Origin of the sequence: Mycobacterium sp. IS-1590, from assembly GCF_001500025.1 — a bacterium.
Taxonomy (GTDB): domain Bacteria; phylum Actinomycetota; class Actinomycetes; order Mycobacteriales; family Mycobacteriaceae; genus Mycobacterium.
In genome coordinates this window covers 511538-559918 of record NZ_LQIW01000001.1, presented here as the reverse complement: position 1 = coordinate 559918, position 48381 = coordinate 511538, and the positions used below count along the sequence as shown (strand labels likewise).

Below are 48381 nucleotides of genomic sequence, written 5' to 3'. Positions count from 1 at the left end.
GGAAACTCACCCGAAAACCGGCTCCAGATGTAAATGATGTCTCGGGACATCTGCCAACGATGTCCCGAGACATCACATAGTAGCGGGGACAGGATTCGAACCTGCGACCTCTGGGTTATGAGCCCAGCGAGCTACCGAGCTGCTCCACCCCGCGTCGGGTGAACGCCACGTTACCGAAGGCGCTCGTCCAGTTCCAAATCGCGCGGTCGCCAAGGGTGGTGAGACCCGTCACGCCTGCGTTACGTGGCCGTCCGCCGCCGCGCGAGCGACCCCAAATGTACGCACAGTGGCGGCGTGTCGCCGTGCAGACGCGGTCGCTCGCGGCAGTGGGGGCTTAGCTCGCGGCAGTGGGGGGTACGTCAGCTCGCGGACTGGTACTTCTCCATCGCATCGTCGAGGCGTTGCAGCGCCTCGCCGTACTCGGCGAAGTCACCGCCCTGCTGGGCCTGACGCAGCGCGTCGAGCGCCGTGTTGACCTCTTGCAGCGCAGCGGCTTTCGCACCCGACAGCTGCACCGGTCCACCCGGCGGCACCGCCGCCGGCGGCGGGGCCTGCGGTGCCCGGCCCTCCTGGTTGGCCGGTGTGCGACCCGCCGGCGGTTGACCGTCGGACGGGGGCTGCGCGGCGGGCTGCTGTCCGCCCGGCCCCGCGATGGGCGCAGGGCCGGTGGCCGTGGCGTCGGCGCCGGGTCCGAACAACTCGGTGAGCGCATCGCGCACCGTCGGGCCGTAGCCGACCTTGTCGTTGTACATCATCGCCACACGGATCAGGCGCGGATAAGACGACGCGGCATCGCTGGCTCCCGGCGAGGCGTACACCGGTGCGACATACAGCAATCCGCCCTCGGCGACCGGAAGCGTCAGCAGGTTGCCCCACCGGATGCGGTTCTGGTTGTCGCGGCCGATCACACCCAAGTCCTGGCTGACCGCGGTATCGGTACTGATCGCGTTGAACGCCAGCTTGGGACCGTTGACCTGACCCGGAATGGTCAGCACCGTGATCTTGCCGTAGGTCTCCGGATCCGAACTGGCGCTCATGAACGCGGCCAGGAAGTCACGACGGAACCGGTTCATCGCACTGGTCAACTGGAACGACGCCGCACGGTCGTTCTCCGCAAGGTCTTTGGCCACGATGTAATACGGCGGCTGATAGCTGCTCGCGGTCGGGTTGGGATCCAGCGGGACGTCCCAGAAGTCCGACGTCGAGAAGAACGTCACCGGATCGTCGACGTGGTACTTGGCCAGCAGCGCGCGCTGCACCTTGAACAAGTCCTCCGGATAGCGCAGATGCTGCTGCAGTCCCTCGGAGATCTCGCTCTTGGGCTTGACCGTGCCCGGGAACACCTTCATCCACGCCTGCAGCACCGGATCCTGCTCGTCCTGCGCGTACAGCGACACCGTGCCGTCGTAGGCATCGACGGTGGCCTTGACCGAGTTGCGGATGTAGGACACCTGCTTGTCGGGCTGCAGTCGGTTCAGCGCCACCTCGTTCGAGTCGACGGTCGCCGAGGACAACGTGGTCAACTCCGAGTACGGATAGTTGTCCAGCGTGGTGTAGCCGTCGACGATCCACACGATCCGCTCGTTGACGATCGCCGGGTAGACGGTGGTGTCGGTGGTCAGCCACGGCGCCACCGCCTCGACCCGCTTGGCCGGGTCGCGGTTGAACAGCAGCTTGCTGTTCTCCCCGATGACGTTGGAGAACAGGAAGTTTCGCTCGGCGAACTTTGCGGCGAACACGCTGCGCGTCAGCCAATTGCCGATCGGAACGCCGCCCTCACCGGTATAGGTGTAGTTGCGGGTCTCGACGTTGTTCTCGTAGTCGTATTCGCGCGGCGCACCGTTTTCGCCGACGATGGCGTAGTCGGCCGGGGTGTTGGCGATGACGGGCCCGTAGTAGATGCGGGGCTGGGCCAGTGGGGCGGGTCCGGGTGAGATCACCTCACCGTTCGCGCCGACCACGCTGGCCAGAAACTCCGGATATCCGCCGTTCTGGTTGGGGTCGTTGGCCACCCCGCGCACGGTGTTGGCCGGCGAGGCGATGAATCCGTTGCCGTGGGTGTAGACCGAGTGGCGGTTGATCCAGTCGCGCTGGTTGTCGATCAGCCGGTCAGGATTGAGTTCGCGAGCCGCAACGACATAGTCGCGCAGGTTGCCGTCGGCATCCGCGTACCGATCCATGTTCAGCTGATCGGGGAAGTAGTAGAAGTTCTTGCCCTGCTGGAACTGAGTGAACGCCGGGCTGACGATGTTGGGGTCGAGCACGCGGATGTTCGACGTCGTGGCGCGGTCGGCGGCCACCTGGGCTGCGGTCGCGGCGGCGTTACCCGGGTAGTCGCGATAACTCACCACCTCGTCGGTGAGCCCGTAGGCCTGTCTGGTCGCCGTGATGCTTCGGCTGATGTATTCGCTTTCCTTCTGCGCCGCATTGGGTTTGACGCTGAACTGCTCGACGACGAGCGGCCAGCCCGCGCCGACCACCAGCGACGAGAGCAGCAACAGCACCACGCCGATCGCGGGGATCCGCAGGTCGCGCAGCACGATCGCCGAGAACACCGCGGCCGCGCAGATGACGGCGATCGCCATCAGGATCAACTTGGCGGGCAGAACGGCGTTGATGTCGGTGTAGCCCGCGCCGGTGAACGGTTTACCGCCGCGGGTGTGGCTCAGCAGTTCGTAGCGGTCGAGCCAGTACGCGATCGCCTTGAGCAGCATCAGGATGCCCACCAGGGTGATCAGCTGAATACGCGCCGCTCGGCTCAACGCACCGGCGCGGCCGGACAGCCGGATCCCGCCGAACAGATAGTGGCCCAACAGGTTTCCGATGAAGGCCAGGAAGGTCGCGACGAAGAGGTAGTTCAGCACCAGCCGGTAGAACGGCAGGTCGAACGCGTAGAAGCCCAGATCCTTGCCGAACTGCGGGTCGGTGATCCCGAAGCTGTTGCCGTGCAGGAACAACTGGACGGTCTCCCATTGCCCGAGCGCGAACAACCCGACGAACAAGCCGATGAGCGCGGGGACCCCGAAGCCCACGAGGCGTAGCCGCGCCATCACCGCGGTGCGGTAGGCGGCGACCGGGTCGTTGGGGCCGTTGGTCGGCACGAACACCGGCCGGGTCCGGTAGGCCAGCGCCAGCCCCGCGAACAGGATGGAACCGATCACCAGCGACACGACCAGGAACAGCAGGATCTGGGTGAACAGCACCGTGGTGAAGACCGAGCGGTAGCCGAGCTCGCCGAACCACAGCCAGTCGACGTAGGTGTCGATCAGCCGCGGGCCGATCAACAACAGGAGCACGATCACGGCTCCCAGCGCGATGAGGATTCGGCTACGTCGTGTCAGCTTCGGCATTCGTGCCGCGGGCCGCATACCCACTCGTTGACTCCAGTTTCATTCGGCTACGTCGTGCTCGACGTGGCCCCAACTCTACGCAACGGCTTTTCGCCGATGACCTAACAATGGGGCCGTTCGCCACCGGCGGACAAGGTCTTCAACGCATCGACGGCCTGCGGCAGGGTCTCGACCCTGACCAGTTCCATCCCGTCCTGCGGCGCCGTCTTGGCTTCCTCGCAGTTGTCGGCGGGCACCAGGAAGATCGTGGCGCCCTCCTCGCGGGCGCTGAGCATCTTGTGGGTGATGCCGCCGATCGAGCCGACCTCCCCGTCTCCGCTGATGGTGCCGCTGCCCGCGACGAACTGCCCGCCGTTGAGGTCGCCGGTGGTCAGCTTGTCGACCACCGCCAGCGAGAACATCAGCCCCGCGGACGGGCCGCCGATTTTCTCGAGGTTGAACTCGATCGAGAACGGAGCCCACGGCGCGTCGAGCACGCCGATGCCCAGGAAGCCCTGGTCGCGGTCGGGGTGCTTGCCCAGCGTGATGGTGGCGACGCCGGACGGCGCGTCCTTGCGGCGGTAATCCAGCGTCACGGTGTCGCCCGGCTTGGTGTCCTTCAAAAGCGCCTGGAACTCCTCGAGTTTGGTCACCGGCCTGCCGTTGACGGCGTCGATCGCGTCACCGTCGCGCAGCTTTCCCGCCGAGGGTCCCGGATCGTTGACGTTTTCCACCGTCACCGCCATCGGGAACTCCAAAAAATGCAGTGCGGCGTACTCGGCGCTGCGTTCGGAGTTGCGGAAATCGGTGGTGTTGGCCTCGTCGACCTCTTCGCGGGTCTTGTCCGGCGGGTAGACCAGATCGCGCGGGACCAGTTGTTCGCGGCCGGACAGCCACAGCGCCATCGCCTCGCCCAGCCTGAGCTGATCGCGCTGCGACACCGTCGTCATGTTCAGGTGTCCCGACGTCGGATAGACATCGGTGCCCTCGATCTCGACGACCGGCTTACCGTCGAACTCACCGAGCGTGTTGAACGTCGGCCCGGGACCCAGGGAGACGAACGGCACCGTCACCGCCGACACCAGCACACCGAACACCAGAATCGGCACGAGCGCGACGAGCAACGTCAAAGTCCGCCTGTTCACGCCGCCCAATCTAGAGGTTGCGCTGCGAGCGGCCGTGGCCGCGACGTCCGTCGGGGTCCGTCACACCCGTGCGGGCGCGGCCGTCGCGCAGAAACACGGCGGTCCAGGGTCGGTTCGCTGTCAGCGTGAGGCGCGCACCCACGAGGCGCCGTCCCGGTGAGTACCGTTGGGGGCATGGCTGACCTGCCTTTCGGCTTCTCCGCCGGGGACGACCCCGAACGCGATAAGCGCAAGAAAGATCCCGACTCCGGATCCGAGGGGCCCGGCGACCCGTTCGGCATGGGCTTTCAGGGCGGCTCCCAGTTCGACATGTCCCAGCTCGGGCAGATCTTCAGCAAGCTCGGCGAGATGTTCAGCGGCGCAGGCAGCGCGATGGCCGGCGGTAAACAATCAGGACCGGTGAACTACGACCTGGCCCGCCAGCTGGCGTCGAGCCAGATCGGTTTCGTCGCTCCCGTGCCGGAGAAAACCGCTGAGGCGATCGACGGCGCCGTTCGCCTGGCCGAGACGTGGCTCGACGGTGTGACAGCGCTACCGGCGGGAACCAGTAAGGCGGTCGCGTGGACGCCGACGGATTGGCTCGACAACACCCTCGAGACGTGGAAGCGGCTGTGCGACCCGGTCGCCGAACAGATCTCGACGGTGTGGGTGTCGGCGCTCCCGGAGGAGGCGCGGGCCATGGCCGGTCCGTTGCTGTCGATGATGACGCAGATGGGCGGGATGGCGTTCGGCTCGCAGCTCGGCCAGGCGCTGGGCAAACTGTCGCGAGAAGTGTTGACCTCCACCGACATCGGGCTGCCATTGGGCCCCAAGGGTGTGGCCGCGCTGATGCCCGAAGCGGTCGAGTCGCTGTCGGAGGGCCTCGAGCAACCGCGTAGCGAGATCCTGACCTTCCTGGCCGCCCGAGAGGCCGCCCACCACCGCCTGTTCAGTCACGTGCCGTGGCTGTCCAGCCAGCTGCTCAACGCGGTCGAGGCGTTCGCCCGCGGCATGAAGATCGACATGAGCGGCATCGAGGAACTGGCTTCCGGCCTCAACCCCGCCGCGCTGACCGACCCGGCCCAGATGGAGCAGCTGCTCAACCAGGGCATCTTCGAGACGAAGGCGACGCCGGAGCAGACCGCGGCGCTCGAACGGCTGGAAACACTGCTCGCGCTGATCGAGGGTTGGGTGCAGACCGTCGTCTCCGACGCGCTCGGTGACCGCATTCCCGGCACGTCGGCGCTAGCGGAGATGCTGCGCAGGCGCCGAGCCACCGGCGGGCCGGCCGAGCAGACGTTCGCCACGCTGGTCGGACTGGAACTGCGTCCCCGCAAGATGCGCGAAGCCGCCGCGTTGTGGGAGCGGCTGACCGAGGCCGTCGGCTCCGACCGCCGCGACGCGGTGTGGCAGCACCCCGACCTGCTGCCCAGCGCCAAGGATCTCGACGAACCGGCCGGGTTCATCGATCGGATGATCGGCGGCGACACCAGCGGGATGGACAGCGCCATCGAAGAGGCGATCGCCGACCTGGAGAAGGACATCCAGAACCCGGACGACGACGACCGCTAGCACCTCAGCCGGTGCCCCTGTGGATAACTGCGGGTGACCGGTGCGCGGCGTGGCACGCTCGATCGATGACGCGCTATGCGTTGAGCGCCGCGACGCCGGTGCTGATGCGACCGGACGGGGCTGTGCAGGTGGGCTGGGACCCGCGGCGCGCCGTCGTGATCCGTCCGCCGGCGGGGTTGTCCGCCGCGACGCTGGCCGACATGCTGCGCCGTCTGCAGTCCGGCGCGCGGGTGGCCGACCTCGCGGCGCTGGCCCCCGACGGCGCGAGCGTCGAGACCGTGCTGACGTCGTTGGTCGACGCCGGTGTCGTCACCACCGCCGCGCGACGGCGTGGCCGTTCGGCTGCGGTGCGCGTCCACGGTCGGGGGCCGTTGTCGGATCTGCTCGCGTCGGCGCTGCGCTGTTCGGGAGCGCGGCTGACCCACAGCACCCGCACCGACACCGGCGCGCCGTCGGAGCCGACCGACCTCGTGGTTCTCGCCGATTACCTGGTGGCCGACCCGCGGATGGTGCGCGAACTGCATGCCGTCGGCGTCGCCCACCTGCCGGTGCGCGTGCGCGACGGTGTCGGCCTCGTCGGGCCGCTGGTCCTGCCGGGTGTGACGAGTTGTCTGGCCTGCGCGGACCTGCACCGCAGCGATCGGGATGCGGCGTGGCCGGCACTTGCGGCGCAACTGCGCCACACCGTCGGCAGCGCGGACCGGGCAACGGTGCTGGCCACCGCGGCGCTGGCGCTCAACCAAGTCGATCGGGTCCTTGGCGCCGTGCGTGGCGACGCCGACGTCTCCGGCTGCCCCGAGCCGCCGCCGACGCTGGACACCACGCTGGAGTTCGACGTCAACGTGGGTTCGGTGGTGGCGCGGCGATGGTCGCGGCATCCGCGCTGCGCATGTTGACATCGACCGTTGGCAAGTCGTTGCGCTGCGGGCAACCGCGTCATGGATGATGGTCTGGTGAGTGAGATCAAGCGAGGCCGGGCCGCGCGCAACGCCAAGCTGGCGAGCTTGCCGGTAGGGATGGCCGGCCGGGCAGCCTTGGGCTTCGGCAAACGGTTGACCGGACGGTCGAAAGACGAGGTCAACGCCGAACTGATGGACAAGGCCGCTCAGCAGCTCTTCACCGTGCTCGGTGAGCTCAAGGGCGGCGCGATGAAGGTCGGTCAGGCGCTCTCGGTGATGGAAGCCGCGATCCCCGAGCAGTACGGCAAGCCGTACCGCGAGGCGCTGACCAAGCTTCAGCGGGAGGCCCCGCCGCTGCCCGCGGCCAAGGTGCACCGGGTGCTCGACGCCCAATTGGGTACGAAGTGGCGGGAGCGGTTCGCGTCGTTCGACGACAAGCCCGTGGCGTCGGCCAGCATCGGCCAGGTCCACAAGGCGGTGTGGTCGGACGGCCGCGAGGTCGCGGTCAAAATCCAGTACCCCGGCGCCGACGAGGCGTTGCGCGCCGACCTCAAGACGATGCAGCGCATGGTGGGCGTGCTCAAACAACTGTCCCCGGGCGCCGACGTCGACAGTGTGGTCAAAGAACTCATCGAGCGCACCGAGATGGAGCTCGACTACCGGCTGGAGGCCGACAACCAGCGCGCGTTCGCCAAGGCCTACGAAGGCCATCCGCGCTTCGTGGTCCCCCGGATCGTGGCCAGCGCCCCCAAGGTCGTGATCCAGGAGTGGATCGAGGGCGTGCCGATGTCGGTGATCATCCGGGAAGGCACTCAGGAGCAACGAGACCTGATGGGCACCAGGCTTTTCGAGCTGACCTACGACGCGCCTCTCAGGCTCGAGATGATGCACGGTGACACCCATCCGGGCAACTTCATGCTGCTGCCCGGCGACAAGATGGGTGTCATCGACTTCGGCGCGGTCGCTCCGATGCCCGGCGGTATCCCGATCGAGATCGGTCTGGCGACGCGGTATGCGCTCAACGACGATTACGACAACCTGCTCACCACGATGCAGAACATCGGCTTCATCCAGAAGGGCGAGCAGGTGTCCAAGCGCGAGATGGACGACATGATGCGCCAGTACGTCGAACCGCTCGAGGTCGAGATCTTCCACTACAACCGCAAGTGGCTGCAGCGCATCACCACCGCGAACATGCGACCCGAGCGCGCCGCCGGCCAGATCAAGGCCGCCCGGCAGATGGACATTCCGGCCAAGCTCGCCATCCCGATGCGGGTGATCGCGTCCAATGTCGCGATCGCGTGCCAGCTCGATGCGCATGTTCCGGCGAGACAGCTTGCCACCGAACTGATTCCGGGCTTCGCCGACGAAGCCGCCTGAGGGTCAGCACAGGACCGTTCGGGAAGAACCGGCAGCCGTCTACGCGGCTGCCGGGTTCCCGATGCTGTTCTTGCGCGGCCGGCCACGTGGGCGCTTGCGCGCGATGACCGTGCCCCGTTCGAGGATCTCGCCGCCCCAAACACCCCACGGCTCTTGCCGTTCCAGCGCTGCGGCCAGGCACTCGCGCCGGATCGGGCACTGTTCGCACAGCGCCTTTGCGCGTTCGAGTTCGACGGGATTCTCGGCGAACCACATATCGGGATCGCCCCTGTGACACGGCACCGCCAGCTTCGTCTTCTCTCGGCATGTCCCGAGTGACATGTCCAGTCCTTCCCTGGTCGTGGGTTTCGAATCTCTTTGTTGGGGATCCGGACCAGGGCTTCGGGGTGGTGTCCGAAAGACCAAGGCCACGGATCCGACTGCGGGTCCGTGGCCTTTTTCGGCGAAATCGCGGGCTTACCTAGGTGGTGCCCCGATCGACGGACGACACAGTCGCGGCGGCGCGGCGCTTGCGCTGCGGGGTGATGGCAGCGGCGGCACCGGCGGCGTGCGCGGCGGCGAACGCAGGGTGCGCCGCGGCGGCGGCGACATGGAGGGTCCGCGTCATGCCCGCAACGGCTACGCCGGTCGACGCGTAGTTGCTACCCATGATGTCGGTCCCTCCTTTCGCACAAAAAGACACCCAAACGGTGTGATCTTGAGGCTAAGCGTAACAGCCCAGGCTGACAATTGATTTTTTGACCAGCACGTTTGGCGCGATCTTTACGACGTTTGGCCGTGCCGGTCGCCGGCTTACCGACCCCGGCTCTTGACCATGGCGAGCACGTCGGCCCCGTACTGCTCGAGCTTGCGCGCCCCGATGCCCGGGATCGCGACCAGCGCGGCGTCGTCGGTGGGCAGCGTCTCGGCGATCGCGATCAGCGTGTTGTCGGTGAACACGACATAGGCCGGCACGCTCATCTCCTTGGAGGTGCGCAATCGCCAGTCCTTGAGGTCGTCGAGCAACTGCTCGTCGATGTCCGACGGACAGGTTTCGCAGCGGCGCAACATGATTGCCGCCGGTGCGGTCAGCACGCTGTTGCATACGCGACAGCGGGGGGTGGCGCCGCGGGAACGACGGGGCTTGGTCGGCCCAGTGCCGGTGCTCGACGACTGCGGCGCGATGCCGTTGAGGAACCGGGACGGTTTGCGGCTCTGCCGCCCGCCGGGAGCGCGGGCGAGCGCCCAACTGAGCGCTAAATGCACACGGGCCCTGGTGATTCCGACGTAGAGCAGGCGGCGTTCCTCTTCGACCGCTTCGCTGTCGGGACCGTGCGCGAGGGCATGCGAAATGGGCAGTGTTCCGTCGGCGAGCCCGACCAGGAACACCGCGTCCCACTCCAGCCCCTTGGCCGCGTGCAGCGACGCGAGCGTGACGCCCTGCACGACCGGCGGATGACGGGCGTCGGCGCGCTGGCGCAGTTCGACGATCAGCGCGCGCAGGTCCAGGGTGGGGCGAATGGCGACTTCCTCGTCGACGAGCTCGGCCAGCGACGTCAGCGCTTCCCACCGTTCCCTCGCCTTGGTGCCCGGCGGCGGTTCGGCGGTGAGCCCGAGCGGCTCCAGCACCGCGCGCACCACCTCGGGCAGTCCCCCGCAAGCGGGAGGTGCCCCCACGCCGTCGGCGTCCGGTTCGGCACCGCGTTCGGCCGCGCGTTGCAAGGCCACCAGCGCCTGGCGGATCTCCTGGCGGCTGAAGAAACCCTCGCCGCCGCGCACCTGGAACGGAACCCCGGCTTCGGTGAGCGCCTCTTCGTAGACTTCCGACTGGGCGTTGATGCGGTAGAGCACCGCGATCTCCGCCGGTTCGGTGCCGGATTCGAGCAGGCGCTTTATGTTCTTGGCCACCGCCTTGGCCTCGGCGACCTCGTCGGGATATTCGGCGAACCTGGGGGCGGGGCCGGGATCGCGCTGACCGACCAGATGCAGCTTGCTGCCCGCCATCCGGCCGCGCGCGCCGGCGATGACCCGGTTGGCCAGCGACACCACCTGCGGGGTGGACCGGTAGTCGCGTTCCAGGCGGACCACCGCCGCGTCGGGGAAGCGCCGGGAGAAGTCGAGCAGGTAGCGGGGCGTGGCGCCGGTGAAGGAGTAGATGGTCTGGTTGGCGTCGCCGACGACGGTCAGGTCGTCGCGCTCGCCGAGCCAGGCGTCGAGCACCCGCTGCTGCAGCGGTGTCACGTCCTGATACTCGTCGACGACGAAGCAGCGGTAGCGGTCGCGGAACTCCTGCCCCACCGCGGCGTCGTTCTCGATGGCCGCGGCGGTGTGCAGCAGCAGGTCGTCGAAGTCGAGCAGCGTGGTGCCGTCGCGGCGGGCCTTGAGCGCCTCGTAGCCGGCGTAGACGGCGGCCACCTTCGCAGCGTCGAACGGAATGTCGCGGCCGACCTGGGCGACCGCGGCCGGATAGTCCTCGGGACTGATCAGCGACGCCTTGGCCCATTCGATCTCGCCGGCGAGGTCGCGCACGTCGTCGGTGCTGGTCGACAGCCGGGCGCGGTTGGCGGCCTGGGCCACCACCGCGAATTTGGTGTCGAGCAGTTCCCACGCGGTGTTGCCCACGACGCGGGGCCAGAAGTACGACAGCTGGCGGCGCGCGGCGGCGTGAAACGTCATCGCCTGCACCGAACCGGTGCCCACACCGCCGAAGGCCGCGTCGAGCGCACGCAACCGGGCGCGCATCTCACCGGCCGCGCGCTGGGTGAAGGTGACCGCGAGGACCTGCCCGGGTGCGACGTGGCCGGCCGCGACCAGGTGGGCGATGCGCCGGGTGATCGTGCGCGTCTTGCCGGTGCCCGCACCGGCGAGCACGCACACCGGCCCGCGCGGGGCGAGCACCGCCTCGCGCTGCTCGTCGTCGAGGTCGTCGACGCCGTCGGGGCGGCTGCCCACCGAAGCGACCTCTACCGACATGCGGTCCATCTTGGCAGGGGCCGGTGACAAATGACCGGTACGGCGTCGGGCATGTTCGGTCCATCGGCTACGTTGAACGCCTTATGAGCGCAGCACAGACTCCCGTGATCATGTACACCACCACCTGGTGCGGTTACTGCGTGCGCCTGAAGAAGGCGTTGCAGGCCGAGGGCATTGCGTTCACCGAGGTCGACATCGAGAAGGATCCGGCCGCAGCGGAGTTCGTCGCCACCGCCAACGGCGGCAACCAGACCGTTCCGACGCTGAAGCTGCCCGACGGTTCGACGTTGACGAACCCGACCGCGCGCGAGGTCAAGGCCAAGCTGGCGGGCTAGTCCTGCTAATCCAGCGCCGCCCAGGACTCGATGATCTCCCGGGCGATCGAGATCGAGCCGGGAAGCAGCAGCCGTGACGGGGAGTCGCTGCTCCAGTCGCCGTGGTCGAGGGCCTCGCGGATCTCAGCGCGGGTGAACCAGGCCGCCTCGGCGATCTCGCCGTCGTTGAACGAGAACTCCTGCTCGGGATCGCCGATCGCGTGGAAGCCGACCATCAGAGACCGCGGGAACGGCCAGGGCTGGCTGCCCAGGTAGGTGACCTCGGTGACGGTCAGCCCGATCTCCTCGGCGATCTCCCGCACGACGCAACTCTCAAAGGATTCACCGGCCTCGACGAAACCGGCCAGGATCGAGAACAGCCGCTCGGGCCAGACCGTCTGACGGGCCAGCACGGCGCGGTCGTGTCCGTCGTGCACCAGGCAGATGACCGCGGGGTCGATGCGGGGAAACTCCTCGTGGCCGTTGAGCGGGTTGACCCGCGCCCAGCCGCCCTTGACGGGCTTGGTCGGTGAACCGTCGAGCGGGCTGAACCGCGCGTGGTCGTGCCAGTTGAGCAGCGCGGTCGCGGTGGCCACGAGTTGCGCGCTGACGTCGTCGAACACCTGACCGGCACGGCGCAGGTCGAGCACCTCGGTTTCGGTGTGCGGGTCCTCCGGCCCCTCGAGGGCAGCGCGGATCGCCCACACATGCCGACCGTCGTTGAGCCTGCCGAGGAAGACCGCCGTGTCCGGGGGCCGATCGCCCAACTTGGCGGCCCCGCCGAGCACCACACTGCCCTCGGAGATCAACACCTGGTTGCGGCGGTCGACGCGCAACACCAGCGCGTCGGGCCATCCGGCGAGAGCGGCGTCGATGTCGGTGCGCAGCGTGTCGGCGCGGTCGGCGCCGACCCGGGACAGCAGCGGTACGTTGCGGAGGCGAAACGGTGTCATCGTTCGGGTGTCACTCGGCGTCCGCGTTGCGGATGTAGAGCAGCCGGTCGCCGGACTCGACGGTGTCCACCTCCGGTGAGTCGACGCGCAGCAGCTCCCCTCCGCGGACGACGCCGAGGACGATGTCGTGCAGGTGCCGCGGGGATCCGCCCACCTCCTTGGGCGTCACCTCCCGTTCGGCGATCGCGAAGCCGGCGTCCGGCGTCAACAGGTCTTCCATGATCTGCACAACGCTGGGTGTCTGGGTGGCGATGCCCAGCAGTCGACCCGCGGTCTCGGAGGACACGACGGTCGAGTCGGCGCCCGACTGCCGCAACAGATGCTGGTTGTCCGACTCGCGGGCCGCGGCGATGATCTTGGCGTTCGGCGCCAGTTCACGGGCGGTGAGGGTGACCAGCACCGCGCTGGCGTCGTCGTCGGTGGCGACGATGATCGACTTCGCGTGCTGGGCGCTGGCCAGTCGCAGGATGTCGGCCTTGGTCGCGTCCCCGTGGACGGTGACCAACCCGGCGCTGCGGGCCCGCTCGAGAGCGCCCGCGTTCTCGTCGACGACGACGATATCGGCGGGAGCGACCTCGTCGCCGACCATCGCGGCGACCGCCGTCCTGCCCTTGGTGCCATAGCCGATGACGACGGTGTGGTTGCGCACTCTGCTCCTCCATCGCTGGATCTTCAATGCCGCGCGCGACTGGCTGGTCAGCGTCTCGACCGTGGTACCGATGAGGACGATCAGGAAGGCGACGCGCAGCGGGGTGACCACCAGGACGTTAATCAGCCGGGCTTCGGGGGTGAACGGGGTGATGTCCCCGTAGCCGGTGGTCGACAGCGAGACCGTCGCGTAGTACAGGCAGTCCAGGAACGACAGCTGGTTGTCCTGGACGTCGCGGTAGCCGTCACGGTCCAGGTACACGATGAACACCGCCGCCATCAGCGCCAGCGTCGCGTAGATGACACGGCGGATGATCCGCTGGGTCGGGCTGACGAATGGTTCGGGGATCCGCAGGATGTCGACGAGCCGCGAGTCGGGCTGTGTGGTCAGGTCCTGCTCGATCGCGGCGAGCCGGCGCCGCAGCCTACCTTTTGCCACGAGGACCCGTTACCGGTCCCGCAGGGGTGTACACGCCACAATGTAATCATGACCTCTCCCCTGCCCGAACTGCAGCAAGTGGCCAGCCCGTCGCGCGCCTACCGGATGGCGGCCGCCCTGCTGGGCATCGGGACGCTGCACTTCGTCGCGCCCAAGCCCTTCGACGGCATCATCCCCGCCGAGCTGCCCGGCAGTCCGCGGTTTTACACCTACGCCTCGGGTGTGGCCGAACTCGGGGTGGCGGGACTGCTGCTGGCGCCGAAAACGCGACGCTTCGGCGCGTTGGCCGCGGTGGCGCTGTTTGTCGCGGTGTTCCCCGGCAACGTCAACATGGTCCGGCTGTGGTGGGACAAGCCGTGGCCGATGCGGGCGATCGCGATCGCCCGCCTGCCGCTGCAGATTCCGATGATCGTCCAGGCCGTGAAGGTGTACCGCGAGTCTTAGGCCGCCTCCAGCAGGTCGGCGAGTTCGTCGACGTCGGGCAGCGTCTCGGGGGTGACGGTGACGCCGCTACGCACGTAGTGAAACGCCGCCCGCACCGACCCGACGGGACATCCGTGTAACGCGGCCCACGCCACCCGGTACACCGCGAGCTGAATTGCGTTGCGCTGCAGAGCTTCCGCAGTGCTTGGCGGCTCCCCCGTCTTCCAGTCGACCACGGTGGCTCCGCCGTCGTCGTCGGCGAACACGGCGTCGATGCGTCCCCGGACCACCCGGCCGCCGATCACCATGTCGAACGGCACCTCGACGTCGACCGGTGTTCGCGCGGCCCACGGGGACACCGCGAAGGTCGCCTGCAACTCGGCGAGTTGCTCGGCCACGGCGGTGTCGTGATCGACCGCACCCGGCAGATCGTCGAGGTCGAACAAACGCTCGGCGTGATAGAAGCGCTGAACCCAGTCGTGAAACGCGGTGCCCAACAACGCATGCGGATCCGGACGGGTGGGCAGCCGGCGGCGCAGCCGCTGCGAGACGGCTTCGGGGTCCTTGCCGAGTTCCACCAGGGTGCTGACCGAAACCTGAAGAGGCAGCTGGGGCGTGGGCGGTTCGACGACGCGGGTGCGTTCGCCGATGAGCGCGTCGACGTCGGCCTCCCACCCCTCTCCGGAGTCGACGGGTGCGATGTCGCGGGCTTCCGACATCGCCTCGGCCACAAGCGTTGCTCCGCGAGTCACATCGCCGCGGCGCGAACCAGCAGGATCTGCCGGCCAGGCGGCCTCGACCACCTTGTCCCGCAGTGGGTTCGGTTCACCATCGGGCGGAGCGGGCGCCCAATGTTCGATGACGCCGCAGGGCCGACCCTCGGCGGCGGATTTGTCGATGATGTCTTTGAGCTCGCCGAGGAACTCCGATGGGCCGCGGGCCTTGCTTTCCGACGCTCCCCAATGATGGCCGGACAAGAGCAGGGTGTCCTCGGCGCGGGTGAGCGCCACGTAGAGCAAGCGGCGTTCCTCGTCGACGCGGCGCTGTTCGAGGTTTCTCTTGTGCTCGCCGATCACGTCGGACAATCGCTTGCGGTCGTTGACGTCGCTGGTGTCGAGCACCGGGACGCCGTGCTCGGACAGCGTGGCCCGGTCGCCGCGCAGCAGCGGAGGGAGGTCCCCGGCGTCGGTCAGCCAGGTGCGGGCGGTGCCGGTCGAGGGAAAGACGCGGCCGCTGAGGTGCGGAACCGCGACCACCTGCCATTCGAGTCCCTTTGCCGAGTGGATGGTCATGATCTGCACCCGGTCGGCCGCGACGGGCCCGGCGGCGGGAGCCAGACCGTTCTCCACCTCCTCGGCAGCGTCGAGGTAGGCCAGCAGGCTGGTGACGCCGGCGCCGGGGCGGCCGGCGAAGTCGGCCACCACGTCGGCGAACGCGTCGAGGTGTTCGGTGCCCGACCAGCCCGCCGAAACGGGACGGCGCGCGCGTACCTCGGTGTCGATGCCGAGCACCCGGCGCACCTCCGCGACGAGCTCGGGAAGCGGGTGTGACAGGTGCGCCCGCAGAGCGGTCAGCTCGCGGCCCAGCGCGACGATCCGCGCGTATCCCGTCGGCGAATACGCTTCGGGCGCACCGGGATCAGTGACCGCTTCGGCGATGCACGCGGTATCGGCGTCGGGGGCGGCCTGGGCGGCGATGCGTTCGGCGGCCTCGGCGGCGACCTCGACTGGCCCGCTGTGGTCGAGTTGCACCGCACGCCGCCACAGCGCGGTGATGTCACGGCCGCCCAGCCGCCAGCGCGGACCGGTGAGGACCCGCATGGCCGCGCTGCCCGCGGTCGGGTCGGCCATCATCCGCAACATCGCCACCACGTCGGCGACCTCGGGCACGCCGAGAAGGCCCGCCAGCCCGACGACTTCGACCGGCACACCGCGGGCCGTGAGCGCATCGGCCATCGGCGCGGCGTCGGCGTTACGGCGCACCAGTACGGCCGTCGTCGGGGCCGGCTCCCCGTCGTCGCGCGAACGCGCATAGATGTCGGCGATCTGGCCGGCCAGCCACTCACGTTCGGCGGCAACGTCGTTCAGCAGAGCCAACCGGATGGTGCCCGGCGGGGCGTCGGGCCTGGGCAGCAGGGAGCGCACCGCCACCGAACGGCGCCGCGCCTGTGCCGACACGGCGTTGGCCAGGTACAGCGCCCGGGGCGGATTGCGCCAACTCGTGCGCAGCTCCAAGGCGGGCGCCGGCGAGCCGTCCGCACGGGGGAAGTCGGTGGCGAAGCGCGGCAGGTTGGTAGCCGACGCGCCGCGCCACCCGTAGATCGATTGGATCGGATCGCCCACCGCGGTCAGCGCGAGGTCGTCGTCGGCTCCACGACCGAACAACGACGACAAGGCGACACGTTGGGCGTGCCCGGTGTCCTGGTATTCGTCGAGCAACACGACCCGGTACCGCCGGCGCAGTTGCTCACCGACATGCGGGAAGTTCTCGGCCAGCCGGGCGGCCGAGGCCATCTGCATGCCGAAATCCATCACTTTCTCGGCCCGCATCCGCTGGTGCAGGGCGTCGATCAGCGGAACCAACTCGGTGCGCTCGGTCTGGGTGGCCAGCAGCCGCAGCAGCCACTGGCTGGGGCCCCGGTCGCGTTGGTACGGACCGGCGGGCAACGTGTGCACCAACCGCTCGAGCTCGCCGTGCGTGTCACGCAACTGGTCGGTGTCGACGAGGTGTTCGGCGAGCTGGCCCGCCAGCCGCAGCACCATCGACGTCACCGCCGCCGGTGTTTTCTCGGTGTGCAGTTCGGGGTGCTCACACACGACGCGGAAAGCCAACTGCCACAGCTCGGTTTCGCTCAACAGCCGGGTCTCGGGCTCGACCGGCAGCAGCAGGCCGTGCTCGCGCAGCAGGTTGCCGGCGAATGCGTGATACGTGCTGACGGTCGGCGGTTCGTCGGTGATGGCGCCGTCGCCGTGGGGATGCCCCCCGCTTGGGGGGACCAAGCCGGCGCCCGCGAGCCGGGCGAGGCGCGTGCGGACGCGGCGCAGCAGCTGTCCGGCGGCCTTGCGGGTGAACGTGAGACCCAGAACCTCACCGGGGAGGGCGAACCCGTTGGCGACCAGCCACACCACCCGCGCGGCCATCGTCTCGGTCTTGCCTGCGCCGGCACCCGCGATGACCACGAGAGGTCCCGGCGGGGCCGCGATCACCGCTGCCTGCTCCTCGGTCGGCGCGAAAAGACCGAGAGCCGAGGCGAGTTCGTGCGGACTGTAGCGCGGGGTCATGGCTGTCCTCCGGCCGCGGCTTGGGCGGGACACATGGCCCGCACGGGGCAGTGGGCGCATCCGTCGTTGATCCGAGCGACGAACTCCGGACCCTGGGTGGCCGCAGCCGCCGCGCGCACGGTCTCGCGCCACTCGGCATGCTTTTCCGGTGTCAATGCCTCCTGTGTGCGCTCGGTGGGGCCCGATGCGCAGGTCTTGCCGAGGTAGACCAATCGGCCGCCCCCCGGTGAGTCTCCCTGTGCGAGCAGACCTTCCGCGATGGCCAGCTGATACATCGCCAATTGGGCGTGGTTCTGCGCGTCGTCCTTGGTGACCGGGCTCTTGCCGGTCTTGAGGTCGACCACGACGAGTCGTCCCTCGCTGTCGCGTTCGAGGCGGTCGACGCGGCCGCGCACACGCACGTCGGTCCCATCCTCGGCACCGTCGACCACGACACCGTCGACGTCGACCTCGCTGCCCACCTCGGTGAGCTCGCCGCGGGTCTGCGCACGCCACTGCGCAAACGTCGCCACCATCGCACGGTGCCGGTCGAGTTCGTTGTCGGCATACCAGCGCGATTCGAACGGCAGCTTGGGCCAGATCTTCTCGAGCTCGTTGACCATCTGGCTCTCAGTGCGTCCCGGGTCGGCGACGAGGGCGTGCACCAGCGAGCCGACCGCCGAGCGCACATCGCGACCGTCGGCGCCGCCGTGCCGCTCCAACAGCCAGCGCAACGGACAGTCGGTGAGCATCTGCAGCGTCGACGGTGACAGCGTCACGGTGTGGCTGTCGCCGTTCCACAACGGGTCCTCACTGGACAGCGGCGTCATCGACTGCCACTGCGCCGGGTCGGCGCCGGGCACGCCTGCAGCCGCAAGTCGCGCCAACAGCGTTGCCGCACATGCCCTTACTGTGTCGTCGACCGCACCGTCGGACGCGCACACCACCGCACGCAGCCGTCCGACCAACGCCGCGGGCGCCAGCACGCGCGGTGCACTGACCGGCTCGGTCATGTCGGAACCGTCGTCTTGTGAGCGCGTACTCAACTCGTAGCAGAACGCCGACGGCAGCAGCGACTCGTCACCGCTGCTGTCGACCGCCGTCACCAGCAGGCGACTGCGGGCCCGCCCCATCGCCGCGATGAGCAACCGGCGTTCCTCCGCCAACAGCGGCGCCCGGGTCGACACGCTTTCAGCATCCTGGGTGACACCGTCGAGCAGGTCGACGAGCTGCTGGGTGGCCAACACGCCGCCACGCGGAACGGTGTTGGGCCACAGGCCTTCCTGCACACCGGCGATGACGACGAACTCCCACTCGCGACCCATCGCGGCGTGGGCGCTGAGCACCGCGACTGCTTCGGTCTCGGCGCGCTCGTCGCGGGCCGGTGAACCCAGACCCGCGACATGATCGATCAACCCGCGCAGCGTCGCGCCCGCGGTGCGGTTCACGTACTGCTCGGCGACGTCGAACAGCGCGGTGACGGCGTCGAGGTCCCGGTCGGCCTGCGCACCGGACACGCCGCCGCGTTCGCTCGCGGCCAGCCAGCGTCGTTGCAGCCCGGAACGCTGCCAGGCCTGCCACAACGTGTAGCGCGGATCGGCCCCCGTCTCGGCGCTGCGACGGGCGGCCGCCAGCACCTTGCGCACGCGATCCACGGACCGGCTCAGGTTCTCCGGCAATCCGTGCACCCCGTGCTTCAACGCCTCGACCAGCAGATCGCCGAAATCACGCGGCGGTTGTGAGCCGTCGATTCGACGCAGCGAACGCCGAAGTTGGCGCAGCGACACCGGATCGACGCGCCCGATCGGTCCCGTCACCAACGACGCCGCCTGCTCGGCGTCGAGACCTTGCGCTGTTGCCGCCAGCACCGTGAGCAGGGCCCGCACGCCCGGCTGGTCCCCGAGCGGCGTCGCAGCCGATGGCGCGTCCACCGGGACTCCGGCCGCGGCCAGTGTGCGGGCCAACGCCGCGCCGAGGCGGGGCACCGAACGCACGATGACAGCCATCTGCGACCAGGGGATGCCATCGACGAGGTGCGCCCGTCGCAGTGCGTCGGTGATCGTCGCGGACTCCGCATGTGGCGAGGCGGCGATGCGCACGGCCAGGGTGCCGTCGGGGCCGGGCGCACCGGTCAGCACGCGCCCCTGCTCGGCGCCGGGCAGCCGTCGTGCGACCTCGGTGATGGCTTGCGCGATCGCGGGTGCGCAGCGACGTGACTCGGTCAGCACGATCGCCGGCTCCTCGCCGCGCAGCAGCGCCGGGTCGGCACCGCGGTAGCCGAAGACCGCCTGATTGGGATCGCCTGCGAACACCGTGGTTTCGGCGCCCTGAGCGAGCACCCGAACCAGGAGCGCGGCCTGCGGGTCGAGTTGCTGTGCGTCGTCGACGAGGAGAAGCTTGATGCGGCTGCGTTCGGCCGCCAGCAGCTCACCGTCGGTGGCCAACGCCTCCAGCGCCGCTCCCACCAGTTCGGCCGCACCCAGTGCCGGGATGGCGGCCTGTGGTGCCGCCATTCCGACCGCCGAACGCAACAGCATGATCTGCTCGTAGGCCTGGGCGAACTGGCCGGCCGCCAGCCACTCCGTCCTGCCCGAGCGTCGCCCGATGCGTTGCAGTTCAACGGGATCGACACCGCGCTCGGCGCAGCGGGCCAACAGGTCCCGCAACTCGTTTGCGAACCCGACCGTGCTCAACGCCGGACGCAGATGGTGCGGCCACGCCGTCGGCGCGCGGTCGCCGTCCTCGAGGTCACCGGCGAGCAGCTCGCGGATGATCCCGTCCTGTTCGGCACTGGTGATCAACCGCGGCGGCGGGTCGCCGTTGCGCTGAGCGGCCAACCGCAGGACGGCGAACGCGTACGAGTGCACGGTGCGCACCAGCGGTTCGCGCACCACTGCGCGGGGACCCGCCTGCAACAGCGTCGAGGTGATGCGGGCCCGCGCCTGCGCGCCGAGCCGGGCCGAACCCGTCAGCAGCAGAACCGATTCCGGATCCGTGCCGGCGGCGATGTGCGCGACCGCGGTCTCGACGAGCAGTGAGCTCTTGCCGGTGCCGGGCCCTCCGATCACACGGAAAACGCCGCGCGTGCCGGGCTCGGTGAGCGCGCTCGGCGTGAGGTCGGTGTGCGGTGCGGACATGTGGGCATGACACCACGGGGGTCCGACAAGTGGCCGTCACGCGATGCTGGCAGCATCACAGCGGTGAGCGAACCCCTGCACGTCCATCGCTACGGGCCGGCCGGCCCCGCACAGGTGTTGGCGATCCACGGCCTGACCGGGCACGGCCAGCGCTGGCAGACGCTGGCGACACGCCACCTGCCCGAGTACACGATCGTCGCACCGGACCTCATCGGGCACGGCCGCTCGTCCTGGGCGGCACCGTGGTCCATCGAGTCGAACGTCACGGCGCTGGTCGCGCTGCTCGATCGTCCCGCGGTGGTGGTCGGCCACTCGTTCGGCGGCGCGGTGGCGCTGAAGCTGGCTGCCGCCCGGCCAGACCTGGTGTCGCATCTGGTCCTGCTGGACCCGGCCGTCGGCCTGGACGGCGAGTGGATGCGCCGGATCGCCGACGACATGTTCGCCTCCCCCGATTACACCGACCGCGCCGAGGCGCGCGCCGAGAAGGCGAATGGGTCGTGGGGCGAGGTCGAGTCAGCCGAGCTGGATCGCGAGCTCGACGAGCATCTGGTCGACCTGCCCTCCGGACGGGTCGGCTGGCGGATCAGCATCCCGGCGATGATGGCGTACTGGAGCGAGCTCGCCCGCCCGGCCACGTTGCCTCCCAAGGGCATCCCCACGACGCTCGTGCGGGCCGCCCGCACCGAGCCGCCGTATGCCACCGACGAGATCGTCGGCACCCTCGCGCAGCGACTCGGCTCGGACTTCACGCTTGCGGAGTGGGACTGCGACCACATGGTCGCGCAGGCCAAGCCCGCCGAGACGGCGGCGTTGATCCGCGAACACCTCGAGTCGTAGCGATGGCGCCGGTCACCGATGAGCAGGTGGAGGCCGTGCGCGCACTGGTCGCGTCGATCCCGCCGGGCCGGGTGTCGACATACGGCGACATCGCCGACGCGACCGGGCTTTCCAGTCCCCGCATCGTCGGCTGGATCATGCGCACCGACTCGTCGGACCTGCCGTGGCACCGGGTGATCGCGGCGTCAGGGAGACCAGCTGCGCACCTGGCGACCCGCCAACTGGAGCGGCTTCGCGCCGAAGGCGTTCTCGCGCACGACGGTCGGATCCGGCTCACCGAGGTGCGACACCGATTCTAGCGCCGCGAGTGTGGGGTTGATGCACATCTGAGCGCCGGGAAGTGTGCGGGTAACCCACGTTCGCGCCAGAAGGGGGGTGCTAGAGCACGAGGCGGACCAGGGCCGCCGTGCGCGCGAGTCCGGGGAACGCGGCCGCCGTCGACCGCGGATGAAGGGCGTGCACGGCAATGCGGAACATCAACGCGCGCAACAACATCTGCGACCACTCGGGCAGCGGACTCCACCGTTCGATCAGCCCGTCGTCGGCCTCGCCCCAGGACAGGGCGTCGACCACGACGACACCGGCCGCCCATGACGCCGGCCGCCAGTACGGGATGATGTCGGTGATCCCAGGCGCGGCGGTGCCCGCGAACAGCACCGTGCCGCAGAGGTCGCCGTGGACCAGCTGGCTCGGGCTCTTCGTCGGCTTGCGCAGGGTGGCAAGCTGATTGAGCAACTCGATCGAACGCTGCCCGTCGGCCGACCCCGGCGACACCTTGGCACCCGGCGGCAACGAGTGCAGCGGCCGTTCCTCCCAGGCGGCGCGGTCGGCCGCGATGAACACGTCGACATCGGCCCACGGCGCCACCGGTGGCTGCGTCAGGAATCTCGGGCGTTCGAGTTTGGCCGTCGCCTCATGCAGTCGCACCGCGGCCGAGACCACCTCGTCGTGGCGGGGTTCCGGCGTCCCGGCGACAAAGGTGTCCGCGCGCCATCCGGCCACCACATACCGCCCGTCGGTCGAACGCACCGGACGCGCCAGGCGCACCCCGTCGACGAACAACGTCTCGCGGACCTTGGCCGACCATGCGGCGCGGGCGTGGTCGGCGACCATCGACACCACCACTTCGCCACAGCGCCAGCCACCCTCCCAGCCCGGCCCAAGCGCAACGGGCTGCACACCGGTCAGGCCGAACGCGGCCAGCACATGATCCGGTGGCCGTTCGACAGTCACCACCTCAGCGTAAGCGGAGTTTCGGCAAACCAGCCGTTAGTACATGACCATGTCGGGTTCGAGTTGTTTACCCCACGCGACGATTCCGCCCTGCACATGCATCGCATCGGAGAACCCTGCGTTCTTCGCGATCGCCAACACCTCGGCGGAGCGCACACCGGTTTTGCAGTAGAACACCGGCGTCCGGTCGGTCGGCAACTTGGCCAGCGCCTCGCCGGATTCGAAGGCGCCCTTGGGGATCAGCTCGGCGCCGTGAATGCGGTTGATGTCCCACTCGACCTGTTCACGCACGTCGATCAGCGCCAACGGCTTGCCCGAATCGAGCAGCTCCTTGAGTTCGCGAGGGGTGATCGTCGAGTCGGCCGCGGCCTCGGCGGCGGCATCCGACACCACGCCGCAAAACTCCTCGTAGTCGATCAGCTCGGTGATCTTCGGGGTCGACGGGTCCTTGCGGATCTTGATCGTGCGGTACGTCATGTCCAGCGCGTCGTAGACCATCAGCCGACCCAGCAGCGTTTCGCCGATGCCGGTGATCAGCTTGATGGCCTCGGTGCCCATCACCGATGCCACCGACGCGCACAGGATGCCGAGCACTCCGCCCTCGGCGCACGACGGCACCATTCCCGGTGGCGGCGGTTCGGGGTACAGGTCGCGGTAGTTCAGCCCGAGCCCGTCCGGGGCGTCCTCCCAGAAGACCGAGATCTGGCCCTCGAACCGGAAGATGGATCCCCAGACGTAGGGCTTGTGCGCCAGCACGGCGGCGTCGTTGACCAGGTAGCGCGTCGCGAAGTTGTCGGTGCCGTCCAGGATCAGGTCGTACTGCTCGAAGAGCTCGACGGCGTTTTCGGGTTCGAGCCGGAACTGATGCAGGTTGACCGTGACCAGCGGATTGATGTCGAGAATCGAGTCGCGGGCGCTCTCGGCCTTCGAGCGACCGATGTCGGACTGGCCGTGAATGATCTGGCGCTGCAGGTTCGACTCGTCGACCACGTCGAATTCGACGATCCCGATCGTGCCGACACCGGCCGCGGCGAGGTAGAGCAGCGTCGGCGAACCCAGCCCGCCGGCACCGATCACCAACACCTTGGCGTTCTTCAGCCGCTTCTGCCCGTCGAGGCCGAGGTCGGGGATGATGAGGTGACGGCTGTAGCGCGCCACTTCCTCGCGAGTGAGTTCGGCCGCCGGTTCTACCAGCGGCGGCAACGGTGTCGACACCGTGTTTCTCCTTGATCCACCTGATTCAACGTCTATGACCATCACAGCAGTTAGGACATTCAACAGCAACGAGCGACGATCGCTTCCCGCAGGCGCGGCGGTCGGTCGGCGTGTACGAGCGACCGCTCTGGTACGTCCAGGCACGGCGTGTTGCCGCACAAACACGGCCGCTCGCGGAATTAAGGAAGGAACTCAGGCGATCGGGTACGGCCAGGGGTTCGGTTTGCAGGTGTGGTTGTCGGGCTGAACCGACTGCGGGTCGAAGCGCGCCGCGTCGTTGTTGTTGGTCGAAAAGGTCTGCTGCATCATGACGGGCGCCAGTTGGTCGTTGCCCCCGCACGGCTCATGCCGTTGGTAACCGATCGCGTGGCCGACCTCGTGGTTGATCAGGTACTGCCGATACGAGCCGACGTCACCCTGGAACGGAACCGCACCGCGCACCCAGCGCGCCTCGTTGATGAACACGCGCGGCTGGCCGTCACGGTAGGCCGGGTTGTAGCAGGACGCCTCCAGCTGGATGTCGTAGCCGCAGCCCTCGCGCACGGTCATCGGCGTGCTCAGCGACACCCGGAAGTCCGGCTCGATGCCCGATGTCCCGTCGATACGGGTGAAGGCGAACTGCGGGTTGTGGGTCCAGCTCTTGGGGTTGGCCAGCGTCTCGGTGACCATGCGGGCGAATGCCTCGTCGCCGCCGAACGTCGCGGTGTCGATACCGTCCTCGACCTCGACGGTGTAGGTGAACACCTTCGCGGTGCCCTGGCCGACCTGCGAGGTGGCCCCCGGCACGACGTGCCACGTCTTGGCGCCGGCCTCGGTGAACGGGCCGCCCTGGGGAAGGATCCCGGTCGGCAGGTTCGCGTCGAACTCGGTCAACCCCTTGGGGGGCGCGCCGATGATCGCCGTGCTGGCCACGCCGATGGTCGGCGGGCCCTGCACCGGGCCCTCGGCCTGTTTCGGCGCGGGGGCGCCGGTGCCGGTTATGGTCTGGTAGACGACGACTCCGGTCAACACGATCAGAACCGGCAACGCGTAGGCGCGCCAGCCGTAGGTGGAGACGAAGCGTCCGAGCCACGACTGTTTGCGGAAGCCGCGGTGCTCGTCGCGATTGGACCTGACCCGCCCCGAGCTCTCCGCGAGGGGATCGCGTTGGGCGCGCAACGGCTCACGCCATTCGTTGCGCAGCGCGGGCACGCGAACACCCCCGCCGTGTTCGGGACCCATCGGTGCTCCTCGCGAACGGGAGTCGTAGGTCACCGCAACAGGATGACACAGGCCGAGGTCCTCTTACTTTCGGCGCGCCATCGACCGCCCCGCGCGCTGTGATCCGCGCCTCACCTGCATGCTTTATCAACGGTAGTAAGGTCATTGCGATAACCGGTGCCCACGGACGCAGACGAAGGATGTGATGAGCGATCTCGCCAACACCGCCGCGAGGAGAGGCGCGCAGCCGGGCGGCGAAGTGTTGAATCGGCGCGGCGGCAGACTGCCGCGCGATGAGCGCCGAGGGCAGCTACTGGTCGCTGCCAGCGAGGTTTTCGTCGACCGCGGCTACCACGCGGCGGGCATGGACGAGATCGCCGAACGCGCCGGAGTCAGCAAACCTGTTCTCTACCAACATTTCTCGTCCAAGTTGGAGCTCTACCTGGCGGTGCTGGCCAAGCATGTGGAGAACCTCGTCTCCGGCGTGCGCCAGGCGTTGCGCACGACCACCGACAACCGGCAGCGGCTGCGCGCCGCGGTCCAGGCGTTTTTCGACTTCATCGAGCATGACGGCCAGGGCTACCGGTTGATCTTCGAGAACGACTACGTCAACGAACCGCAGGTCGCCGCGCAGGTGAAGGTGGCCACCGAGGCGTGCACCGACGCGGTGTTCGACCTGATCAGCCGCGATTCCGGGCTGGAGGCACACCGCGCCAGGATGATCGCGGTCGGTCTGGTCGCCATCAGCGTCGACTCGGCGCGCTACTGGCTCAACAACGACCGGCCGATCTCCAAGGACGACGCGGTCGAGGGCACGGTCCAGTTCGCTTGGGGCGGACTGTCACACGTGCCGCTTACCCGGTCTTAGATCCGATCCCGACCCCGAAGCCGACGCGTCGGACATCGGCCGCGCCGATCTCCACGTAGGCGATCTTGGACGTCTGCACGAGGAAGCGCCGGCCCTTCTCGTCGGTCAGGGCCAGCACACCCGAATCCTTGGCCAGCGCCTCGGTGAACAACTGCTCGACCTCGCTGGGTGTTTGCGCGCTGTTGAAGCTCAGCTCGCGCGGGCTGTCCGTGACACCGATCTTGACCTCCACGCCGTGGGCCCCTTTCGTCTTTGCGAAGAACTTGAGCCAAGGCTAGTGGACGACCCACCGGACGGCCGCACCGCGCCGGTGGGTTCGCGGTGGGCGTAGCGCCGAGATCTACGGCGACCGAACCGAGTCCGGACCGTAACCAACACACCAGCCGGTGAACCTCACCCGTCACTTCCGCCTCGATAGCATCAGGCGCGGCACGATCTTCTACGCTCGAGACGACACCGGGAAAACCCACATGAACAGGTCTTACACCGCGCACTCACCGTATTCGCTGACCCCGACGGAGCGGATTCCCAGCCCCTCTGGCTACTCCGACTATCCCGAGCCGCCGACCGAGGACTTCGACTACGAGTACCCCGGTTCTGCCGAGTTCGAGGACTACGACGACTACGAGCAGCCCTACGACGAGGAGAGCATCGACCGGCGCTGGATGTGGGTCGCCGGTATCGCCGGGGTGATCCTGTTCATCGCGATCGGGACCACCGGCATCATCCTCGGTGGCGGCGACAGCGGTTCGGTGTCGGCCACCGCGACGTCGGAAGCGCCGGTGCCGTCGAGCGCCCCGGCCACCACCGCGCCGCGCGCGGGAACGGGTGCGCCCGTCGTTCCCTCGCTGCCGCCGGAGACGGTCACGACGGTCACCCCGAGCGCCGAGACGACGGCACCCCCCGCGCCGAGCACGACAGCCCAGGCGGCCGTTCCGCCGCCCGCGCCGCCGTCACCACGCACCGTGACCTACCGGGTGACGGGCAACCGCCAGCTGCTCGACCTGGTCACCGTCATCTACACCGACGGTCAGGGCGCCCTGCGGACCGATGTCAACGTCGCGCTGCCCTGGGTCAAGCAGGTGGTCCTCGACCCCGGCGTGGAGCTGAAATCGGTCACGGCGACCAGCGTCGGCGGTCAGCTGAACTGCAGCATCCTCGACGCCGCCGGCACGTTGATCGCCGCGCAGAACAACAACTCGATGATCGCCACCTGCACCCAATAGGTCAGGCGAGACCGAGCTCCTCCATCCGCGACGCGTGTGTGCGCTGGAGCCGGTCGAAGAACTCGGTCATCTGCGTGAGGCCTTCGCCGCTGGCCAGCACCAGGTCGACGAGCTCATCGTGGTCGGCCATGACGAACTGCGCCTGGGTGATGGCCTCCCCGAGGAGCCGGCGCGACCACAGCGCGAGCCGGTGGCGCTGCCTGTCGCTGGCCGTCACCGCCGCGCGCACCTCTGCGACGACGAACTGGGAGTGGCCGGTCTCCGACAGCACCGCACGCACGACGTCGGCGACTTCGTCGGGCAGGGCGTGGGCGATCTCGAGGTAGAAGTCGGCCGCCAGCGCGTCGCCGACATAGGTCTTGACCAGTGCCTCGAGCCAGGTGCTCGGGGTGGTCAGCCGGTGGTAGTTCTCAAGGGCCGACGCGAATTTCGTCATCGCGGGCACGACGTCGACCCCGCGGCGCTCGAGGGCGTCGCGCAGCACCTCGTAGTGGTTCATCTCGGCGGCTGCCATGCTCGCCATGTTGATGCGCCCGCGAAGGTTCGGGGCCATGCGCGCTTCCTCGGTCAGGCGGTAGAACGCCGCCACCTCGCCATAGGCCAACAGCGCGAAAAGTTCGTTGACGCCGGGATGGTCGGCCGACACGCCTGAGGTCGCCGAGTCGGTTGGCCCGGGTGCCGGAGGCGTCGTGTTCATGGGCCCAACAATAAACGCCGACTGCGGGTGGCTCGTCGGGCGAGCACCGCCAGGTATGATGGGTCCGGGCGGTGGCAGTTTCAAGGCTCCTGCAAAGCATTCGCAGAGCCCGCCGCGACCCAAAGAAATGTGCGTGCACGCAGTCGGTCCGCCTACCTCAGTGCAGGGCCTTGGTCTTCACAGGCCATCTTTCGTCGAACTCGTGCGCGCGTGGAAGCCATGAGGACGACAATTGAAAGGCCTCGTTTTCGCGTATGACGCATCTCAACCCAACCTTTGCTGAACTGGGAGTTCGCGACGAAATCGTCCGCGCCCTCGCCGAGGACGGCAAACAGCATCCCTTCGCAATCCAAGAGCTGACCATGCCGATGGCACTGGCCGGCGACGACCTGATCGGCCAGGCCCGCACCGGCATGGGCAAGACGCTGGCGTTCGGTGTGCCGCTACTTCAGCGGATCACCACCGACCCCGACCGGCCGCTCACGGGCGTTCCGCGGGCGCTGGTGGTCGTGCCCACCCGCGAACTGTGCCTGCAGGTGTACGGCGACCTGGCGGCCGCCGCGAAATACCTCACCGTCGGTGACCGCAAGCTGTCCGTCACGTCGATCTACGGTGGTCGGCCCTACGAGGGGCAGATCGAGGCCCTCGAAAAGGGTGTCGACGTGGTGGTCGGCACGCCAGGCCGACTGCTCGACCTGGCCCAGCAGGGGCACCTGAAGCTGGGCGGACTGTCCATGCTGGTGCTCGACGAGGCCGACGAGATGCTCGATCTGGGCTTCCTGCCCGACATCGAGCGGATCCTGCGCCAGATACCGGACAGCAGGCAGTCGATGCTGTTCTCGGCGACGATGCCGGACCCCATCATCACGCTGGCGCGGACCTTCATGAACCAGCCGACGCACATCCGCGCCGAGGCCCCGCATTCGGCGGCCACCCACGACACCACCGAGCAGTTCGCTTACCGCGCGCATGCCCTGGACAAGGTGGAGATGGTCGCCCGCATCCTGCAGGCCGAGGGTCGCGGCGCGACGATGATCTTCACCCGCACCAAGCGCACCGCGCAGAAGGTGTCCGACGAACTCGCCGAGCGGGGGTTCAAGGTCGGCGCCGTGCACGGTGACCTCGGGCAGGGCGCGCGCGAGAAGGCGCTCAAGGCCTTCCGCACCGGCGACATCGATGTGCTGGTCGCCACCGACGTCGCCGCGCGCGGCATCGACATCGACGACGTCACCCACGTGATCAACTACCAAATTCCCGAGGACGAGCAGGCCTACGTGCACCGCATCGGCCGTACCGGCCGGGCCGGTAAGACCGGCGTCGCGGTGACCCTCGTCGACTGGGACGAGCTGGCGCGCTGGACGATGATCGACAAGGCGCTCAACCTCGGCTGCCCCGATCCCGCCGAGACGTATTCCAGCTCGCCGCACCTCTACAGCGAGCTGGGCATCCCCGCCGATGCCACCGGCACCGTCGGCGAGCCCGTGAAGGTGCAGAGCAGCAGGCGCGCCCCCGCGGAGAAGTCGGACGACCGGCCCGCCCGCAACCGCAACCGCAACCGCCGCCGCACCCGCGGCGGCAAGCCGGTCACCGGACACCCGGAGTCGTCGGCGACGTCGTCGGATCAGGATTCCGGTGAGACGGGCGAGGCGTCCGGCGAGAAGGCGCCGGCCAAGCGCAGGCGCCGCCGTCGGCCGCGCAAGGCCGCGGCCAGCACCGGCTAGCCCGCGCCTTTCCACGCGATGGTCAAGCCCGAACGCCGCACCCGCACCGATGTGATGGTGGCGTTGGCGATCGGCGTCGTTGTCGCGGTGACGGCGGGGTTGGTGTGGTGGACCAGCGACGCCCGGGCGACGATCAGCAGGCCCGCGGCCGACCCCGTTCCGGCCCTGACGCCCGCCAAGGCGGTTCCGCAGTCGCTACGGCAGGTGTGGAGCGCGCCCAGCGGAGCCACCACGATCCCGCTGGTCGTCGGCGGTGCCGTGGTGACCGGCAACGGCCGTACCGTGGAGGGTCGCGACCCCGCGACGGGCACCCCGTTGTGGAGTTATGAGCGTGACCTCGACCTGTGCGGGGTCAGCTACGTCTACCAGTACGCGGTCGCCGTCTACCCCGACACCCGCGGCTGCGGTCAGGTCAGCACCATCGACGCCAAGACCGGGATGCGCGGTCCGGCGCGCTCGTCCTACGCCGACCCCTCGTTGAACCTGTCGTCGGACGGCACCGCGGTGCTCTCGGCCGGTGAGAACCGGTTGGAGTTGTGGCGTTCCGACATGGTCCGGATGCTCAGCTACGGCGCCCTGGACGCCCGCATCAAGCCGGATGTCCCCTCGCAGCCGCTGTGCCGGTTGGTGTCCGCGCAGGCGAGTTCGAGCGCGGTGTCGGTGCTCGAGGCCTGCCCGCGCCAGCCCGATCTGCGGCTGACGCTGTTGCGGCCCTCCGACGAGGAGGACACCCCGGAGTTGCGGTATGTGCCGCAAGATGGCGTCGCGCCCGATTCGGGTGCGCGGGTGGTGGCTGTCGTCGACACGATGACCGCGGTCTACGTGCCCACGCCCAAACCTGTGGTCAACATCGTCGACGAGACGGGCGCGACGATCGCAAATACCGGCGTCGCGGGCCTGCCGTCGCCGCAGGCCACCATGTCGCGGGCTGGCGACCTGATCACCTGGTGGACCGGCGACAGCGTAATGGTGTTCTCCGCCAACGGATTCGACTACCGCTACACCGTCACGCCCGAGGGCCGCAACAAGCCGCTCGGGCCGGGCACGATCATGGCGGGGCGGCTGCTGGTCCCGGTCACGGACGGCTACGACGTGTTCGACCCCGCGACCGGGCGGGGCGAACGCCACATCCCGCTGACCCGACCGCCGAGCGCGGCGCCGGTGGTGCCCGCGGTGGCCGGCTCGATGGTGCTCGAGCAGCGCGGCGACGAGGTGGTGGCGCTCGGCTGAGCCTGAGCCGTGATTTGGGTGCTCAAACAGTCGCTCACCGACTGTTCGGACACCGAAATCGCTAGATTTCGGGGGCGAACGTCGGCATCGGCTTGCCGTTCTTCCAGTGTTTGAGCAGCGCCGTGGCCAGCTCGCGGTAGGCGCCCGCACCCTTGTTCTTGCGGCTGGCCAGCACCGACGCGCCAGAGGCGCTGGCTTCGGCGAACCGCACGGTGCGTGGGATCGGCGGAGCCAGCACCGCCAGGTCGTAGCGGTCGGCGACGTCGAGCAGCACGTCGCGGCTGTGGGTCGTGCGCGAGTCGTACAGCGTCGGCAACGCGCCCAGCAGTTTGAGGTCGGGGTTCGTGATCGCCTGGACGTCGGCGATGGTGCGCAGGAACTGCCCGACGCCGCGGTGCGCCAACGTCTCGCACTGCAGCGGCACGATCACCTCGTCGGCGGCGGTCAAGCCGTTGAGCGTCAGCACGCCGAGCGACGGCGGACAGTCCACGATCACCACGTCGTAATCGGCCCTGCCCGACGACGACGCCGCGGCCCCCACGCCGAGCTTGGCCAGCGCTCTCTTGAGCGCATACTCCCGCCCGGCGCGCATCAACAGCATGGCCTCGGCGCCCGCCAGGTCGATGTTGGCCGGCAGCAGTGTCATTCCCTCGGGCGTCTCCAGCAGCGCGACATCGGGCTCGACTTCGCCGAGCAGCACCTCGTGGATCGACACTGCCAGCTTGTCCGGGTCGTGACCCAGGGAGAACGTCAGCGACCCCTGCGGGTCGAGGTCCACGAGCAGGACCCGCTTACCCGTCTCCTGAATCGCCGCACCCAACGACGCCACCGTCGTCGTCTTGGCTACCCCACCCTTTTGATTGGCGACCGCAAGTACTCGCGTCACGATGCCCATCGTTGCATGGCGACGGACACCGTGAGCGAGCGTGCGGCAGAATCGGTGAGCGTGGCCCTATTGGAGCACCGCCTCATCCTGCTTCGTCACGGCGAGACGGAGTGGTCGAAGAACGGTCGGCACACCAGCCACACCGACCTGGAGCTGACCGCGACCGGCGAGGAACGCGCCAAGCTGGCCGCCGAAGCGCTGGCCGAACTCGAACTGGATGACCCGCTGGTCCTCTGCAGCCCGTTGCGGCGTGCGGTGCAGACCGCAGAGCTGGCCGGTTTGACCCACCGCGAGGTGTCGCCGCTGCTGAAGGAATGGGACTACGGCCGCTACGAAGGGCTGACGACGCCCCAGATCCGCGAGACCGTCCCCGACTGGCTGATTTGGACGCACGGCGCCGATGGCGGCGAGAGCGTGGAGGCGGTCACACAGCGCGCCGACGCCGCGCTCGACCTGGCGCTGCACCACATGCAATCGCGTGACGTCGTGTTCGTAGGTCACGCGCACTTCTCCCGCTCGATGATCGCGCGGTGGGTCGAACTGCCGGTGTCCAGCGGGATCCGGTTCGCGATGGCGCCCGCGTCCCTGGCCGTCCTCGGCTTCGAGCACGCGATGCGTCAGATCATCGCGCAGGGACTGACCGGCCACCAGGATCCGTGTAAACCACGGTGACTCGCGAACCCTCCTTCGTCCTGGCCTCCCGCGGCGCCGTCGTCGCGGAGGGAGTGCACACCGCGTTCCCGAAGATCGCCGACGCCCGAGCCGCGCTGGCATCGCACAGCGCCCCGATCATCGTGGGGGCGTTGCCTTTCGACATGACCAAACCGGCGGCGCTGATCCGCCCGCAGAGCATCCAGTTCCTCGACGCGCTGCCGGACTGGCCGCTGCGTCAGATGCCCGGCGTCCAGATCACCGAGGCGCTACCGGATCCCGAAGAGCACCGCGCGCGGGTCGCCACCGCCCTCGACCGGCTCAACAGCCCGTCGAGCGGACTGCACAAGGTGGTGCTCGCCCGAGCCCTTCGGCTGGCCGCCGACGGACCGCTGGACGCGCGCACCGTCCTGCACCGGCTCGTCAGCGCCGATCCGGCGGCCAACGGGTACCTCGCGGACCTGACCGCCGCGGGCGGTGGTTACTCGGGGAGCGTACTGGTGGGCGCGAGCCCGGAGCTGCTGGTGGCCCGACGCGGCGAGCAGGTGGTGTGCGCACCCTTCGCGGGCTCGGCGCCCCGCTCCCCCGATCCCGCCACCGACGAGGCGAACGGCGCCGCGCTGGCCGCGTCGGCGAAGAACCTCCGCGAGCACCAGTTCGTCGTCGACACGATTCGCGACGCACTCGAACCGCTGTGCGCCGACCTCCAGGTGGCAGCCGAACCGGCGCTTCGCAAAACCGACTCGGTGTGGCACCTGGCCACCCGGATCACCGGCACGCTCCGCGAAAGATCAACCACCGCACTGGATTTAGCCATCGCACTGCACCCGACACCCGCCGTCGGCGGGGTGCCCACCGCCGACGCGGCCGATCTGATCGCCGAACTCGAAGGCGACCGCGGCTTCTATGCCGGCGCCGTCGGCTGGTGCGACCAACGCGGCGACGGCCGATGGGTGGTCTCGATCCGCTGTGCTCAGCTGTCGGCGGATCGCCGAACCGCCGAGGCGTATTCGGGTGGCGGCATCGTCGCCGAATCGGATCCGGACGACGAACTCCGGGAAACCACAACGAAATTCACCACGATCCTCACCGCCCTGGGTGCCGCGACGTGACCGAGCTGATCCGCAGGGTGCGCCCGGGCGACGAACGCGAACTGACCGCGATGGTCCACGAACTCGCGGAGTTCGAACATGCCGCGCACGAGTGCACGGTCACCGAAGACCAGATGCGCCAGGCGCTTTTCGCCGAGCCGGCCGTCGTTTTCGGCCATATCGTCGAGGTCGACGGGCAGGTCGCCGCCTGCGCGCTGTGGTTCATCAACTTCTCTACGTGGGACGGTGTCGGCGGGATCTACCTCGAAGACCTGTACGTGCGCCCGCAGTTTCGCAGACGTGGGCTGGCTCGAAAGTTGTTGGCCACCTTGGCCCGCGAGTGTTCGACGCTCGGTTACACCCGACTGTCGTGGGCTGTCCTGGACTGGAATGTCAACGCGATCGCGCTCTACGACGCCGTCGGTGGCAGACAACAGAGCGACTGGATCACCTATCGCGTGTCGGGCCCCGAACTGTCGGCGCTGGCCGCAGAGTCGCCGTGAGACCCCACCCATTCCAGGGTCGAGGGACTGAACAGCAATACCAGCGTCGACACCGCCACCACGCCGATCGGCGCGGCGTACCACCACTGGTGCGAACCCACCCCCATGTAGTAGACGACCGGTAGGAGCAGCAACTGGGCGAACACGGCGATGCCGCGCCCCCACCGCCTGCCCGTCCACAACGCCCACGCCGCGGCCAGCACACCAGCGCCCATGATCGCGAACCACAGCGCGGTGCCGTATTTGTTGAGCCCGGACTCCTCGGCCCGGCCGAACCCGCTCACCACGTAGACCAGCGCCGCGACCACGGCGGCCGCACCCTCGAGGGCGACGAGGACAGCGGCCTGACGCACCGTCGTCGGAGATGGAACGATCACGCCCTCGAGCGTAGAGGGGTGCGCAGAACCCGTTCAGTAGGCTCGGACCCCGTGCGCGCCGTGCTGATCGTGAACCCGAATGCGACGTCGACGACCCCGGCCGGCCGTGATTTGTTGGCCCATGCGCTGGAGAGCCGGGTGAAACTGACCGTCGCGCACACCGATCACCGCGGACATGCCATCGAGATCGCGCGGGAGGCGGCGCGCGACGGCGTCGACGTCCTGATCGTGCACGGCGGCGACGGCACGGTGAACGAGGTGGTCAACGGCATTCTCGAGGTCGGTGGACCCGGCGCCGCCGCGCCCGCCGTCGGCGTGGTGCCCGGCGGGTCGGCCAATGTCTTCGCACGGGCGCTCGGCATCAGCCCGGACCCGATCGAGGCGACCAATCAGCTGATCGACCTGCTCTCGGAGTACCGCCGACGCAAGTCGTGGCGGCGCATCGGGCTGATGGACTGTGGCGAACGCTGGGGCGTGTTCACCGCCGGGATGGGCGTCGACGGCGACGTCGTGGCGGCAGTCGAGGCGCAGCGTGCCAAGGGCCGCGCGGTGACCGCATCCCGCTACGTGCGCGTCGCCATCCGCGAGGTGCTGGCAAGCACCCGCAACGAACCGTCGCTCACGCTGCATCTGCCCGACCGCGAACCGGTCGCAGGCGTGCACTTCGCCTTCGTGTCGAACGCCAGTCCGTGGACGTATGCCAACGCCCGACCGGTGTGGACCAACCCCATGACGACGTTCGAGACGGGGCTGGGCGTTTTCGCCACGACCAGCATGAACGTGTGGGCGAACCTGATGCTGGTGCGGCGGATGCTGTCCAAGAAGGCCCGAATCCACGCCAAGCATCTGGTCCGCGACGACGATCTGCCGTGGCTGCAGGTGACCAGCGAGGCGCCCGTGGCCTGTCAGATCGACGGCGACTACGTCGGATTGCGTGATTCGATGATGTTCACCGCGGTTCCCGACGCGCTCGGGGTGTTGGCGCCTGCCCCTCTAGAGGCCTCTGACCTGCGCTGATAGACCTGCGGCGTAGAATTTCGGGCGCAGTTGGATCGAGTCTAGTACAGACGAGCGGGCGGTGTGCGAAGCCTCCGGGCTAGTGACATTGCGCACTTGTTAACTCGCGAGTATTGACATCTGTCCAGCCTGTGAAAGCATCGAAGCAACGTTGCAGAAACACTCAATGTGCACGCGTTAAACAGCCGAAGAATATGCCGTGCGCCGTGCTGCGCACAGGTGACGTATCTGACGAGGAGTTTGATCTAATGGATTGGCGCCACAAGGCGGTCTGTCGCGATGAGGATCCGGAACTGTTCTTCCCGGTGGGAAACAGCGGCCCGGCGCTCGCTCAGATCGCTGACGCGAAGCTCGTCTGTAACCGCTGCCCGGTGACCACTGAGTGCCTGACCTGGGCTTTGGAGTCCGGTCAAGATGCCGGCGTCTGGGGCGGGATGAGCGAGGACGAGCGTCGCGCACTCAAGCGGCGCAATGCTCGCACCAAGGCCCGCAGCGGAGTCTGAGCACTACCCGAACCAAACATTTACGGCCCCGACTTTCGTCGGGGCCGTATCTTTCTGCAAATGCATAAACGGCCGATTTGCGACGCGAAAGTCGATTTGCGAATTGCGAAGATTGCTACTGCGCGAGTCGCCGCTGCCGGCCCAGCGGCACCCGCAGGACCACATCGGTTCCGCCGGTCGGTCCCTCGCGCATGCCCAACGATCCGTCCAGTTCGGCCGACACCAGCGTCCGCACGATCTGCAAACCGAGCCGGTCGGCCTTTTCCAGGCTGAACCCGTCGGGTAGCCCCCGGCCGTCGTCGTGGACGACGACGTCCAACCACCTGGCCGATCGCTCGGCCCGGATGGTGACGCTGCCCTCTTGCACACCGGGGTCGAAGGCGTGCTCGATAGCGTTTTGCACCAGCTCGGTGATCACCATGATCAGCGCGGTGGCGCGGTCGGCATCGAGCACACCGAGATCGCCGACTCGGCGGATGCGGATCGGGCTGTCAACGGCGGCAACATCATTCATCATCGGCAGGATCCGGTCCACCACCTCGTCGAGGTTGACCTCCTCGTCCACCGACATCGACAGCGCATCGTGGACCAACGCGATCGAGGACACCCGTCGCACCGACTCCATCAGCGCCTCGCGGCCTTCGTCGTTGTTGGTGCGCCGGGCCTGCAGGCGCAGCAGAGCCGCGACGGTCTGCAGGTTGTTCTTGACCCGGTGGTGGATCTCGCGGATCGTGGCGTCCTTCGACAGCAGGGCGCGGTCGCGACGTTTGACTTCTGTGACGTCACGGATCAGTACCGCCGCCCCCACCGGTTTGCCGTGCACCACCAGCGGCAGGGTGCGCATCAGCACGGCCGCACCCCCGGCATCGACCTCCATCCGCATGCTCGAGCCGCCGGCCAGCGAGTCGCGCACGTGGTTGGCCAGTTCCTGCGCCTCGAAGGGGTCACCGATGAGCGGGCGCGTGACGGTGACCAGGTTGTGACCGCCGAGTTCGGCGGCCAACCCCATTCGGTGATACGCCGAGATCGCGTTGGGGCTCGCGAAGGTGACCACGCCGGCCTCGTCGAGCCGGATGAACCCGTCGCCGACGCGCGGGCTCGAGCGCGACATCGCGATGTCTCCCACGTTCGGGAAGGTGCCTTCGGAGAGCATGTGCAGAAGGTCACTGGCGCAGTCGAGGTAGGCGGACTCCAGCGGGCTGGCCTTCCGTGAGGCCAACGCGGTCTGGTGCGTGAGCACCGCCACCACCTCGTCCTTGTACCGCACCGGCACGGCTTCCACATTGAGTCCCGGCGAAACCTGTTGCCCCGCACCGTCTCCGACAACAATTTCACCGGCCGTGAACGCAGTGTCGACGAGCGGCATCGCGTCGGCGTCGGCCATCGTGCTGACCGCGTCGGCCAGCAGTACCGTGGGCGCAGTGTTCGGCCGCACCTGTGCCACGCAGACCAGGGCGCCGTCGTCGCGGCGCACCCACATCAGGTAGTCGGCGAAGGACAGGTCGGCCAGCAGCTGCCATTCGCCGACCACCGCATGCAGATGGTCGACAGCGTTGCCGGGCAGCACGGTGTGCTCGGCGAGCAGGTCACCGAGGGTGGACATCGGGGGCTACTTCCGGCGGCGGTTCACACGGACGCGCTGATCAGCTGATCACCGCGATGAGGTCGCCGGCCTGGATGACGTCGCCAACCGAAACGCTGACCTTGCTGACGGTGCCCGCCACCTCGGCCAGCACCGGGATCTCCATCTTCATCGACTCCAGCAGCACCAGGGTGTCCCCCTCACCGATCTGATCGCCCTCGCTCACCACGACCTCGAGCACACTGGCCACGATCTCAGCGCGAACGTCCTCGGCCATCATCACCCCATTACTCTTTCGCTGCTGTATGCGTTTCGGCCTACATCGAACCACACGACCGGCTTGTCAGCGTTGTCGCCGGGCCATGAGACAATGGTCCGAACGCGCCCGCGCCGAGCACGGGCCGAGCAATCCCCAGACCATTCGGAGGTAGACCATGGCCAAGCGTGGCCGTAAGAAGCGTGACCGCAAGCACTCGAAGGCCAACCATGGTAAGCGGCCCAACGCCGGCTCGAAGTCGGTGCGCTAGCTGGTCGGTGCCGTCAGCGCGCCCGGGCGTGGCCCTCGGCGCTAACCGCGCCGGATGATGGTGGTGCGGCTGATCTCGATGCGCAGCCGCTCGCGCAGGCTCTCCGGCGCTCTCTCGCCGCCGCATTTCTTGGCGATCAGCTGCTTGACCCGCTCCTCGACGCCGTAATGGCGCAGGCAGGCGGGGCACTCCTCCAGATGATGGCGCAGCTTGTCGCGGGTTTCGGGGGTGCATTCACCGTCGAGCAGCGTCCACACCTCGGCGATGACCGCGGCGCATTCGGGATGCTCGGGATCGATGGGACCGACGGGCGGCTGCCATCGCTGTTCGTCAGAGAACGAGCTCACGACGAGACCTCCTCGGGTGTGTCCATCTGCTGTCCCCGGACGAACCCGCGGTCGCGGGCCACGCCGGCCAGCAGCTCGCGCAACTGGCGCCTGCCCCGGTGCAACCGGGACATCACCGTGCCTATCGGCGTGTCCATGATCTCGGCGATCTCCTTGTATGGGAAGCCCTCGACGTCGGCGTAGTAGACCGCCATCCGAAAGTCCTCCGGCAGCGCCTGCAGCGCTTCCTTGATCTCGGTGTCGGGCAGCGACTCGAGTGCCTCCACCTCGGCCGAGCGCAGTCCGGTCGAAGAATGCTCGGCATTGGCCGCCAGCTGCCAGTCGGTGATCTCCTCGGTGGGATATTCCGCCGGCTGACGCTGCTTCTTGCGGTAGCTGTTGATGTAGGTGTTGGTGAGGATGCGGTACAGCCAGGCCTTGAGGTTGGTGCCCTCGCGGAACGACCGGAAGCCGGCGTACGCCTTGACCATGGTTTCCTGCAACAGGTCCTCGGCGTCGGCGGGGTTGCGCGTCATGCGCAGCGCGCCGCCGTACAGCTGGTCGAGCAGCGGGATCGCGTCGCGCTCGAAACGCGCGGTCAATTCGGCGTCGGTCTCCTGCGGAGCCTCCGGCGTCGAATCTCGCGTGGACCCGTCGGAGTCGGTCATCGTGGGGAACACCGTCCCTTCTGTCGCGGTGCCAGCGTATAGACCCGGTAGATCCACCGGGAGCACTGGAAAGTCCATGGCCAGCGTTGGCACCTGACCCCCTTCACTCATCCTAGAGGTTGAGACCGACATGTTTTCTGTCCGCGAACCTGTGCCGAGGTACAGCCACCGTCAACAACAGTGGAGTCGGTCCTGGTTGTTCCCCGAATCGCGACGTAGGCGCATCGCACTAGGCTGACGCGGTGCCACGCGCAGCAACTCCGGCCATCGCGGCCCTGGTGGCCGCCGACGTCGCGCACGAGGTTCTGCGGTACCGGCACGATCCCCGGCATCCCTCGTTCGGCGCGGAGGCGGTCGAGGCGCTCGCCCGGTCCGAAGGCGTCGAACCCGGCCAGATCCTCAAGACGTTGGTGCTGGCGTTGCCCAAGGGCCTGGGGGTCGCGGTCCTGCCGGTGCCGGCCAAGCTCTCACTGAAGGCGGCTGCGGCGGCCCTCGGCGTGCCCAAGGCCACGATGGCCGAACGGTTGGTCGCCGAGCGGTCGACGGGCTATGTCGTCGGCGGTATCTCCCCGCTGGGCCAGCGCACCCCGCTGCCGACGGTCGTCGACGCGAGCGCGCTGGCCTGGGATCGGGTGCTGTGCAGTGCCGGCAAACGCGGCTGGGACGTCGCCGTGGCGCCGCAGGACCTGATCCGATTGACCGACGCCGTCACCGCCGACATCTGCGCGTGACGCTCCGGTGCGGCGTCCTTCTCCCCGAAACGGTATTCCGGCAGGCAGAGTTCGAGTGCTCAGCTGCCGGAATCCGGTTTCGCGGCGGTTAGTGTGAGGTCATGTCGCTCAACGGGAAAACCATGTTCATCTCCGGCGCGAGCCGCGGCATCGGCCTGGCGATCGCCAAGCGCGCGGCCGCCGACGGCGCCAACGTCGCGTTGATCGCGAAAACGGCCGAGCCCCATCCCAAGCTGCCGGGCACGGTGTACACCGCGGCCAAGGAGCTCGAGGACGCCGGCGGCCAGGCGCTGCCGATCGTCGGCGACATTCGCGACGGCGACTCGGTGGCCGCAGCCGTCGCCAAGACCGTCGAGCAGTTCGGCGGCATCGACATCTGCGTGAACAACGCTTCGGCGATCAACCTGGGCTCGATCACCGACGTGCCGCTGAAGCGGTTCGACCTGATGAACGGCATCCAGGTGCGCGGCACCTACGCGGTATCGGCCGCGTGCATCCCGCACATGGTGGGCCGGGAGAACCCGCACATCCTGACGCTGTCACCGCCGGTGCGTCTGGAGCCGCAGTGGCTCAAGCCGACCGCCTACATGATGGCCAAGTACGGAATGTCGTTGTGCGCGTTGGCGATCGCCGAAGAGATGCGCGACGCCGGCATCGCCTCGAACACGTTGTGGCCGCGCACGCTGGTGGCCACGGCGGCCGTGCAGAACCTGTTGGGCGGTGACGAGGCGATGGGCCGCGCCCGCAAGCCCGACGTCTACGCCGACGCCGCGTACGTGGTCCTCACCAAGCCCGCGCGCGAGTTCACCGGGCAGTCGCTGCTGTGTGAGGACGTGCTGCTCGAATCCGGTGTGACCGACCTGTCGGTGTACAACTGCGTCCCCGGTGCCGAACTGGGCGTCGACCTGTGGGTGGACACTCCCAACCCGCCGGGGTACACGGGTCCGTAGTCAGGCGACGACGCACGGGCGCCCGAACCGCGCCTGCACCCCCGTTGTGAACAACCCGCGCAGCATGGGGCCCGCGGGGGTGACTCCCGCGGCGGCGACGAGATCGTCTCGCAGGCCGATGATTTCGGCGGCACACAGCGGCCACGGGTCGTGTTCGTTGGGCACCCACCACGTACGGCCGGCCCTGCGGGTGTGCGCGCCCCAGCGCGCGGTCAGCCACACCTCCAGCGGGGTGGGCGTCACCTGGTCGCCGACGCGCACGGTGACGACGCTGCGCAATCCGCGTCGCGGCCACCGCCGCTCGCTGGTGTAGGTGATGGTGTCGGCCGTCCTGTCGATGCGCATCTTCGCCCACGTGTAGGGGATGCCGAGGGCGAGGCGCAGGGTGGGCACGACCGCCAGCCGCGCGGTCTCCAGCGAGCGGAACACCACGCCGTGGCGGCCCGACTCGTCGATCGAGTAGAGGCGGACGTTGGTCTCGGCGAAGGTGCCGAAGTACGGCAGCGGCATGGCACGCCCCAGCGTTGTGCCGCGCATCTGGAACGGCACCAGTCCGACGTAGGTGAACCCGTCGCCGAAGACGTCGGGGCGCGTGCCGGGCGGATACAGCGCCGCGACCGTATCCGGGCGCACCGGCCAGTGCACGAAAGTCAGATCGCACCACCGTTGTTCGGAAAAAATCGGTCGCGGCACCGGTGCGGCGTCGACGGGGTATCCCAGCGACGTCTCGAAGTCGTCGGAGGCTTCCGTCACGGGCCCGAACGCACCTGTCTGTTACTCGAACTCGATGATGCCGCGGATGTTACGGCCCTCGCGCATGTCGCGGATCGCGTCGTTGATCTGATCGAGCCGGTAACGCCGCGTGATCAACTCATCGAGCATCAGATTGCCGTTGCGGTACATCGTCAACAACATCGGCATGCTGGCCCGCGGATTCATCCCGCCGTACAACAGTCCCTTGAGGGTCTTACAGGACTGGATGAAGTCCACCAGCAGCAGCGGCACGATGTTCACATCGAGCTTCGGAATCGCGGTCATCAGACATGTTCCGCCCTTGCGGGTCAACATCATCGCGGGCGCCAGCAGTTCGGCCGGCAGCACACTCGGGGTCAGCACCACCCGGTCGGCCATCACACCGGCGGTCAGCTCGCGCACCATCGGGATCGCCTCCTCGGCGGACGCAGCGGTCTCGGTGGCGCCGAAGAACTTGGCCGTATCCCGTTTGAAGTCCACGGGATCCACTGCGACGATCGAGACAGCCCCGGCCGCTCGCGCGCCCTGCACGGCGTTGATGCCCACTCCCCCGACGCCGATGATGACGACGGTCTCGCCGGGCTGTGTGCCTACGCCGACCGTCGCCGAGCCCCAACCGGTCGTCACACCGCAGGAAACCAGCGACGCCGCTTCCAGGGGTATCGACTCGTCGATCTTGATGACCGACTCCTCGGCGAGTACGGCGTATTCGGCGAACGTGCCGAGTTGGGTCATAGCCGTGAGGTTCTCGTCGCCGACGTGGCGGCGGGAGGTGCCGTCCGTGACCATGCCCTTGTCGAACATCATGGCGCCGTTGTCGCACAGGTAGGTCATTCCCGACACACACCACCGGCAGGTGCCGCACGCGGGGATGAAGGAGGTCGCCACACGGTCACCCGGCTGCACCGACCGCACGCCGGGACCCACGTCCTCGACCACGCCGGCGCCTTCGTGCCCGCCGAGCATGGGAAAAAAATCCGGCACCACTCCGCCGGTCGACCCGACGATCGCGGCGAGTTGGTCCGACATCACGCCATCGCCGGTCGAGTAGTGGTCGTCCGAATGGCAGATCCCCGCCACCGCCATCTTCACCAGCACCTCACCCTCACGGGGCGGGTCGAGCGTGATCTCCTCGATCTCCCAGTCTCGCCCGACACCGCGCAGGATCGCGCCTCGGCACTTCATTCGCCGGTTCCTCGTGTCGCGACGGCCGACACGCCGCGCACGGCGGCCCAGAACCGCACGGTGGGGGAGGTGGTCATGCGGGCTCCTTCCGTGGGATTCACTCGAGGTTGAGCGTCCCACTGGCGGGGTGCTTCGGCGGGCTATTGGCGTACTTCGGTTGCCCCTGTTCGCAACCTCAACCGCCCGCAAGCCCGAACCTCAGGGGACGCAGAGTTCGATGCCGAACAGGTTGGCCGGCCAGAACAGCGCGGTCGCCATGAACGCGCCGATGTCCGAACCCGCCGGGATCCGGGTGCGGAACGCGGTGTCGATGAGCTGCACCTGCTCGGCGTCGAAGAACGCCCACACGAGACCGATCAGCAGGTACGGGATGGCGAGCCACATGCCGGCCTCGATCATCGCCTCGACGCTGATCCGGCGGCTGAGCAGGCGCCGCAGCCCCGTCATACCAGTGCCTTGTGCGTACGGACCCGGCGGCGCACGTCCGCGAGCAGCACGTAGCTGCCGCCCTGGCGCAGGAACACCGGCATGAACCTGTTGACGAAAGCGACTGTGAGGAAAAGCCATTCGAACAGGAACTGGGCAAACCCGTTCCACCGCAGGCCCATCTGCTCACGGAACACCGGTGCGAGGAATCCGGTGGTCAGGAACTTCAGCAGCGGCCGGAACGGCAGTCCCAGTAGCGGGTTGATCATCCTCAGATCCAGCATGTGCATCAGATGTGCACGTACCCGGTCGTCGATCTTCACCCGCTCGCACGCGGTTCGCCAGTAGTCGTCGAACTCCGCGCGCGTCGGCGGCCACTGGTCCTCGGTGACCTGCAGGGTGGTGCCCAGTGGCCATGCGGAGCGGTAGAACTGCTCGGCCTGCTGCGGTGTCATCTCACCGCGCAACAGCTGATAGGTGTCCTCCAGCCCGACGAAAAGACAAGCGGCCACCCACATCTGCAGGTCGCGGTCGAAGGCGTTGTACCGCACAGGGCTCTCGGCGGTCGACTTGACGTGGCGGTGCGCGGTGTTGACCGCCTCCCGGAAGGCCGCGCGGTCATCGGGAGTCCCCAGCACCGAGACGGCGAGGTACTGGAACGTCGTGCGTGCCCGCTTCCACGGGTGTTTGAGCAGGTTGCCCGAATCGACCTTGCTCTCCGCGACGCCGTAGCCGACCTCGGGCCAGGACAGTTGCATGACGACGTTGGCGGCCCCGCCCGCGAACGCCCAGAAGTCCATCGCGTCCCCGGCGGTCACATCGGCCTCGGGGTCCCATCGGGCGGTGCGCCGTCGGACCGAGATGCGGTAGCGGTTCGTCATCCGACACACACCGCCGAGAAGACGAGTGCGGGCCAGAACGCGACGGAGCCGATCAACTGGAGCAGCCACGTGAGCCCGCTGCCGTCCAGTCGGTCCATGCGCAGGGCGGTCCAGCCGATGCCGACGACGACGTAGGGTGCGGCGAGGATGAGCCCGGTGCCGATCCATTCGGCCAGCGTCATCTCGAAGCTCAGAAGCTTCCGCACCGCACTGACCACGCTCGACCCCCTCATCCGACCTACCCGCACTATGTTAATGCCCATTCTGGCGTGATCAGGCAAATGCGGGAAATCATGACCGCGGCCGGCGCATGCCGGTGCCGCTTCAGGAGAGCATCGAGCGCACCCTGTCGGCGAACGCCGCGGTGGTGAAGCAGGTGGGTTCGGCGAACTCTTCCAGGGTGAGGGCGTCGGACCAGTCGGCGTCGGCGGCCGCCCGCAGCAGGGGCTTGCTCATCGCGACGGCGTGCGGCGGGAGCGCGGCGATTCGCGAACACCACTCGTCGGCGACCGCGAGCAGGCGGTCGTGTTCAACGACCTCCTGCACGAGCCCGAGCCGCTGCGCCTCGCGGGCGTCGATGTGCTCGCCGCGCAGATAGTAGGCGAGCGCGCCCTGGTAACCCAGGCGTCGGGTGAGCGCCCAACTGGTGCCCACCTCAGGGATCAGGCCCAACTTGGCGAATGCGGGCACCACGACGGCACGTTCGCTGGCGACCACGAGGTCGCAGGTCAGCGCCCAGGCCAGCCCAACACCTGCCGCGGCGCCGTTGAGCGCGGCCACGAAGATCGTGTCCGATCCGGCGATCAACCGCGCGATGCCACCGAATTCGCGGCGGATCCAACGCCAGATGTCGGCGGCGCCCTCGGGTGCGCCGAGCTGGTCGATCGCGGCGTCCATCATGCGGAGGTCGCCGCCGGCGCTGAAGCCGGGACCGGCGCCGGTGAGCACGACCGAACGCACGTCCGGGTCGGCGTCAAGGTCGGTCAGCGCCCGCCGTAGCTGTCGCACCAGCGGGGCGGACAGCACGTTCAGCCGTCGTGGCTCGTCCAGCGTGACGACGGCCCTGTCCCCGCGGTGCTCGACGCGCACCCGAAGTGGCGCCTCGGCCTCGTCACCGTCGGTCACCATGGTCCGGTACAGCGAATCGGTCATGACGGGTCCTCCTCGGTGTCGTTGGTGCGCAACGCCTTCCATGCAGCGTCAGCGAAGGCCTCGATGGTGCCGGGTGGTATCCGCTTGGCAGCTCCGGCGACCCAGTACCGGCTGTATTCCTGGGCGGGACCGAGCCACAGCGCTGCCGTCACCCCGGGGCGCATCGGCTGCAGCGCGCCGTAGGCGTGATGCGGACGCCACCAGTCGCCGATGGCCGCGAAGAAGACGTCGTTGTGTGCTCGCAGCTCCGCGCTGTCGAGCCTGGGGCCGAGCAGGAGGCCGGCCTCGCCGCGATGTGCAGAAATCCACCGCAGGTGATAGGTCACACCGCCGCGGATGCCGCCCTCGGCGGTGTCGTGTCCGCGCAGCATGGTGACGAACCCGGCCTGGTACTCGCTGAGCAACTCGGCGAAGACAGCGGTGGCGAGCGAAAGTTTGTCGGGGAAATGGTGATACAGCGCCCCGACGCTCACCCCGGCCTCGCGGCGCACCTCGTCGAGGGTGGCCGAGAGCGCGCCGTTGCACGCGAAGCGGCGGCGCGCGACGGCGAGCAACCGGCTCCGCGCATCGGGACGCGTCCGCGATGGCACGAGGATTACTCTAACCGGACCGAGGAATCCTCTGTCAAGGGCCGGCCTGGTAGAGGATGCCCCGCCCGATCGCCTCCCGCACGACGGGGAGCGCGGCCTGCGCCAGCGCATCGGCCTCGACGCCGTGAACGGTTGCGAGCAGGTCGATCAACGTCCCCAACGGCACCTCGCCCCGACAGCCGGCCAACAACGCCCGCCCGATCTCGTCGACGCCGATGACGGCGCCGGGCCCACCCGGGCGGCGCACGGCCGCGCCGACGACCTGCCAGCCGTCGGGCCCCGGCAGCGACTGTTCGTCGAGGAACACCGGCGCGGTCGACAACCTCGCGGCCAGCAACTTCTCGTCTGAGGTGTCGTGCAGGTACTCCCGACGGGCGAAGAACGCGTCGACCTCGTCGCCGGTGAGCGCCTCGTCGGCGCCGGTGATCTCCTCGAGAACATGCTCTACCGGCCGGTGCGCACCGGATCGTGCCGCGCGCAAGGCGATCACACCCATGCCGATGCCGGTGATGCCCTCATCGGCGAACCAGTCGAGCCACTGCCCTCCCCGGCTCGCCGCCCGATCCGGATCCTCACCGGCGTCGGCCGTCCACAGCGACACGTAGCTGACCGGGTCGGCGAGTTCGCGCTGTACCACCCACGCGTGCAGACCGGTGCCCGCCAACCAACGCCGCACCCGGTCGCGCCAGTCGTCTCGGCGCACGATCCAGTTGGCCATGACCAACGCCGTGCCCCCAGGCTGCAGATGGGCGCCAAGCTGCTCAACCAGGTTGCGGCACAGGGTATCCCCGGCCAGTCCCGAGTCGCGGTAGAGGTAGTCGCGGTCGCCTGCGCCCACGACGAACGGCGGGTTGGAGACGATGAGGTCAAAACGCTCGCCGGCGACCGGCTCGAAAAGGGTGCCGCGCCGTAGATCCCAGGACATGTCGTTGAGGCGCGCGGTCGCCGCCGCGAGCGCGAGTGCCCGCTCGTTGGTGTCGGTGGCCACGATCTGCGCGCAATGCCCGTTCAGGTGCAGCGCCTGCACTCCGCACCCGGTTCCGAGGTCCAGCGCGCGGGCGACCGGCGTGCGCACCACCGCGCGGGCCAGCGAGACCGACGCACCACCGATGCCGAGGACGTGGTCGTGTCGCACCGGCCCCGGACGCATCGACGCGTCCAGGTCGGAGACGACGATGAAGTCGTTGACGCCGTCGCTGTGCGGCCGGACGTCAAGGGCGGCGCGCACGGCGCCGTCGGCCGCCCACTCCAACACGGCGTTGGCCACCAGCGCGTCGACGTCGACGGAGCCGAACGCCAGGCCGACGTTTTCGGCGGGTTCGGCCGAACCCAGCAGGAACAGGCGCACCAGCACCGCCAGCCGTCGCTGCTGTGCTGTCCCGGTGCGCAGGACGCGATCGGTGGCCCGCAGGGCCGGCCACCCCACTCCCCTGCCGAATGCGGCGTCGGCGTCGGCGCCGAGCAGGGCGGCCACCCCGTCGGTGGTGTACCCCGCGCTGCGCAGGTCGGCGGCCAGCGCGTCGACGACCGCGGCATCGGACAGCGGGCCGGGCGGATCCGGCTGCGTCAAAGCAGGGTGCCTTGTTCGGCCGAGGGTTCGACCGGCTCGATCAACTCCGGGCCGTTGTTGCGCACGCTGTTCACCAACCGAGACACCTCGCGGATCTCGATGCGATCGAGGTCTCCGTGGCCGCGCAGAAGCCCCTCGTCGATCGGCGCGTCGGGGTCCAACCAGCGGTCCCAATCACCAGCGCTGACGGTCAGCGGCATGCGGTCGTGGATCTCGGCCAGCGGCCCGGCGGCGTCGGTGGTGATGATCGTGCAGCTGAGCAGCGGTTTGGCGTCCTTGGGTGCGTCTTTGGGCCGCCACGTCGTCCACAGCCCCGCCATGAACAGCGGCTCACCGTCGCCCGCATACATGAAGAAGGGCGTCTTGGCGCCTCGCTCGCCCTGCCACTCGTACCAGCCGTCCATCGGCACCAGGCAGCGCTTGTTCTTGGCCGAGTTGCGGAACGCCGGCGAGGTGGTCAGCTTGTCCGAGCGGGCGTTGATCAGCAGCGGCCCCTTAGTCTCGGGGCTGCCGTCCTCTTTGGCCTTCACCCACGGCGGCACCAAGCCCCAGCGCATCGACCGCAACCGCCGGGTGGCCTCGTCATCGGGTTCGCTGTGGCGCTTGACCACGGTGCTGACGGTCGTGGTCGGCGCGACGTTGTAGTTGGGCCCCGACGCATCCTTGCCGCCGGTGGTGGCCGCCGTGGTCTCGTCGATCGCCTTGATCTTCTCGGCCAGTAGCGCCGGGTCTGTGGTCACCGCGAAACGTCCACACATGAAGCCCATGGTTACACGGCGAGCCGACAGGGGAAGATGGAGCGGTGAGCGCGCCCGCACACCACGAACGCCAGGCCTGGCCTGCACCGTCGACAACCACTCCGGTGCATGCCACCGTCACCGTGCCCGGCTCGAAGTCGCAGACGAATCGGGCGCTGGTGCTGGCCGCGCTGGCCACAGCCAACGGCGAATCGACGATCAGCGGGGCGCTGCGCAGCCGTGACACCGACCTGATGATCGGTGCGCTGGCCGCGCTCGGCGTGACGGTCGAGGGCCACGCCGACGAACTGTCCGTCAGCGGCCGGATCGCACCGAGCGAGGGTGCGCGCATCGACTGCGGACTGGCCGGCACGGTGTTGCGGTTCGTGCCGCCGGTGGCCGCTCTGGGCACCGCCACCGTCACGTTCGACGGTGACGAGCAGGCCCGCGCCCGGCCCATCTCTCCCCTACTGGACGCGTTGCGCGGCCTCGGTGTCGACATCGACGGCGACGGGCTGCCCTTCGCGGTGCGCGGCGCCGGATCGGTCATCGGCGGAACGGTGGAGATCGACGCCTCGTCGTCCTCGCAATTCGTTTCGGGGCTGCTGCTGTCGGGCG

At 68.5% G+C, this 48381-nt stretch carries 49 protein-coding genes and 1 tRNA gene (1 of these 50 running past the window's edge); 20 read left to right on the top strand and 30 right to left on the bottom strand.

The features are described from left to right. Positions 1 to 80 precede the first annotated feature (80 nt). From AU197_RS02735 to AU197_RS02725, 3 genes are all read right to left on the bottom strand, one after another. Positions 81 to 154, bottom strand: a tRNA-Met gene (locus AU197_RS02735). A gap of 205 nt (positions 155 to 359) precedes the next feature. Further along, on the bottom strand, positions 360 to 3374 hold the full coding sequence (locus AU197_RS02730) for a UPF0182 family protein (RefSeq protein WP_064400801.1): 3015 nt from the start codon (positions 3372 to 3374) through the stop codon (positions 360 to 362). 77 nt (positions 3375 to 3451) lie between these two features. After that, a complete protein-coding gene (locus AU197_RS02725) occupies positions 3452 to 4474 on the bottom strand; it encodes a YlbL family protein (protein WP_064400931.1) in 1023 nt (340 codons plus the stop codon). A gap of 156 nt (positions 4475 to 4630) precedes the next feature. Here AU197_RS02725 and AU197_RS02720 point away from each other — a divergent pair, with 156 nt between their 5' ends. The 3 genes from AU197_RS02720 to AU197_RS02710 all read left to right on the top strand — a co-directional run bounded on the left by AU197_RS02720 (position 4631) and on the right by AU197_RS02710 (position 8304). Then, complete coding sequence (locus AU197_RS02720; protein ID WP_197415439.1) at positions 4631 to 6025, top strand: zinc-dependent metalloprotease; 1395 nt, start codon at positions 4631 to 4633, stop codon at positions 6023 to 6025. 65 nt (positions 6026 to 6090) lie between these two features. Further along, complete coding sequence (locus AU197_RS02715) at positions 6091 to 6921, top strand: hypothetical protein (RefSeq protein WP_064400799.1); 831 nt, start codon at positions 6091 to 6093, stop codon at positions 6919 to 6921. Positions 6922 to 6963: 42 nt separating this feature from the next. Continuing rightward, positions 6964 to 8304 (top strand): macrolide-binding ATPase MABP-1, encoded by a 1341-nt coding sequence (locus AU197_RS02710; RefSeq protein ID WP_064400798.1) that lies wholly within the window; start codon positions 6964 to 6966, stop codon positions 8302 to 8304. A gap of 39 nt (positions 8305 to 8343) precedes the next feature. Here AU197_RS02710 and AU197_RS02705 read toward each other — a convergent pair whose 3' ends face one another. The 3 genes from AU197_RS02705 to AU197_RS02700 all read right to left on the bottom strand — a co-directional run bounded on the left by AU197_RS02705 (position 8344) and on the right by AU197_RS02700 (position 11256). Then, complete coding sequence (locus AU197_RS02705) at positions 8344 to 8625, bottom strand: WhiB family transcriptional regulator (RefSeq protein WP_064400797.1); 282 nt, start codon at positions 8623 to 8625, stop codon at positions 8344 to 8346. Between the two features lie 139 nt (positions 8626 to 8764). After that, positions 8765 to 8953: a hypothetical protein gene (locus AU197_RS26190; RefSeq protein ID WP_156434274.1), complete on the bottom strand. Its 189-nt coding sequence runs from the start codon at positions 8951 to 8953 to the stop codon at positions 8765 to 8767. 143 nt (positions 8954 to 9096) lie between these two features. Further along, positions 9097 to 11256, bottom strand: a complete 2160-nt coding sequence (locus AU197_RS02700; protein WP_064400928.1) for an ATP-dependent DNA helicase UvrD2 — start codon at positions 11254 to 11256, stop codon at positions 9097 to 9099. A gap of 83 nt (positions 11257 to 11339) precedes the next feature. Here AU197_RS02700 and AU197_RS02695 point away from each other — a divergent pair, with 83 nt between their 5' ends. Next, on the top strand, positions 11340 to 11591 hold the full coding sequence (locus tag AU197_RS02695) for a mycoredoxin (protein ID WP_064400796.1): 252 nt from the start codon (positions 11340 to 11342) through the stop codon (positions 11589 to 11591). 5 nt (positions 11592 to 11596) lie between these two features. On the opposite strand, the gene nudC is transcribed toward AU197_RS02695, so the two are convergent. After that, positions 11597 to 12523 (bottom strand): NAD(+) diphosphatase, encoded by a 927-nt coding sequence (gene nudC, locus AU197_RS02690; protein ID WP_064400795.1) that lies wholly within the window; start codon positions 12521 to 12523, stop codon positions 11597 to 11599. A 10-nt stretch (positions 12524 to 12533) separates the two neighbouring features. Further along, positions 12534 to 13610 (bottom strand): potassium channel family protein, encoded by a 1077-nt coding sequence (locus tag AU197_RS02685; RefSeq protein WP_064345889.1) that lies wholly within the window; start codon positions 13608 to 13610, stop codon positions 12534 to 12536. Positions 13611 to 13658: 48 nt separating this feature from the next. On the opposite strand from AU197_RS02685, the gene AU197_RS02680 reads away from it, so the two are divergent. Further along, positions 13659 to 14054 (top strand): DoxX family protein, encoded by a 396-nt coding sequence (locus AU197_RS02680; protein ID WP_064400794.1) that lies wholly within the window; start codon positions 13659 to 13661, stop codon positions 14052 to 14054. Here AU197_RS02680 and AU197_RS02675 read toward each other — a convergent pair. Next, positions 14051 to 17314 (bottom strand): ATP-dependent helicase, encoded by a 3264-nt coding sequence (locus tag AU197_RS02675; protein WP_064400793.1) that lies wholly within the window; start codon positions 17312 to 17314, stop codon positions 14051 to 14053. The two genes, AU197_RS02680 and AU197_RS02675, sit on opposite strands and share 4 nt — an antisense overlap. Next, positions 17311 to 20430, bottom strand: a complete 3120-nt coding sequence (locus tag AU197_RS02670) for an ATP-dependent helicase (protein ID WP_064400792.1) — start codon at positions 20428 to 20430, stop codon at positions 17311 to 17313. Before AU197_RS02670 ends, AU197_RS02675 begins: the two co-directional genes overlap by 4 nt. A gap of 6 nt (positions 20431 to 20436) precedes the next feature. Between AU197_RS02670 and AU197_RS02665 the strand changes: the two genes are divergently transcribed. Both AU197_RS02665 and AU197_RS02660 read left to right on the top strand, forming a co-directional pair. Continuing rightward, on the top strand, positions 20437 to 21267 hold the full coding sequence (locus AU197_RS02665; protein ID WP_064400927.1) for an alpha/beta fold hydrolase: 831 nt from the start codon (positions 20437 to 20439) through the stop codon (positions 21265 to 21267). Positions 21268 to 21269: 2 nt separating this feature from the next. Then, complete coding sequence (locus tag AU197_RS02660; RefSeq protein ID WP_064400791.1) at positions 21270 to 21566, top strand: MGMT family protein; 297 nt, start codon at positions 21270 to 21272, stop codon at positions 21564 to 21566. 79 nt (positions 21567 to 21645) lie between these two features. Here AU197_RS02660 and AU197_RS02655 read toward each other — a convergent pair whose 3' ends face one another. From AU197_RS02655 to AU197_RS02645, 3 genes are all read right to left on the bottom strand, one after another. After that, the gene (locus tag AU197_RS02655; protein WP_064400925.1) at positions 21646 to 22500 is read right to left on the bottom strand and encodes a TIGR02569 family protein; all 855 of its coding nucleotides are present in this window, start codon (positions 22498 to 22500) and stop codon (positions 21646 to 21648) included. 36 nt (positions 22501 to 22536) lie between these two features. Further along, positions 22537 to 23715, bottom strand: a complete 1179-nt coding sequence (gene moeZ / locus AU197_RS02650) for an adenylyltransferase/sulfurtransferase MoeZ (protein ID WP_064400790.1) — start codon at positions 23713 to 23715, stop codon at positions 22537 to 22539. A 192-nt stretch (positions 23716 to 23907) separates the two neighbouring features. Further along, complete coding sequence (locus AU197_RS02645; RefSeq protein ID WP_064400789.1) at positions 23908 to 24936, bottom strand: DUF3152 domain-containing protein; 1029 nt, start codon at positions 24934 to 24936, stop codon at positions 23908 to 23910. Between the two features lie 184 nt (positions 24937 to 25120). Between AU197_RS02645 and fasR the strand changes: the two genes are divergently transcribed. Further along, entirely contained in the window at positions 25121 to 25783 is a 663-nt protein-coding gene (gene fasR, locus AU197_RS02640; RefSeq protein WP_064394435.1) for an HTH-type transcriptional activator FasR, read from the top strand. Here fasR and AU197_RS02635 read toward each other — a convergent pair. After that, positions 25770 to 26015, bottom strand: a complete 246-nt coding sequence (locus AU197_RS02635) for a DUF3107 domain-containing protein (RefSeq protein WP_064394334.1) — start codon at positions 26013 to 26015, stop codon at positions 25770 to 25772. The two genes, fasR and AU197_RS02635, sit on opposite strands and share 14 nt — an antisense overlap. A 238-nt stretch (positions 26016 to 26253) precedes the next feature. Between AU197_RS02635 and AU197_RS02630 the strand changes: the two genes are divergently transcribed. Then, positions 26254 to 27009, top strand: coding sequence for a hypothetical protein (locus AU197_RS02630; RefSeq protein WP_064400922.1), 756 nt, complete (start codon positions 26254 to 26256; stop codon positions 27007 to 27009). A gap of 1 nt (position 27010) precedes the next feature. Here the strand turns inward: AU197_RS02630 and AU197_RS02625 are convergent, their stop codons facing one another. Continuing rightward, complete coding sequence (locus AU197_RS02625; RefSeq protein WP_064400788.1) at positions 27011 to 27706, bottom strand: ferritin-like fold-containing protein; 696 nt, start codon at positions 27704 to 27706, stop codon at positions 27011 to 27013. 254 nt (positions 27707 to 27960) lie between these two features. On the opposite strand from AU197_RS02625, the gene AU197_RS02620 reads away from it, so the two are divergent. Then, the gene (locus AU197_RS02620; protein WP_064400787.1) at positions 27961 to 29427 is read left to right on the top strand and encodes a DEAD/DEAH box helicase; all 1467 of its coding nucleotides are present in this window, start codon (positions 27961 to 27963) and stop codon (positions 29425 to 29427) included. An 18-nt stretch (positions 29428 to 29445) separates the two neighbouring features. Then, positions 29446 to 30657: an Rv3212 family protein gene (locus AU197_RS02615; protein ID WP_064400786.1), complete on the top strand. Its 1212-nt coding sequence runs from the start codon at positions 29446 to 29448 to the stop codon at positions 30655 to 30657. Between the two features lie 61 nt (positions 30658 to 30718). Here the strand turns inward: AU197_RS02615 and AU197_RS02610 are convergent, their stop codons facing one another. Next, positions 30719 to 31552, bottom strand: coding sequence for a ParA family protein (locus tag AU197_RS02610; protein WP_064400785.1), 834 nt, complete (start codon positions 31550 to 31552; stop codon positions 30719 to 30721). A gap of 6 nt (positions 31553 to 31558) precedes the next feature. Here AU197_RS02610 and AU197_RS02605 point away from each other — a divergent pair, with 6 nt between their 5' ends. The 3 genes from AU197_RS02605 to AU197_RS02595 are packed head-to-tail and all read left to right on the top strand — an operon-like array spanning position 31559 to position 33788. Next, positions 31559 to 32215 (top strand): acid phosphatase, encoded by a 657-nt coding sequence (locus AU197_RS02605; protein ID WP_502687846.1) that lies wholly within the window; start codon positions 31559 to 31561, stop codon positions 32213 to 32215. Next, a complete protein-coding gene (locus AU197_RS02600; protein ID WP_064400784.1) occupies positions 32212 to 33306 on the top strand; it encodes an isochorismate synthase in 1095 nt (364 codons plus the stop codon). The genes AU197_RS02605 and AU197_RS02600 overlap by 4 nt, the downstream gene beginning before the upstream one ends. After that, positions 33303 to 33788 carry a GNAT family N-acetyltransferase gene (locus AU197_RS02595; RefSeq protein ID WP_064400783.1) on the top strand — a complete coding sequence of 162 codons (486 nt, stop codon included), beginning with the start codon at positions 33303 to 33305 and terminating at the stop codon, positions 33786 to 33788. Before AU197_RS02600 ends, AU197_RS02595 begins: the two co-directional genes overlap by 4 nt. On the opposite strand, the gene AU197_RS02590 is transcribed toward AU197_RS02595, so the two are convergent. After that, complete coding sequence (locus AU197_RS02590; RefSeq protein ID WP_064400782.1) at positions 33737 to 34165, bottom strand: hypothetical protein; 429 nt, start codon at positions 34163 to 34165, stop codon at positions 33737 to 33739. The two genes, AU197_RS02595 and AU197_RS02590, sit on opposite strands and share 52 nt — an antisense overlap. A gap of 51 nt (positions 34166 to 34216) precedes the next feature. Between AU197_RS02590 and AU197_RS02585 the strand changes: the two genes are divergently transcribed. Continuing rightward, a complete protein-coding gene (locus AU197_RS02585) occupies positions 34217 to 35182 on the top strand; it encodes a diacylglycerol/lipid kinase family protein (protein ID WP_064400781.1) in 966 nt (321 codons plus the stop codon). A gap of 248 nt (positions 35183 to 35430) precedes the next feature. Then, entirely contained in the window at positions 35431 to 35685 is a 255-nt protein-coding gene (gene whiB1 / locus AU197_RS02580; protein ID WP_014208822.1) for a transcriptional regulator WhiB1, read from the top strand. 115 nt (positions 35686 to 35800) lie between these two features. Here whiB1 and AU197_RS02575 read toward each other — a convergent pair whose 3' ends face one another. Together AU197_RS02575 and AU197_RS02570 are read right to left on the bottom strand one after the other, a co-directional pair. Continuing rightward, positions 35801 to 37288: a sensor histidine kinase gene (locus AU197_RS02575; RefSeq protein ID WP_064400780.1), complete on the bottom strand. Its 1488-nt coding sequence runs from the start codon at positions 37286 to 37288 to the stop codon at positions 35801 to 35803. A 40-nt stretch (positions 37289 to 37328) separates the two neighbouring features. Next, positions 37329 to 37544, bottom strand: coding sequence for a biotin/lipoyl-binding carrier protein (locus AU197_RS02570; RefSeq protein WP_043414713.1), 216 nt, complete (start codon positions 37542 to 37544; stop codon positions 37329 to 37331). Positions 37545 to 37701: 157 nt separating this feature from the next. On the opposite strand from AU197_RS02570, the gene AU197_RS26860 reads away from it, so the two are divergent. Next, complete coding sequence (locus AU197_RS26860) at positions 37702 to 37794, top strand: 50S ribosomal protein bL37 (RefSeq protein WP_003882799.1); 93 nt, start codon at positions 37702 to 37704, stop codon at positions 37792 to 37794. A gap of 41 nt (positions 37795 to 37835) precedes the next feature. Here the strand turns inward: AU197_RS26860 and rsrA are convergent, their stop codons facing one another. Together rsrA and AU197_RS02560 are read right to left on the bottom strand one after the other, a co-directional pair. Next, on the bottom strand, positions 37836 to 38093 hold the full coding sequence (rsrA, locus tag AU197_RS02565; RefSeq protein WP_231744556.1) for a mycothiol system anti-sigma-R factor: 258 nt from the start codon (positions 38091 to 38093) through the stop codon (positions 37836 to 37838). Between the two features lie 44 nt (positions 38094 to 38137). Next, on the bottom strand, positions 38138 to 38788 hold the full coding sequence (locus AU197_RS02560; RefSeq protein ID WP_064400778.1) for a sigma-70 family RNA polymerase sigma factor: 651 nt from the start codon (positions 38786 to 38788) through the stop codon (positions 38138 to 38140). A 242-nt stretch (positions 38789 to 39030) separates the two neighbouring features. Between AU197_RS02560 and AU197_RS02555 the strand changes: the two genes are divergently transcribed. Both AU197_RS02555 and AU197_RS02550 read left to right on the top strand, forming a co-directional pair. Continuing rightward, positions 39031 to 39519 (top strand): aminoacyl-tRNA deacylase, encoded by a 489-nt coding sequence (locus tag AU197_RS02555; protein WP_064400777.1) that lies wholly within the window; start codon positions 39031 to 39033, stop codon positions 39517 to 39519. Positions 39520 to 39620: 101 nt separating this feature from the next. Then, on the top strand, positions 39621 to 40469 hold the full coding sequence (locus tag AU197_RS02550; protein ID WP_064400776.1) for an SDR family oxidoreductase: 849 nt from the start codon (positions 39621 to 39623) through the stop codon (positions 40467 to 40469). Here AU197_RS02550 and AU197_RS02545 read toward each other — a convergent pair whose 3' ends face one another. From AU197_RS02545 to AU197_RS02505, 9 genes are all read right to left on the bottom strand, one after another. Continuing rightward, positions 40470 to 41222, bottom strand: coding sequence for a YqjF family protein (locus AU197_RS02545; RefSeq protein ID WP_082696457.1), 753 nt, complete (start codon positions 41220 to 41222; stop codon positions 40470 to 40472). Between the two features lie 21 nt (positions 41223 to 41243). Then, on the bottom strand, positions 41244 to 42407 hold the full coding sequence (locus AU197_RS02540) for an NDMA-dependent alcohol dehydrogenase (RefSeq protein ID WP_082696456.1): 1164 nt from the start codon (positions 42405 to 42407) through the stop codon (positions 41244 to 41246). A gap of 198 nt (positions 42408 to 42605) precedes the next feature. Next, on the bottom strand, positions 42606 to 42854 hold the full coding sequence (locus AU197_RS02535; RefSeq protein ID WP_064400775.1) for a hypothetical protein: 249 nt from the start codon (positions 42852 to 42854) through the stop codon (positions 42606 to 42608). After that, positions 42851 to 43714 (bottom strand): oxygenase MpaB family protein, encoded by an 864-nt coding sequence (locus tag AU197_RS02530; RefSeq protein WP_064400774.1) that lies wholly within the window; start codon positions 43712 to 43714, stop codon positions 42851 to 42853. Before AU197_RS02530 ends, AU197_RS02535 begins: the two co-directional genes overlap by 4 nt. After that, a complete protein-coding gene (locus AU197_RS02525; RefSeq protein WP_082696477.1) occupies positions 43711 to 43920 on the bottom strand; it encodes a hypothetical protein in 210 nt (69 codons plus the stop codon). Before AU197_RS02525 ends, AU197_RS02530 begins: the two co-directional genes overlap by 4 nt. Positions 43921 to 44038: 118 nt before the next feature. Next, positions 44039 to 44866 carry an enoyl-CoA hydratase/isomerase family protein gene (locus AU197_RS02520; protein WP_064400772.1) on the bottom strand — a complete coding sequence of 276 codons (828 nt, stop codon included), beginning with the start codon at positions 44864 to 44866 and terminating at the stop codon, positions 44039 to 44041. Beyond that, positions 44863 to 45456 (bottom strand): TetR/AcrR family transcriptional regulator, encoded by a 594-nt coding sequence (locus tag AU197_RS02515; RefSeq protein ID WP_064400771.1) that lies wholly within the window; start codon positions 45454 to 45456, stop codon positions 44863 to 44865. Before AU197_RS02515 ends, AU197_RS02520 begins: the two co-directional genes overlap by 4 nt. 34 nt (positions 45457 to 45490) lie before the next feature. After that, a complete protein-coding gene (locus AU197_RS02510; protein WP_064400770.1) occupies positions 45491 to 47026 on the bottom strand; it encodes a DUF7782 domain-containing protein in 1536 nt (511 codons plus the stop codon). Continuing rightward, entirely contained in the window at positions 47023 to 47784 is a 762-nt protein-coding gene (locus AU197_RS02505) for an SOS response-associated peptidase (protein WP_197415436.1), read from the bottom strand. The genes AU197_RS02510 and AU197_RS02505 overlap by 4 nt, the downstream gene beginning before the upstream one ends. Before the next feature lie 44 nt (positions 47785 to 47828). Here AU197_RS02505 and aroA point away from each other — a divergent pair, with 44 nt between their 5' ends. Continuing rightward, positions 47829 to 48381, top strand: partial view of a 3-phosphoshikimate 1-carboxyvinyltransferase gene (gene aroA, locus AU197_RS02500; protein ID WP_064400768.1) — the 5' portion only. The gene runs 767 nt beyond the window's last position; the window shows 553 of its 1320 coding nt (coding positions 1-553); the start codon lies at positions 47829 to 47831; the stop codon falls past the right edge of the window.

Bases quoted from the DNA above. Each gene is read 5' to 3' on its own strand.
- AU197_RS02625 (WP_064400788.1), bottom strand. From the start codon at position 27,706: ATGAACACGACGCCTCCGGCACCCGGGCCAACCGACTCGGCGACCTCA.
- AU197_RS02715 (WP_064400799.1), top strand. From the start codon at position 6,091: ATGACGCGCTATGCGTTGAGCGCCGCGACGCCGGTGCTGATGCGACCG.
- AU197_RS02695 (WP_064400796.1), top strand. From the start codon at position 11,340: ATGAGCGCAGCACAGACTCCCGTGATCATGTACACCACCACCTGGTGC.
- whiB1 (WP_014208822.1), top strand. From the start codon at position 35,431: ATGGATTGGCGCCACAAGGCGGTCTGTCGCGATGAGGATCCGGAACTG.
- AU197_RS02570 (WP_043414713.1), bottom strand. From the start codon at position 37,544: ATGGCCGAGGACGTTCGCGCTGAGATCGTGGCCAGTGTGCTCGAGGTC.
- AU197_RS02540 (WP_082696456.1), bottom strand. From the start codon at position 42,407: ATGAAGTGCCGAGGCGCGATCCTGCGCGGTGTCGGGCGAGACTGGGAG.
- AU197_RS02575 (WP_064400780.1), bottom strand. From the start codon at position 37,288: ATGTCCACCCTCGGTGACCTGCTCGCCGAGCACACCGTGCTGCCCGGC.
- nudC (WP_064400795.1), bottom strand. From the start codon at position 12,523: ATGACACCGTTTCGCCTCCGCAACGTACCGCTGCTGTCCCGGGTCGGC.
- AU197_RS02615 (WP_064400786.1), top strand. From the start codon at position 29,446: ATGGTCAAGCCCGAACGCCGCACCCGCACCGATGTGATGGTGGCGTTG.
- AU197_RS02620 (WP_064400787.1), top strand. From the start codon at position 27,961: ATGACGCATCTCAACCCAACCTTTGCTGAACTGGGAGTTCGCGACGAA.
- AU197_RS02630 (WP_064400922.1), top strand. From the start codon at position 26,254: ATGAACAGGTCTTACACCGCGCACTCACCGTATTCGCTGACCCCGACG.
- AU197_RS02680 (WP_064400794.1), top strand. From the start codon at position 13,659: ATGACCTCTCCCCTGCCCGAACTGCAGCAAGTGGCCAGCCCGTCGCGC.
- AU197_RS02610 (WP_064400785.1), bottom strand. From the start codon at position 31,552: ATGGGCATCGTGACGCGAGTACTTGCGGTCGCCAATCAAAAGGGTGGG.
- AU197_RS26860 (WP_003882799.1), top strand. From the start codon at position 37,702: ATGGCCAAGCGTGGCCGTAAGAAGCGTGACCGCAAGCACTCGAAGGCC.
- fasR (WP_064394435.1), top strand. From the start codon at position 25,121: ATGAGCGATCTCGCCAACACCGCCGCGAGGAGAGGCGCGCAGCCGGGC.
- AU197_RS02605 (WP_502687846.1), top strand. From the start codon at position 31,559: ATGGCGACGGACACCGTGAGCGAGCGTGCGGCAGAATCGGTGAGCGTG.
- AU197_RS02560 (WP_064400778.1), bottom strand. From the start codon at position 38,788: ATGACCGACTCCGACGGGTCCACGCGAGATTCGACGCCGGAGGCTCCG.
- AU197_RS02705 (WP_064400797.1), bottom strand. From the start codon at position 8,625: ATGTCACTCGGGACATGCCGAGAGAAGACGAAGCTGGCGGTGCCGTGT.
- AU197_RS02645 (WP_064400789.1), bottom strand. From the start codon at position 24,936: ATGGGTCCCGAACACGGCGGGGGTGTTCGCGTGCCCGCGCTGCGCAAC.
- AU197_RS02710 (WP_064400798.1), top strand. From the start codon at position 6,964: ATGGATGATGGTCTGGTGAGTGAGATCAAGCGAGGCCGGGCCGCGCGC.
- AU197_RS26190 (WP_156434274.1), bottom strand. From the start codon at position 8,953: ATGGGTAGCAACTACGCGTCGACCGGCGTAGCCGTTGCGGGCATGACG.
- AU197_RS02700 (WP_064400928.1), bottom strand. From the start codon at position 11,256: ATGTCGGTAGAGGTCGCTTCGGTGGGCAGCCGCCCCGACGGCGTCGAC.
- AU197_RS02550 (WP_064400776.1), top strand. From the start codon at position 39,621: ATGTCGCTCAACGGGAAAACCATGTTCATCTCCGGCGCGAGCCGCGGC.
- AU197_RS02505 (WP_197415436.1), bottom strand. From the start codon at position 47,784: ATGTGTGGACGTTTCGCGGTGACCACAGACCCGGCGCTACTGGCCGAG.
- AU197_RS02520 (WP_064400772.1), bottom strand. From the start codon at position 44,866: ATGACCGATTCGCTGTACCGGACCATGGTGACCGACGGTGACGAGGCC.
- AU197_RS02665 (WP_064400927.1), top strand. From the start codon at position 20,437: ATGACACCACGGGGGTCCGACAAGTGGCCGTCACGCGATGCTGGCAGC.
- AU197_RS02660 (WP_064400791.1), top strand. From the start codon at position 21,270: ATGGCGCCGGTCACCGATGAGCAGGTGGAGGCCGTGCGCGCACTGGTC.
- AU197_RS02530 (WP_064400774.1), bottom strand. From the start codon at position 43,714: ATGACGAACCGCTACCGCATCTCGGTCCGACGGCGCACCGCCCGATGG.
- AU197_RS02670 (WP_064400792.1), bottom strand. From the start codon at position 20,430: ATGTCCGCACCGCACACCGACCTCACGCCGAGCGCGCTCACCGAGCCC.
- AU197_RS02675 (WP_064400793.1), bottom strand. From the start codon at position 17,314: ATGACCCCGCGCTACAGTCCGCACGAACTCGCCTCGGCTCTCGGTCTT.
- AU197_RS02535 (WP_064400775.1), bottom strand. From the start codon at position 42,854: ATGACGGGGCTGCGGCGCCTGCTCAGCCGCCGGATCAGCGTCGAGGCG.